This is a genomic window from Pseudodonghicola flavimaris (genome assembly GCF_030164425.1).
GTDB lineage: Bacteria > Pseudomonadota > Alphaproteobacteria > Rhodobacterales > Rhodobacteraceae > Pseudodonghicola > Pseudodonghicola flavimaris.
Window position 1 is genome coordinate 113,495 of the sequence record NZ_JASNJD010000007.1, and the last position, 54,858, is coordinate 168,352.

At 66.9% G+C, this 54,858-nt stretch carries 55 protein-coding genes (2 of these 55 only partly in view); 19 read left to right on the forward strand and 36 right to left on the reverse strand.

All coding sequences use genetic code 11. From position 1 onward, the window contains the following. The 3 genes in view from QO033_RS11400 to QO033_RS11410 are tightly spaced (at most 19 nt apart) and all read right to left on the reverse strand, a layout consistent with a single transcriptional unit that may run on beyond the window. Positions 1 to 512: the 5' portion of a gamma carbonic anhydrase family protein gene (locus tag QO033_RS11400; RefSeq protein WP_284481099.1), read on the reverse strand. 13 nt of this gene lie to the left of the window's left edge; the window shows 512 of its 525 coding nt (coding positions 1–512); its start codon is at positions 510 to 512; the stop codon falls past the left edge of the window. Continuing rightward, positions 509 to 1,153: a guanylate kinase gene (gmk, locus tag QO033_RS11405; protein WP_284481100.1), complete on the reverse strand. Its 645-nt coding sequence runs from the start codon at positions 1,151 to 1,153 to the stop codon at positions 509 to 511. The genes QO033_RS11400 and gmk overlap by 4 nt, the downstream gene beginning before the upstream one ends. A 19-nt stretch (positions 1,154 to 1,172) precedes the next feature. Further along, a complete protein-coding gene (locus QO033_RS11410; protein ID WP_284481101.1) occupies positions 1,173 to 2,063 on the reverse strand; it encodes a YicC/YloC family endoribonuclease in 891 nt (296 codons plus the stop codon). Positions 2,064 to 2,346: 283 nt separating this feature from the next. Between QO033_RS11410 and QO033_RS11415 the strand changes: the two genes are divergently transcribed. After that, positions 2,347 to 3,060 carry a PAS domain-containing protein gene (locus tag QO033_RS11415; RefSeq protein ID WP_284481102.1) on the forward strand — a complete coding sequence of 238 codons (714 nt, stop codon included), beginning with the start codon at positions 2,347 to 2,349 and terminating at the stop codon, positions 3,058 to 3,060. Between the two features lie 194 nt (positions 3,061 to 3,254). On the opposite strand, the gene QO033_RS11420 is transcribed toward QO033_RS11415, so the two are convergent. After that, on the reverse strand, positions 3,255 to 4,628 hold the full coding sequence (locus QO033_RS11420) for a class II 3-deoxy-7-phosphoheptulonate synthase (protein ID WP_284481103.1): 1,374 nt from the start codon (positions 4,626 to 4,628) through the stop codon (positions 3,255 to 3,257). A gap of 169 nt (positions 4,629 to 4,797) precedes the next feature. Between QO033_RS11420 and QO033_RS11425 the strand changes: the two genes are divergently transcribed. From QO033_RS11425 to QO033_RS11450, 6 genes are all read left to right on the forward strand, one after another. Then, a complete protein-coding gene (locus tag QO033_RS11425; protein WP_284481104.1) occupies positions 4,798 to 5,802 on the forward strand; it encodes a GlxA family transcriptional regulator in 1,005 nt (334 codons plus the stop codon). A 750-nt stretch (positions 5,803 to 6,552) separates the two neighbouring features. Further along, positions 6,553 to 7,734, forward strand: a complete 1,182-nt coding sequence (locus QO033_RS11430) for an ABC transporter substrate-binding protein (protein ID WP_284481105.1) — start codon at positions 6,553 to 6,555, stop codon at positions 7,732 to 7,734. A 98-nt stretch (positions 7,735 to 7,832) separates the two neighbouring features. Then, complete coding sequence (locus QO033_RS11435; RefSeq protein ID WP_284481106.1) at positions 7,833 to 8,615, forward strand: ABC transporter ATP-binding protein; 783 nt, start codon at positions 7,833 to 7,835, stop codon at positions 8,613 to 8,615. Between the two features lie 121 nt (positions 8,616 to 8,736). Then, entirely contained in the window at positions 8,737 to 9,558 is an 822-nt protein-coding gene (locus QO033_RS11440; RefSeq protein WP_284481107.1) for an ABC transporter ATP-binding protein, read from the forward strand. Positions 9,559 to 9,561: 3 nt separating this feature from the next. Continuing rightward, positions 9,562 to 10,572, forward strand: coding sequence for a branched-chain amino acid ABC transporter permease (locus QO033_RS11445; RefSeq protein WP_284481108.1), 1,011 nt, complete (start codon positions 9,562 to 9,564; stop codon positions 10,570 to 10,572). After that, positions 10,569 to 11,873, forward strand: a complete 1,305-nt coding sequence (locus QO033_RS11450) for a branched-chain amino acid ABC transporter permease (protein WP_284481109.1) — start codon at positions 10,569 to 10,571, stop codon at positions 11,871 to 11,873. Before QO033_RS11445 ends, QO033_RS11450 begins: the two co-directional genes overlap by 4 nt. 115 nt (positions 11,874 to 11,988) lie before the next feature. On the opposite strand, the gene QO033_RS11455 is transcribed toward QO033_RS11450, so the two are convergent. Further along, positions 11,989 to 13,536 carry a helicase HerA-like domain-containing protein gene (locus tag QO033_RS11455; RefSeq protein WP_284481110.1) on the reverse strand — a complete coding sequence of 516 codons (1,548 nt, stop codon included), beginning with the start codon at positions 13,534 to 13,536 and terminating at the stop codon, positions 11,989 to 11,991. A gap of 457 nt (positions 13,537 to 13,993) precedes the next feature. Here QO033_RS11455 and QO033_RS11460 point away from each other — a divergent pair, with 457 nt between their 5' ends. Beyond that, positions 13,994 to 14,605, forward strand: coding sequence for an invasion associated locus B family protein (locus tag QO033_RS11460; RefSeq protein ID WP_284481111.1), 612 nt, complete (start codon positions 13,994 to 13,996; stop codon positions 14,603 to 14,605). 97 nt (positions 14,606 to 14,702) lie between these two features. On the opposite strand, the gene QO033_RS11465 is transcribed toward QO033_RS11460, so the two are convergent. The 5 genes from QO033_RS11465 to QO033_RS11485 form a co-directional block, all read right to left on the reverse strand. Next, positions 14,703 to 15,911 carry a beta-ketoacyl-[acyl-carrier-protein] synthase family protein gene (locus tag QO033_RS11465; protein ID WP_284481112.1) on the reverse strand — a complete coding sequence of 403 codons (1,209 nt, stop codon included), beginning with the start codon at positions 15,909 to 15,911 and terminating at the stop codon, positions 14,703 to 14,705. A gap of 26 nt (positions 15,912 to 15,937) precedes the next feature. Then, a complete protein-coding gene (locus tag QO033_RS11470; protein ID WP_284481113.1) occupies positions 15,938 to 16,195 on the reverse strand; it encodes an acyl carrier protein in 258 nt (85 codons plus the stop codon). 33 nt (positions 16,196 to 16,228) lie between these two features. After that, entirely contained in the window at positions 16,229 to 17,320 is a 1,092-nt protein-coding gene (gene lpxD / locus QO033_RS11475; RefSeq protein ID WP_284481114.1) for a UDP-3-O-(3-hydroxymyristoyl)glucosamine N-acyltransferase, read from the reverse strand. Between the two features lie 32 nt (positions 17,321 to 17,352). Continuing rightward, positions 17,353 to 18,981 carry a L,D-transpeptidase family protein gene (locus QO033_RS11480; protein WP_284481115.1) on the reverse strand — a complete coding sequence of 543 codons (1,629 nt, stop codon included), beginning with the start codon at positions 18,979 to 18,981 and terminating at the stop codon, positions 17,353 to 17,355. A 116-nt stretch (positions 18,982 to 19,097) separates the two neighbouring features. Beyond that, the gene (locus QO033_RS11485) at positions 19,098 to 19,346 is read right to left on the reverse strand and encodes a hypothetical protein (protein WP_284481116.1); all 249 of its coding nucleotides are present in this window, start codon (positions 19,344 to 19,346) and stop codon (positions 19,098 to 19,100) included. A 33-nt stretch (positions 19,347 to 19,379) separates the two neighbouring features. Here QO033_RS11485 and QO033_RS11490 point away from each other — a divergent pair, with 33 nt between their 5' ends. Then, a complete protein-coding gene (locus tag QO033_RS11490) occupies positions 19,380 to 19,949 on the forward strand; it encodes a YcbK family protein (protein WP_284481117.1) in 570 nt (189 codons plus the stop codon). Positions 19,950 to 20,152: 203 nt separating this feature from the next. Next, positions 20,153 to 21,184: a TonB family protein gene (locus tag QO033_RS11495; RefSeq protein ID WP_284481118.1), complete on the forward strand. Its 1,032-nt coding sequence runs from the start codon at positions 20,153 to 20,155 to the stop codon at positions 21,182 to 21,184. Here QO033_RS11495 and QO033_RS11500 read toward each other — a convergent pair. The 8 genes from QO033_RS11500 to QO033_RS11535 form a co-directional block, all read right to left on the reverse strand. Further along, positions 21,181 to 22,011, reverse strand: coding sequence for a polyphosphate kinase 2 family protein (locus tag QO033_RS11500; protein WP_284481119.1), 831 nt, complete (start codon positions 22,009 to 22,011; stop codon positions 21,181 to 21,183). The genes QO033_RS11495 and QO033_RS11500 overlap by 4 nt on opposite strands. Beyond that, positions 21,947 to 22,768, reverse strand: a complete 822-nt coding sequence (locus QO033_RS11505; protein WP_284481120.1) for a maleate cis-trans isomerase family protein — start codon at positions 22,766 to 22,768, stop codon at positions 21,947 to 21,949. Before QO033_RS11505 ends, QO033_RS11500 begins: the two co-directional genes overlap by 65 nt. Beyond that, the gene (locus QO033_RS11510) at positions 22,768 to 23,928 is read right to left on the reverse strand and encodes a M24 family metallopeptidase (RefSeq protein WP_284481121.1); all 1,161 of its coding nucleotides are present in this window, start codon (positions 23,926 to 23,928) and stop codon (positions 22,768 to 22,770) included. The genes QO033_RS11505 and QO033_RS11510 overlap by 1 nt, the downstream gene beginning before the upstream one ends. Beyond that, a complete protein-coding gene (locus tag QO033_RS11515; RefSeq protein ID WP_284481251.1) occupies positions 23,925 to 24,992 on the reverse strand; it encodes a pyridoxal-phosphate dependent enzyme in 1,068 nt (355 codons plus the stop codon). Before QO033_RS11515 ends, QO033_RS11510 begins: the two co-directional genes overlap by 4 nt. A 98-nt stretch (positions 24,993 to 25,090) precedes the next feature. Continuing rightward, positions 25,091 to 25,477, reverse strand: coding sequence for a GFA family protein (locus QO033_RS11520; protein ID WP_284481122.1), 387 nt, complete (start codon positions 25,475 to 25,477; stop codon positions 25,091 to 25,093). A 157-nt stretch (positions 25,478 to 25,634) separates the two neighbouring features. Beyond that, positions 25,635 to 26,693, reverse strand: coding sequence for a dihydropteroate synthase (locus tag QO033_RS11525; protein WP_284481123.1), 1,059 nt, complete (start codon positions 26,691 to 26,693; stop codon positions 25,635 to 25,637). Positions 26,694 to 26,706: 13 nt separating this feature from the next. Next, positions 26,707 to 27,636, reverse strand: coding sequence for a methylenetetrahydrofolate reductase (locus tag QO033_RS11530; RefSeq protein WP_284481124.1), 930 nt, complete (start codon positions 27,634 to 27,636; stop codon positions 26,707 to 26,709). Between the two features lie 23 nt (positions 27,637 to 27,659). Continuing rightward, entirely contained in the window at positions 27,660 to 27,956 is a 297-nt protein-coding gene (locus tag QO033_RS11535; RefSeq protein ID WP_284481125.1) for a virulence factor, read from the reverse strand. A gap of 195 nt (positions 27,957 to 28,151) precedes the next feature. On the opposite strand from QO033_RS11535, the gene QO033_RS11540 reads away from it, so the two are divergent. Both QO033_RS11540 and QO033_RS11545 read left to right on the forward strand, forming a co-directional pair. Then, positions 28,152 to 29,264, forward strand: a complete 1,113-nt coding sequence (locus QO033_RS11540) for a Ppx/GppA phosphatase family protein (protein WP_284481126.1) — start codon at positions 28,152 to 28,154, stop codon at positions 29,262 to 29,264. A gap of 232 nt (positions 29,265 to 29,496) precedes the next feature. Continuing rightward, positions 29,497 to 30,198 carry an RlmE family RNA methyltransferase gene (locus QO033_RS11545; RefSeq protein WP_284481127.1) on the forward strand — a complete coding sequence of 234 codons (702 nt, stop codon included), beginning with the start codon at positions 29,497 to 29,499 and terminating at the stop codon, positions 30,196 to 30,198. A gap of 66 nt (positions 30,199 to 30,264) precedes the next feature. Here the strand turns inward: QO033_RS11545 and QO033_RS11550 are convergent, their stop codons facing one another. After that, positions 30,265 to 31,164: a YihY/virulence factor BrkB family protein gene (locus tag QO033_RS11550; RefSeq protein WP_284481128.1), complete on the reverse strand. Its 900-nt coding sequence runs from the start codon at positions 31,162 to 31,164 to the stop codon at positions 30,265 to 30,267. Positions 31,165 to 31,338: 174 nt separating this feature from the next. On the opposite strand from QO033_RS11550, the gene QO033_RS11555 reads away from it, so the two are divergent. Together QO033_RS11555 and cls are read left to right on the forward strand one after the other, a co-directional pair. Further along, positions 31,339 to 31,572, forward strand: a complete 234-nt coding sequence (locus QO033_RS11555) for a hypothetical protein (protein ID WP_284481129.1) — start codon at positions 31,339 to 31,341, stop codon at positions 31,570 to 31,572. A 64-nt stretch (positions 31,573 to 31,636) separates the two neighbouring features. After that, a complete protein-coding gene (cls, locus tag QO033_RS11560) occupies positions 31,637 to 33,049 on the forward strand; it encodes a cardiolipin synthase (RefSeq protein ID WP_284481130.1) in 1,413 nt (470 codons plus the stop codon). A 171-nt stretch (positions 33,050 to 33,220) separates the two neighbouring features. Here the strand turns inward: cls and QO033_RS11565 are convergent, their stop codons facing one another. Next, entirely contained in the window at positions 33,221 to 33,562 is a 342-nt protein-coding gene (locus tag QO033_RS11565) for a hypothetical protein (RefSeq protein ID WP_284481131.1), read from the reverse strand. Between the two features lie 207 nt (positions 33,563 to 33,769). Between QO033_RS11565 and QO033_RS11570 the strand changes: the two genes are divergently transcribed. The 3 genes from QO033_RS11570 to QO033_RS11580 are packed head-to-tail and all read left to right on the forward strand — an operon-like array spanning position 33,770 to position 37,897. Further along, on the forward strand, positions 33,770 to 34,420 hold the full coding sequence (locus QO033_RS11570; protein WP_284481132.1) for an ABC transporter ATP-binding protein: 651 nt from the start codon (positions 33,770 to 33,772) through the stop codon (positions 34,418 to 34,420). After that, on the forward strand, positions 34,417 to 36,852 hold the full coding sequence (locus QO033_RS11575; RefSeq protein ID WP_284481133.1) for an FtsX-like permease family protein: 2,436 nt from the start codon (positions 34,417 to 34,419) through the stop codon (positions 36,850 to 36,852). The genes QO033_RS11570 and QO033_RS11575 overlap by 4 nt, the downstream gene beginning before the upstream one ends. After that, positions 36,842 to 37,897: a lipocalin-like domain-containing protein gene (locus tag QO033_RS11580; protein WP_284481134.1), complete on the forward strand. Its 1,056-nt coding sequence runs from the start codon at positions 36,842 to 36,844 to the stop codon at positions 37,895 to 37,897. Before QO033_RS11575 ends, QO033_RS11580 begins: the two co-directional genes overlap by 11 nt. A gap of 16 nt (positions 37,898 to 37,913) precedes the next feature. On the opposite strand, the gene QO033_RS11585 is transcribed toward QO033_RS11580, so the two are convergent. The 7 genes from QO033_RS11585 to QO033_RS11615 all read right to left on the reverse strand — a co-directional run bounded on the left by QO033_RS11585 (position 37,914) and on the right by QO033_RS11615 (position 44,049). Further along, positions 37,914 to 38,357 (reverse strand): NUDIX hydrolase, encoded by a 444-nt coding sequence (locus QO033_RS11585; protein WP_284481135.1) that lies wholly within the window; start codon positions 38,355 to 38,357, stop codon positions 37,914 to 37,916. Positions 38,358 to 38,361: 4 nt separating this feature from the next. Continuing rightward, positions 38,362 to 38,853: a CYTH domain-containing protein gene (locus QO033_RS11590; protein WP_284481136.1), complete on the reverse strand. Its 492-nt coding sequence runs from the start codon at positions 38,851 to 38,853 to the stop codon at positions 38,362 to 38,364. A 45-nt stretch (positions 38,854 to 38,898) separates the two neighbouring features. Continuing rightward, on the reverse strand, positions 38,899 to 39,642 hold the full coding sequence (locus QO033_RS11595) for a ParA family protein (protein ID WP_284481137.1): 744 nt from the start codon (positions 39,640 to 39,642) through the stop codon (positions 38,899 to 38,901). Continuing rightward, positions 39,639 to 41,153, reverse strand: a complete 1,515-nt coding sequence (locus QO033_RS11600) for a CHAD domain-containing protein (RefSeq protein ID WP_284481138.1) — start codon at positions 41,151 to 41,153, stop codon at positions 39,639 to 39,641. Before QO033_RS11600 ends, QO033_RS11595 begins: the two co-directional genes overlap by 4 nt. 311 nt (positions 41,154 to 41,464) lie before the next feature. Next, positions 41,465 to 42,523, reverse strand: a complete 1,059-nt coding sequence (locus tag QO033_RS11605) for a 4-oxalomesaconate tautomerase (protein ID WP_284481139.1) — start codon at positions 42,521 to 42,523, stop codon at positions 41,465 to 41,467. 96 nt (positions 42,524 to 42,619) lie between these two features. Next, a complete protein-coding gene (locus tag QO033_RS11610; RefSeq protein WP_284481140.1) occupies positions 42,620 to 43,315 on the reverse strand; it encodes a 4-carboxy-4-hydroxy-2-oxoadipate aldolase/oxaloacetate decarboxylase in 696 nt (231 codons plus the stop codon). Beyond that, positions 43,312 to 44,049, reverse strand: coding sequence for a PIG-L deacetylase family protein (locus tag QO033_RS11615; protein ID WP_284481141.1), 738 nt, complete (start codon positions 44,047 to 44,049; stop codon positions 43,312 to 43,314). The genes QO033_RS11610 and QO033_RS11615 overlap by 4 nt, the downstream gene beginning before the upstream one ends. 326 nt (positions 44,050 to 44,375) lie before the next feature. On the opposite strand from QO033_RS11615, the gene QO033_RS11620 reads away from it, so the two are divergent. Then, positions 44,376 to 45,134: an NAD(P)-binding domain-containing protein gene (locus QO033_RS11620; RefSeq protein WP_284481142.1), complete on the forward strand. Its 759-nt coding sequence runs from the start codon at positions 44,376 to 44,378 to the stop codon at positions 45,132 to 45,134. Positions 45,135 to 45,177: 43 nt separating this feature from the next. Here QO033_RS11620 and QO033_RS11625 read toward each other — a convergent pair whose 3' ends face one another. The 9 genes from QO033_RS11625 to QO033_RS11665 all read right to left on the reverse strand — a co-directional run bounded on the left by QO033_RS11625 (position 45,178) and on the right by QO033_RS11665 (position 54,690). Then, positions 45,178 to 46,065, reverse strand: coding sequence for an alpha/beta hydrolase (locus tag QO033_RS11625; RefSeq protein WP_284481143.1), 888 nt, complete (start codon positions 46,063 to 46,065; stop codon positions 45,178 to 45,180). Beyond that, on the reverse strand, positions 46,052 to 46,753 hold the full coding sequence (locus tag QO033_RS11630; RefSeq protein WP_284481144.1) for an ABC transporter ATP-binding protein: 702 nt from the start codon (positions 46,751 to 46,753) through the stop codon (positions 46,052 to 46,054). Before QO033_RS11630 ends, QO033_RS11625 begins: the two co-directional genes overlap by 14 nt. Further along, on the reverse strand, positions 46,747 to 47,502 hold the full coding sequence (locus tag QO033_RS11635) for an ABC transporter ATP-binding protein (protein ID WP_284481145.1): 756 nt from the start codon (positions 47,500 to 47,502) through the stop codon (positions 46,747 to 46,749). The genes QO033_RS11630 and QO033_RS11635 overlap by 7 nt, the downstream gene beginning before the upstream one ends. Beyond that, positions 47,499 to 48,470 carry a branched-chain amino acid ABC transporter permease gene (locus QO033_RS11640; RefSeq protein WP_284481146.1) on the reverse strand — a complete coding sequence of 324 codons (972 nt, stop codon included), beginning with the start codon at positions 48,468 to 48,470 and terminating at the stop codon, positions 47,499 to 47,501. The genes QO033_RS11635 and QO033_RS11640 overlap by 4 nt, the downstream gene beginning before the upstream one ends. Before the next feature lie 4 nt (positions 48,471 to 48,474). Beyond that, positions 48,475 to 49,392, reverse strand: coding sequence for a branched-chain amino acid ABC transporter permease (locus QO033_RS11645; RefSeq protein ID WP_284481147.1), 918 nt, complete (start codon positions 49,390 to 49,392; stop codon positions 48,475 to 48,477). Between the two features lie 115 nt (positions 49,393 to 49,507). Then, positions 49,508 to 50,689 (reverse strand): ABC transporter substrate-binding protein, encoded by a 1,182-nt coding sequence (locus tag QO033_RS11650; RefSeq protein WP_284481148.1) that lies wholly within the window; start codon positions 50,687 to 50,689, stop codon positions 49,508 to 49,510. A gap of 247 nt (positions 50,690 to 50,936) precedes the next feature. Further along, positions 50,937 to 51,485: a 3-hydroxyanthranilate 3,4-dioxygenase gene (locus QO033_RS11655; protein ID WP_284481149.1), complete on the reverse strand. Its 549-nt coding sequence runs from the start codon at positions 51,483 to 51,485 to the stop codon at positions 50,937 to 50,939. A 26-nt stretch (positions 51,486 to 51,511) separates the two neighbouring features. Further along, positions 51,512 to 52,468 (reverse strand): dihydrodipicolinate synthase family protein, encoded by a 957-nt coding sequence (locus tag QO033_RS11660; protein ID WP_284481150.1) that lies wholly within the window; start codon positions 52,466 to 52,468, stop codon positions 51,512 to 51,514. Then, positions 52,465 to 54,690 carry a xanthine dehydrogenase family protein molybdopterin-binding subunit gene (locus QO033_RS11665; protein WP_284481151.1) on the reverse strand — a complete coding sequence of 742 codons (2,226 nt, stop codon included), beginning with the start codon at positions 54,688 to 54,690 and terminating at the stop codon, positions 52,465 to 52,467. The genes QO033_RS11660 and QO033_RS11665 overlap by 4 nt, the downstream gene beginning before the upstream one ends. A gap of 137 nt (positions 54,691 to 54,827) precedes the next feature. Here QO033_RS11665 and QO033_RS11670 point away from each other — a divergent pair, with 137 nt between their 5' ends. Beyond that, positions 54,828 to 54,858 carry the 5' end (the start) of a LysR family transcriptional regulator gene (locus tag QO033_RS11670; protein ID WP_284481152.1) on the forward strand. Its footprint extends 887 nt past the window's final position, so 31 of the gene's 918 nt are visible here — the first part of the coding sequence; it begins with the start codon at positions 54,828 to 54,830; the stop codon falls past the right edge of the window.

A 54,858-nucleotide genomic window follows, 5' to 3' on the forward strand; every position in this document is an offset into this window, starting at 1 on the left:
TTCATCGTGTCGCGGAATTTCCGCATGTTGTCCTGATAATGCAGCGCGCCGAGCTTCATCCGCTGGGCGTGATCCTCGCTGATCTCGCGCACCACCTTGCCGGGCGCGCCCATGACCAGGGAATTGTCGGGGATCTCCTTGCCCTCGGTCACCAGCGCGCCGGCGCCGATCAGGCAGTTGCGGCCGATCTTGGCGCCGTTCAGCACCGTCGCCCCCATGCCGATCAGCGACCCGTCGCCGATGGTACAGCCATGCAGCATCACCTTGTGACCGATGGTGCAGTCCTGGCCGATGGTCAGCGGAAAGCCGGCATCGACATGCATCACGCAATCTTCCTGCACGTTGGAGCCCTTGCCGATGCGGATCTCCTCGTGATCGGCGCGAATGGTGCTGCCGAACCAGACCGAGGATCCGGGCTCCATCACCACCTTGCCGATCAGATTGGCGTCGGGCGCCACCCAGGTGTCTTCGTCCAGTTGCGGCGCGTCGTCGCCCAATGCGTAGATGGTCATTCGTTCTCCTCCTCGAATTCCGATTGCAGGGCCCGCACATGGGCGGTCAGCCCGGGCTGCTGGATGCGGCGCAGGCGGATCGCCTCGACAATGGTCTTCAGCTTCCGCTCGGTGGCGTCCAGATCGTCGTTGACCAGCACGTAATCGTAGCTGTCCCAATGGCTGATCTCGTCCCAGCTCTTATGCATCCGGCGCGAGATCGTCTCGGCATCGTCCTGGCCACGACCGATCAACCGCCGGCGCAGTTCCGCGATCGACGGCGGCAGCAGGAAGATCGACAGCGTGTGCTGGCCGAGCGCGGAATTGCGGATCTGCTGCGCCCCCTGCCAGTCGATGTCGAAGAGCACGTCTTCGCCCCGTTCGATCGCCGCCTCGACCGGGCCGCGCGGCGAGCCGTAGAAATTCCCGAAAACATGCGCATGTTCCAGCATGCCGTCCTTCGACACCTGCGATTTGAACTCCGTCTCGGTCAGGAAGTGATAATCGACGCCGTCCGCCTCTCCCGGTCGCGGCGCGCGGGTGGTGGCGCTGACCGAAAACACGATCGAGGGGTCCCAGGCGCGCAGCCGCTTGGCGAGGGTGGATTTCCCGGCGCCCGAGGGCGAGGAGAGGATGATCAGAAGTCCGCGGCGCTGTGCCATTTTCAATTCCCTTTCCGGATCATTCGACGTTCTGAACCTGTTCGCGCATCTGGTCGATCAGCGCCTTGAGGTCGAGCCCCACCTTGGTCAGATCGCTGTTCTGCGACTTGGAACAGAGCGTATTGGCCTCGCGGTTGAATTCCTGCATCAGGAAATCCAGCTTGCGCCCCACCGCGCCACCCTTGTCCAGTAGATCGCGCGCCGCGCCGACATGGGCGCCGAGGCGATCGAGCTCTTCGGTGACATCGGCCCTGACCGCGATCAGCGCGAGTTCCTGCGCCACCCGGTCGGCATCCGCCCCGTCGACATTGTCGAGAACGCGGGCCAGATTGTTGCGCAGGGTCTCCGCCATCGCCGCCTTGCGCGCCTCGGCCAGATCGGCGGCGCGGGCGATCAGCGTTCCGACCTCGTCCAACTGGACGCGCAGCAACCGCTCCAGCGCCGCGCCCTCGGTTTCGCGCATCTCCAGAAAGGCGGCGATCAGCGGGCCGAGCTCTGCCTTCAGCGCCGCGATCAGCGCGCCGTTGTCCTCGCTGTCGGCTCCGGCCTCCAGCATGCCGCGCAGCCCCAGCAGATCGCTGGCCCGCGACGGCGCCAGATCGACGCCCTTGGCCTGTGCCTCGGCTTCGATCCGCGCCAGCGCCTCCAGCGCGGCGGCCAGGACCGCCGGGTTCAGCACCCCGGCGCCACCGGCATCGCCACGGGTCAGGCGCAGCGACAGGGTGACATTGCCGCGGGTGAGCGCCCGGGCCAGATCCGCCCGCAGCGCCGCCTCCAGCCCTTCGAGCCAGTCGGGCACCCGCAGACGCAGATCCAGCCCCTTGCCGTTCACGCTGCGCAGCTCCCAGCTCCAGACATAGGGGGCCTGCGCTCCTCTGGCGGAGGCGAATCCGGTCATCGATCTGATCATGCGTGTGGCCCTTCTGGCTGGCGGCGGCGGCGTCTGCGCTGCGGTTCGGGGGGCAGGTAATGCCAAGCCAGAGGTCAGGGCAACCCCTGCGCGCATGGCCCGCGGTGATGGCGCCGCGCGGGAGATTAACCACTACTTAAGGAAACGCTCCAAAATTGAACTGAATTGTGGCAGATTAACGGCACGGTAACCTATCCGGCGGTAACTAAGGGTAAGTTAGTTCAAATTGTCACGGTGCCGACGCGGGTTCCCGCGCCCCGGCCCAGGGTAACGAAAGCGGCAGATGATGCGGATGATCCCGAACGGTCCCAAGGCGGCGCCCTACGCCCCCGTTACACGCTCCGATCAGGCGGCGGGCGAAAACGTCATCGCCATCGACCGCTTTCGCAACCGCCGCAGCCTGTCGCCCCTGCGCCAGGCAGAGGCCTACTGGACCGCGCTTTGCGGCGAGACCGGCGTGCCGCGGCGCAGTCAGGTCGATCCCCGCGGCCTGTCGAACATCCTGCAGAACACCTTCATCCTGGAGCGCGTGGCACCACGGGTGGCGCGGTTCCGGCTGGCCGGGGCGCTTCTGGAGGATCTGGCCGGCATGGATGTCCGCGGCATTCCGTTCACCGCGCTCTTCTCCGACGCCGCCCGCGTCGAAGCCGGCAGCCTGCTGGAGCGGGTGTTTTCCGCGCCGCATGTGGCCGAGTTGCGGCTGACCCAGGCTGGCAGCCCCGGCCGTTCCGCCGGCGAAGGCCGCATGCTGCTGCTGCCGCTGGCCACCGATGACGGTGAGATCGCCCGCGCGCTGGGGGTGCTGGTGGCCGATGGCGGCTGCGGCCGCCTGCCCTGCCGTTTCGACATCACCGACCGCATCCTGCGCCCGGTGACCGCTGACCCGCAGGACCATGCGCCCACCCCGCCGGCACCGACCGTGGCGCCCGAACCGCAGGGATTTGCCGAGCCGCGCGCCGATTTCGGCGCTGCCAGCCATCTGCGGCTGGTGAAGTAAGCCGCCCCGGGACCGGTCCCGCCAGCTTCGGACCGGGCTTCTTTAGACCGGGCTTCGCACCCGACTTCAGACCAGACAGATCGGACCAGACGCTTCGGCATCGACTGTCCCGACGTGAAAAGGGCGCGCCCGACCGGCGCGCCCCGTTTCGTCTGTTCCAGTCGTTTCCAAGGCCGTCGCCCCGGCAATCGGGTTCAGCCCGCGGCGCGGGCTGCCAGCCGGGCACTGCGCAACGCGCTCAGTTCCTCGGCCACCAGGAAGGCGAGCTCCAGCGACTGGCTGGCGTTCAGCCGCGGATCGCAGGCGGTGTGATACCGGTCGGAGAGATCCTCATCCTTCACCGCGCGCAGACCGCCGGTGCATTCGGTCACGTCCTGACCGGTCATCTCGAAATGCACGCCGCCCGGCACGGTGCCCTCGGCGGCATGAACGGCGAAGAATTCCCGCACTTCGCGCAGCACTGCCTCGAACGGCCGGGTCTTGAAGCCGCTGGAGGATTTGATGGTGTTGCCGTGCATCGGATCGCAGACCCAGACCACATTGGCGCCTTCTTCCTGAACCGTCCGGATCAGCTTGGGCAGGTGATCCCCGGCCTTGCCGGCGCCGAAGCGCGCGATCAGCGTCAGCCGCCCGGCCTCGTTCTCCGGGTTCAGCTTGGCCATCAGCAGCTTCAGGTCCTCGGGCGTCATCGAAGGGCCGCATTTCAGCCCGATCGGGTTCAGCACGCCGCTGCAGAATTCCACATGCGCCCCGTCGGGCTGTCGGGTGCGATCGCCGATCCAGATCAGATGCCCCGAACCCGCCAGCCAGTTGCCGGAGGTCGAGTCGAGCCGCGTCAGCGCCTCTTCGTATTCCAGCAGCAGCGCCTCGTGACTGGTGTAGAATTCCACCGTCGACAGCGTGTGCGCGGTATCCCGGTTGACCCCGGCGGCGCGCATGAAATCGAGCGTATCGGTGATCCGGCTCGCCAGTTCGCGATAGCGTTCGGCCTTCTCGCTTTCGGTGAAGCCCAGCGTCCAGGCATGCACCTGGTTCACATCGGCGTAACCACCGGTGGAAAAGGCGCGCAACAGGTTCAAGGTCGCCGCCGCCTGGGTATAGGCCTGCAGCATCCGCGCCGGATCGGGAATCCGCGCCTCCGGCGTGAACGCCAGATCGTTGATGATATCGCCCCGATAGCTGGGCAGTTCCACCCCGTCGACCACCTCGGTCGGGGCGCTGCGCGGCTTGGCGAACTGCCCGGCCATGCGGCCGACCTTGATCACCGGCACCTTGGCACCATAGGTCAGCACCATCGCCATCTGCAACATCACCTTGAAGGTGTCGCGGATGCCGTCGGCGCTGAACTGTTCGAAACTTTCGGCACAGTCGCCGCCCTGCAGCAGAAACGCCTCGCCCTTCGAGGCGGCGCCCAGATGCGCCTTCAGCCGGCGGGCCTCGCCAGCGAAGACCAGCGGCGGATATTTCGACAGCTGCGCCTCGACCGCATTCAGCGCGGCGGGGTCAGTGTAATCCGGCATCTGCACGCGCGGTTTGGCGCGCCAGGCCGATTTGGTCCAGTCCGACATCGGAGCCTCTTCCCTCTGATTTCTGCACAGCTTTTCAGGCCGTCTCTATACAAAAGCCTGTGCGCGGATGCCATAAGCGTTTTGCGCCACTTGACGCCGCATTTATACTCTGTCCTAGTCACCCGTCAGAAAGAGATCCGCCAAGGGTCCGCATGCCAGGAATGCCGCCATGTCAGAGCAACGCCAAGTTGTCCCCAGCGCCCCCGGAACCGCCAAGCCGCGGCGGTTCGTTTTCGTCCTTCTCGACCGGTTCACGCTGCTGTCTTTCTCCTCCGCGCTGGAATGCCTTCGGATCGCCAACCGAATGGCCGGAGAAGAGCTCTATACTTGGCTGCTCTGCGGCGAAGGCGGAGACGAGGTGACCTGTTCTGCGGGCACCACCTTCCGGCTCGACAGCGATCTGGAGGCGCTGCAGCGCGACGACACCGTGCTGGTCTGCGGCGGCATCGACGTGCAGGCCGCCACCAGCAAGAAGCTCTTGTCCTGGCTGCGCCGCGAGGCGCGCAAGGGGCTGACCATCGGCGGGCTCTGCACCGCTGGCTATACGCTGGCCAAGGCCGGGCTGCTGGACCACAAGCGCGCCACCATCCACTGGGAGAACGCCGACAGTTTCGCCGAGGAGTTCGAAGAGGTGCAGCTCACCAAATCGGTCTTCGTCATCGACGGCAACCGGATCACCACCGCCGGCGGCACCTCGTCGATCGACCTGATGCTGCAGATCATCGCCGGCGATCAGGGCCAGGATCTGGCCAACGCGGTCGCCGACCAGCTGATCTACTCCTCGATCCGGACCGATCAGGACATCCAGCGGCTCAGCGTGCCGACGCGGATCGGCGTGCGTCATCCGAAACTGAGCCAGGTCATCCAGATGATGGAGAGCAACATCGAGGAGCCGATCAGCCCGGCGGTGCTAGCCCGCGATGTCGGCATGTCCACCCGCCAGTTGGAACGGCTGTTCCGCCGCTATCTGAACCGCAGCCCCAAGCGCTATTACATGGAGCTGCGCCTGCAGAAGGCGCGCAACTTGCTGATGCAGACCGATATGAGTGTGATCAACGTGGCGCTGGCCTGTGGCTTCTCCTCGCCGTCGCATTTCTCCAAATGCTACCGGGCGCATTACGACACCACCCCCTATCGCGAACGCGGCACCCAGGCGGCGCGCCTGTCGATCTGACGCAAAAGCGGCACGCCGTTTCACCGGATCGCCAGAGCCTGCAGATATTTCTCGATTTTTTTGGAATTGAGAAATATGCGGTCTTTGTTTTTCCTGAAAGACATGCAATTCTGTGCTCAGGGCGCATTCAGTTTTCGGATCAAGCGACGCCCTGTGTTTCGTTAAAGAGTGGTCTTTTCCCGCATGCTGTTTCCCGGCCGCAGGCTCAGGGAACCGGCATGCGGGCCATGTGATCTCTGCCCTGCACTTGCATCGACAAAAATCAGGTAACTTACTGATTTAAAAAGATCATGCCAGCGCACCGATGGTTTTTTTCTACCAGGTATTCCCCGCCCTATCGGCGCTGCTGAGGCGCATCTGCGGAAACAGGTAGTCACATTGCAGAGGGGGCGCCCTCCGGTTTCTCATTACGGATATTTCAAAAACAATCTGCACAGGGATAGAAAATTACATTTCAATCGAAACGGAAATTATTACATCGAACCGACCGAATATGAACGAACCCGCGCGTCAATTCGCCCAATTGATTACCTCGGCGCCATTGGGTCTTTGTTCGCGGTCCGGAAACGATCGTTCGGCCCGCCCGCCACGCACCGCCCGGGACGCCTGAAACAGGCCGCGCCACGGGGCGCGGGCGCGCCACGGCTCGCAGGGTTTCGCTGGGGAAACCGCATCAGGATTACGCTTTTCTTTTGAAGAGACCTTGCTACTCTCCCCCTGAACATCGCTGTTCCAACTAGGGAGTTTAATATGAAGAAGCTGCTTATGGCCTCCGCCGCTATGGCGCTGATGGCCGGTGCCGCCTCCGCGGAAGAGATCAAGATCGGCATCATTCTCGGGTTCACCGGGCCGATCGAATCCCTCACCCCGTCGATGGCGGCCGGCGCAGAGCTGGCGATCAAGGAAGTCAGCGACAGCGGCCTGCTGCTCGACGGCGCCACGGTCAGCGCGGTCCGGGCCGACTCGACCTGCATCGACGCCGGCGCCGCCACCGCCGCAGCCGAACGTCTGGTCACCTCCGACGGGGTATCAGGCATCATGGGCGCCGACTGTTCCGGCGTCACCAGCGCGATCCTGTCGAATGTCGCCGTCCCCAACGGCGTCGTGATGATCTCGCCCTCCGCTACCTCGCCGGCGCTGTCGTCGGCCGATGACAACGGCCTGTTCTTCCGCACCGCCCCCTCCGATGCGCGTCAGGGCCAGGTGATGAGCGACATCCTGCTGGAAGAAGGCATCAAGAGCGTCGCGGTGACCTACACCAACAACGACTACGGCAAGGGTCTGGCCGATGCCTTCGAGGCCGCCTACACCGCCGCGGGCGGCACGGTGACCATCAACGCAGCGCATGAAGACGGCAAGGCCGACTACTCTGCCGAGGTCGGCGCGCTGGCCTCCGCCGGCGGCGACCGTCTGGTCGTGGCGGGCTACGTCGATCAGGGTGGCTCCGGCATCGTCCGCGCGGCGCTCGACTCCGGCGCCTTCGACACCTTCCACTTCCCTGACGGCATGATCGGCGCCAAGCTTGAAGAGAACTTCGGCGACGAAATCGATGGCTCCACCGGCCAGCACCCCGGCACCGACAGCCCGGGCATTGCCAAGTTCACCGAGATGGTGGGCGATTCGTTCGATGCCACCTCGCCCTTCACCCCCGAATCCTACGACGCCGCAGCGCTGATGCTGATGGCGATGCAGGCGGCCGGCTCCAGCGACTCGACGGTCTACAAGACCAAGATCATGGATGTCGCCAACGCACCGGGCGAGAAAATCTATCCCGGCGAGCTGGCCAAGGCGCTGCAGATCATCAAGGACGGCGGCGATGTCGATTATGTCGGCGCCACCGCGGTCGAGCTGATCGGCGCCGGTGAATCCGCAGGCAACTATCGTCAGATCGTGATCGAAGGCGGCAAAGTCACCACGGTGAAGTACCGCTGATCCCGATCGGTCCGTGACAGCGAACAGCCCGGATGCCATCATCCGGGCTGTTCCAATCTCAAAAGCCGCGCGGTCGAGAACAGCGGCGAGGGGGAAAAATGATCGTCGTCGAAGACGTCCACAAACATTTTGGCGGCTTTCATGCCGTCGATGGCGCCACGCTCACCATTGAGGAAGGCTCCATCACCGGGCTGATCGGCCCGAATGGCGCGGGCAAGACCACCCTGTTCAACGTGATCGCGGGCGTGCTGCCCCCGACCTCGGGGCGGGTTACCATGGACGGTGAGGATATCACCGGCCTGCCGCCGCACGAGCTGTTTCACAAAGGGCTGCTCAGAACCTTCCAGATCGCGCATGAATTCTCGTCGATGAGCTGCCGCGAGAACCTGATGATGGTGCCCGGCGCGCAATCGGGCGAGACGCTGTGGAACACCTGGTTCGGGCGCAAGCGCATCGCGGACGAGGAACGCGCGCTCAGGGCCAAGGCCGACGAGGTGCTGGAATTCCTCACCATCGAACATCTGGCCGACCACAAGGCCGGCCAGGTCTCCGGCGGCCAGAAGAAGCTTCTGGAACTGGGCCGCACCATGATGGTCGATGCGAAGATCGTGTTCCTGGACGAGGTCGGCGCCGGGGTGAACCGGACGCTGCTGAACACCATAGGCGACGCGATCATACGCCTGAACAAGGAGCGCGGCTATACCTTCGTGGTGATCGAACACGACATGGATTTCATCGAACGCCTCTGCGATCCGGTGATCTGCATGGCCGAGGGCAAGGTGCTGGCCGAAGGCAGCCTGGCCGAGATCAAGGCCAACGAGCATGTGATCGAGGCCTATCTGGGCACGGGGCTGAAGAACAAGGAGATGGTGGGCGCCTGACAGCGGCGCCCCATGCGCCCGGACGGGACAGCCGCGGGCGACACCAACCGAAAAGAGAACGCAAAGATCGTTCCGAAATGGGGATAAACATGACACATAGGCAATGCGCCCGGGGGCGCGGATGAGCGGTCCGGGCTATGGCGACCGGGGCAATAATGATCGCAGTATCGTCAACCCCCAGGGGGCCGGAGAGCTCGGCTCCCATCCCGGCACCGGCCATGCGATGGACACCGGCAGCGCCTTTCTGATCGGTGACAGCATGACCGGCGGCTATGGCAGCGGCCCCGATATCCTGCACGATTGCACCGTTTCGGTGAACCGCGGCGAAATCGCGGTGATCGTGGGTCCGAACGGCGCCGGCAAATCCACCGCGATGAAGGCGGTCTTCGGCATGCTGGATCTGCACCAGGGCTCGGTGCGGCTCGACGGCGAGGATATCACCGATCTGACGCCGCAGGACCGGGTGGTCAAGGGCATGGGATTCGTGCCGCAGACCAACAACATCTTCCCGTCGCTGACGGTTGAGGAAAACCTGGAGATGGGCGCCTTCATCCGCCGCGACGACTTTCGCGACACCATGGACCAGGTCTTCGACCTGTTCCCGATCCTGAAGGACAAGCGCAACCAGCCCGCCGGAGAGCTGTCGGGCGGCCAGCGCCAGCAGGTCGCCGTCGGCCGGGCGCTGATGACCCAGCCCAAGGTGCTGATGCTGGACGAACCCACCGCAGGCGTCAGCCCCATCGTGATGGATGAACTCTTTGACCGCATCATCGAGGTCTCCCGCACCGGCATCCCGATCCTGATGGTGGAACAGAACGCCCGTCAGGCGCTGGAGATCGCCGACCGCGGCTATGTTCTGGTGCAGGGGCGCAATGCCTATACCGGCACCGGCAAACAGCTTCTGGCCGACCCCGAGGTCCGCCGCTCGTTCCTGGGGGGCTGAGGGATGGATTTTCTCAATGCAATCGTCGCGCTGGCGAATTTCGTCATCATCCCGGCCGTCGCTTATGGCAGCCAGCTGGCGCTGGGGGCGCTGGGGGTGACGCTGATTTACGGCATCCTGCGGTTTTCCAACTTCGCCCATGGCGATACCATGGCCTTCGGCACCATGGTGACCATCCTCGTCACCTGGTGGCTACAGGCACAGGGCATCACGCTGGGGCCGCTTCCCACGGCCCTGCTCGCCCTGCCCTTCGGCATTCTGGGCTGCATGGCGCTGCTGCTGCTGACCGACAAGCTGGTCTATCGCTTCTACCGCGAGCAGAAGGCCAAGCCGATGATCCTGGTCATCGTCTCGACCGGGGTGATGTTCATCATGAACGGGCTGGTGCGGCTGATCATCGGGCCGGACGACCAGAGGTTCGCCGATGGCGAACGTTTCATCATCACCGCCCGCGAGTTCAAGCAGATGACCGGGCTGCAGGAAGGGCTGGCGCTGAAGACTACCCAGGGCATCACCGTGGTGACCGCCGTGGTGGTGGTGGCGCTGCTGTTCTGGTTCCTCAACCGCACCCGCACCGGCAAATCGATGCGCGCCTATTCCGATAACGAGGATCTGGCGCTGCTGTCGGGGATCAATCCGGAGCGCGTGGTGACCTACACCTGGCTGATCGTCGCCGCCCTGGCGACGGTGGCCGGCACGCTCTACGGTCTCGACAAGAGCTACAAGCCCTTCGTCTACTTCCAGCTGCTGCTGCCGATCTTCGCCTCCGCCATCGTCGGCGGGCTGGGCAGCCCGATCGGCGCCATCGCCGGCGGTTTCGTCATCGCCTTTTCCGAGGTGACGATCACCTACGCCTGGAAGAAGGTGCTGGGCTATCTGATGCCCGACAGCCTGGCGCCGGACGGTCTGGTCCAGCTGCTGAGCACCGATTACAAATTCGCGGTCAGCTTCGTGATCCTGCTGATCGTCCTGCTGTTCCGGCCCACAGGGCTCTTCGGAGGGAAATCGGCATGAACGAGAGCTTGAAGAATACCGCCCTGTTCCTGCTGGTGGCCGTGCTGATCGTGATCACCGGCGTCAGCCAGAGCTGGAACGCGGCGCTGCTGATCCTGAACATGGGTCTGGTCTCGGCGATCATGGCCATCGGGGTGAACCTGCAATGGGGGTTCGCCGGCCTCTTCAACGTCGGCGTCATGGGCTTCGTCGCGCTCGGCGGTCTGGCGGTGGTGCTGGTCTCCACCGATCCGGTGAGCGAGGGCTGGTCCGCCGGCGGCTGGCAAATCCTGCTGGGGCTGGTTCTGGGGGCGGCGACGATCACCGCCGCGGTGCTCGCCTATGGCCGGCTGCCCAAGGGGCGGACCAGGGCGCTGGCGGTGCTGGCGATCCTGGTGGTCGGCTTCTTTGTCTATCGCGCGGTCTTCGATCCCGGTGTCGAGGCGGTGGAGGCGATCAACCCCGCCGGCGCCGGTAATATCGGCGGGCTCGGGCTGCCGGTGCTGCTGGCCTGGCCGGCGGGCGGGCTGCTGGCCGCCGGCGCCGCCTGGCTGATCGGCAAGACCGCGCTGGGGCTGCGGTCGGATTACCTGGCCATCGCCACCATGGGCATCGCCGAGATCATCATCGCGGTGATGAAGAACGAGGACTGGCTGGCCCGCGGGGTGAAGAACGTCGTCGGCCTGCCCCGGCCGCTGCCCTATGAGATCGACCTGCAGAACGATGCCGGCTTCGTGGCGAGCGCCGCCAATCTCGGGCTCGACCCGGTGACGGCCTCGACCCTCTATGTCAAGCTCGGCTATTCGTTGCTGTTCCTGGTGGTGCTCCTGATGCTGCTGTGGATGGCACAGATGGCGCTGAAATCGCCCTGGGGCCGGATGATGCGGGCGATCCGCGACAATGAGATCGCCGCCGAGGCGATGGGCAAGGACGTCACCCGCCGGCACCTGCAGGTCTTCGTGCTGGGCTCCGCCATCTGCGGCATGGCGGGGGCGATGATGACCACGCTGGACGGGCAGCTGACCCCCGGCACCTATCAGCCGCTGCGCTTCACCTTCCTGATCTGGGTGATGGTGATCGTCGGTGGCTCCGGCAACAACTTCGGCGCCATCCTCGGGGCGATGCTGATCTGGTTCCTCTGGGTTCAGGTTGAGCCGATCGGCCTGTGGCTGATGCAGGTGATCACCGCCGGGCTTCCCGACGGCAGCGCGCTGAAGGCGCATCTGATCGACAGTGCCGCGCATATGCGGCTGCTGACGATGGGGGTGCTGCTGCTGGTGGTGCTGAGGTTCAGTCCACGCGGGCTGATCCCGGAGAAATGACGCCCCCGGACACATGAGCCGGGCGTCGGGGCCATGGCCCCGGCGCGACGCCCCCGGCGGGGCATGGCTCCGGCGGGGCTATTCTCAGCCAGAAAGACCCGCCGGCCCGATCGGCTCAGCGCCCCTTGAACAGGCTGCCGAGGATGCCGCGCACGATGCGCCGCCCGGTGGTGCCCTTGAGTTCCTTGATCACCGCCTCGGAAAGCGCCGATCCGAACGTGTCCCGGCTGCGCGAGGCCACCGGGCGGGCGGTGGAGCGGCTGACCCGGCTGCCGCTGTAGCGCCGGGCTGCGTTGAATTCCCGTTCGGCGGCGGGGGCGGTTTCAGCCACCTCCTCGGCCCGCTCAGCCGCGGCGGCGGCAGTTTCGGCCCGCTGTGCCAGGATTTCATAGGCGGAACGACGATCGAGCGGCTGGGTGTATTTCGCCCCGAGATCGGAGGCGGCGAGGATCGCCTGGCGTTCCGCCACGGTGATCGGGCCCAGCTGCGACGACGGCGGCCGGATCAGGGTCCGCTGCACCACCCCGGGCGCCCCCTTGGGGCCGAGCATGGAGGTCACCGCCTCTCCGGTGCCGACCTCGCGGATCGCGGTTTCGGTGTCGAAGGCGGGGTTGTCGCGATAGGTCTCCGCCGCCTGTTTCAGGTTCTTGCGGTCGCGCGCGGTGAAGGCACGCAGCGCATGCTGCACGCGGTTGCCGAGCTGGCCGAGGATATCCTCGGGGATGTCGCCGGGGTGCTGGGTGACGAAATAGACCCCGACGCCCTTAGACCGGATCAGCCGGGCCACCTGTTCGACCTTGTCGACCAGCGCCTTCGGCGCATCGTCGAACAGCAGATGCGCCTCGTCGAAGAAGAAGACCAGCCGGGGCTTGTCGGGATCGCCGACCTCGGGCAGCTCCTCGAAAAGCTCCGACAGCAGCCACAGCAGGCAGGTGGCATAGAGCCCGGGCGCCGCCATCAGCTTGTCGGCGGCGAGGATATTGACCATGCCGCGGCCCTGATCGTCGCAGCGCATCAGATCGGCCAGATCGAGCGCCGGCTCGCCGAAGAACTGCGCCGCCCCCTGGTTTTCGATCACCAGAAGGCGCCGCTGGATCGCCCCGACCGAGGCGGTGGAGACATTACCGTAGCGCAGCGACAGCTCATTGCGGTTCTCGCCGATCCAGGTCAGCAGCGCCTGCAGATCCTTGAGATCGAGGAGCGGCAGCCCCTGTTCGTCCGACAGCCGGAAGGCGATGTTCAGGATCCCCTCCTGCGCCTCGGAAAGACCCAGCAACCGCGACAGCAGCAGCGGCCCCATCTCCGCCACGGTGGCGCGCAGCGGATGGCCCTGCTCGCCGTAGACATCCCAGAAGGTCACCGGACAGGCGGCATAGGCATAATCGTCAAAGCCGATCTTCGCGGCGCGGTCGGAGAAGGCGGCATGCAGCTTGTTGGCGGCACTACCGGCCTTGGCAAGCCCGGAAAGATCGCCCTTCACGTCCGACAGCACCACCGGCACACCGGCGGCCGAGAACCCCTCCGCCAGAATCTGCAGCGTCACCGTCTTGCCGGTGCCGGTCGCCCCGGCGATCAGCCCGTGGCGGTTGCCGTATTTCAGCGCCAGCCCCTGCTGTTCGCCGTAGTTGTCGCCGCCACCGCCCAGAAAGACCTTGCCGTCCATCACCGCCCCCTGACCGGCCGCGCGCCACCTGCGATACGGCCGGATGAAAAGAAAGAATTAACACTTGCCCGGGATAGTTGTTCGGACCGCCGGCGGCAAGATCGCCGCAACCGCCGTCGCCGGGAGGGTGGCCTGCCCGTGTTCTCGCGGGCACGGACCCTTGCCTGCGGCCCTAAATGCCTAAAACATGGGCGCCCGCCCGCGACGCTTGCAGGCAACCCGCCTTTACAGTTGACCGCGGCCAGCCGCTTTCGTAACGTTCCTGTACAACTAAGTCGGCCGGTCCGACGGGGAGACACAAATCTTATAAGAAGGGGGCCTTCGCGGCTCCCTTTTTTTCGCCCGGGCACCTCACAAAGCTAGGAACATTTCCGCGCGCGACAAGCTTTTGCCCTGACAGCGCGGCGGCAGCGTGGTAGAGCGGGCCAGGCAGACACAGCACAAAGAAGAGATCTTCATGTTGAAAACCCTGACCTCTCTCTCCGTTCTGGCCCTGACCGCGCTGACCGTGCCGGCCATGGCGCAGACCAGCGAGACAGAGACGCCCGCCGCAGATCAGGCGAAAAGCGCAGACTCCGTTCTGGACATGGGCCAGCCCGCCGCGGGCGATCCGAAGCTGGGCGAACGCTATTCCAAGGAAAAGATCGGCGACTGGGACCTGGCCTGCATCAAGACGGACGGTGAGCAAGACCCCTGTTCGCTACTGCAGATCCTGCATGACGACAAGAACACCCCGATGGCGGAATTCTCCATGTTCCGGATCGAAGGCCAGGGCCAGGCCGTGGCCGGCGCCACGGTGATCGTGCCGCTGGAAACGCTGCTGCCGGCGCAGCTGACCATCTCGATCGATGGGGCCCCGGGCAAGCGCTATGGCTATTCCTTCTGCAACCCCTATGGCTGTGTCGCGCAGATCGGCCTGACAGCGGCCGATATCACCGCGATGAAACAGGGCAAGGCGGCGGTGCTGTCGCTGGTGCCCGCGCCGGCGCCGGATCAGACCGTGTCGCTGACCCTGTCGCTGTCAGGCTTCACCGCCGGCTACGACAAGGTGGATGTGGTCAAACAATAAGGCAAGACGCCGGCTGCGGCCCGCCGGAGCCGGCTTTTCCACAACCGCCGCCCATCCGGGACGGCGGTTTTTCTTTGGGGAAGGATCGTGGCGGCGATCAGGCCCGGCGCAGCGCCAGAACCGCGTTCAGCCCACCGAAGGCGAAGGCATTCGACAGCACCACATCGACCTGCGCCTCGCGTGCCACATTGGGCACCACGTCCAGCGCGCATTCCGGGTCTGGCTCTTCATAGCCAATGGTCGGGGCGATCACCCCGTCGCGCAGCGCCATGATGCAGGCCAGAAGCTCCACCGCGCCGGTGCCGCCGATCAGGTGGCCGTGCATCGATTTGGTGGAGGAGATCATCAGATTGTCGGCATGCGGCCCGAAGACATCGGCGACCGCGGCGCATTCGGTCTTGTCATTGGCCGCCGTGCCGGTGCCATGCGCGTTGATATAGCCGACCTCGTCACCGTTCAGCCCGGCATCGGCCAGGGCGCCGGCCATCGCCCGCGCCGCCCCCTGTTTCGACGGCATCACGATATCGGAGGCATCCGAGGTCATCGCAAATCCGACCACCTCGGCCAGGATTTCAGCGCCCCGCTTGCGGGCGTGATCGTATTCCTCGAAGACGAAGACAGCCGCACCCTCGCCCTGGACCATGCCGTTGCGATTGGCACTGAACGGGCGGCAGGCATCCTTGGACATCACCCGAAGCCCTTCCCAGGCCTTGACCCCGCCGAAACAAAGCATCGATTCAGAACCGCCGGTGATCATCACCGGCGCCGCGCCGGAGCGGATCATCTGAAACGCCAGACCCATCGCGTGGTTCGAGGAGGCGCAGGCGGTGGCGACGGTGAAACTGGGTCCCTTGAGGTTGTATTCCATCGACACGTGGCTGGCGGCCGCGTTGTTCATCAGCTTCGGCACGACGAAGGGATGGACCCGGTTCTTGCCGTCCTCGTAGACCGAACGATAATTCTCGTCGAGCGTGGTCATGCCGCCGCCGGAGGTGCCCAGCACCACGCCGGAGCGCGCCGAAAGATCGCCGTGAAAGCTGATGCCGGCCTGGCCGATCGCCTCGGCCGCCGCAGTCAGGGTGAACTGGGTGAACCGGTCATAGAGCGACATCTGCTGACGGTTGAACCGGCCTTCGGCCTCGAACCCCCGCACCTGGCCACCGATCTGGATCGCCAGACGTTCGACATCGCGAAATTCCAGCGGGCCGATGCCGCAGCGCCCCTCGCGCATGGCCTCCAGCGTCGCGGACACCGACTGACCAAGGGCATTGATCGTGCCCGCCCCGGTGATGACGACCCGTTTCATGGCTTCAACCTCCCCCGACCGGCGGTTCAGGACTGCTCGGCGACGAGCTTTTCGATCCCGGCGATGATGGCCCCGACATTGGTGATGTCGAAATCGCTCTGGCTGGGTTCATTGGCGTTGAAGGGAATCGAGATGTCGAATTCCTCTTCGATGGCGAAGATGCTTTCGACCAGACCGAGGCTGTCGATCCCCAGATCCTCCAGCGTACTGGTCTCCGTCACGTCGGACGGTTCCAGAACGGCCTGTTCGGCGATGATGGCAATAACCTTGTCGCGGATGCTCATGGGGCCTCACGGAGCTGCTGTTCTGGCGCTGATTTACTCGCTCACACCCAGTTTGGAAACAGCCTTTTTCAACGCGGCGATGTCCTTCATCAACCGCGGCAGACGGCGCTGCGCCTTATAGATCTCGGTCTGCGTTTCCATCTTCACGCCAGGATAGCCCATCAGCACCCGACCGGCCGGGACATTCGACAGGATCTTGGTGCCGCCGGCGGAAATCGCCCCGTCGCCGATAAAGATATTGTCGACCACGCCGGTCTGGCCGCCCAAAACGACGTTGTTGCCGATCTCGACCGAGCCGGAGATCCCGGTTTGCCCGGCGAACAGGCAATCCCGGCCGGTACGCACGTTGTGGCCGACATGAACCAGGTTATCCAGCTTGCAGCCATCGCCGATCACGGTGTCGCGGATGGTGCCGTTGTCGATGGTGGCATTGGCGCCGACCTCGACATCATCGCCGATCCGCACCGCCCCCAGCGAATGGATCCGCACCCAGGACTGCGCCTTGGCATCGCCCTGATCGCCCATCGTCTTGCGTACGTTCTCGGCGCCCGAAACCTCCGGCGTGACATAGGAAAACCCGTCGTTGCCGATCCGCGCCCCGGGCTGCGCCATGAACCGATCGCCAATCCGGACCCGTGCGCCGATGCTGACCATCTCGCGCAGGACGGCGTTTTCGCCCAGCACCACATCCCAGCCGATGAAGCAATGCGGCCCGATCACCGATCCCGCGCCGATCCGCGCCCCGGCCGAAATCACCGCCAGCGGCCCGACGCTGACGCCCTCGCCCAGCTCTGCGCTCGGGTCGATCACCGCGCTGGGGTGAATGCCGGTGCTTTGGCCCTGGCCCCGGTCCATCATCCGGGTCAGCCCCGACATCGCCATCCGCGGCCGCGGCGCCAGGATCACGGCCTTCAGCCCCATCGCCTGCCAGTCGGCATCGGGCCAGACCATCGCCGCCCGGGCGTTGCCCTTGCCCAGTTCCTCCGCATATCGGGGCGACATCGCCAGCGCCAGATCATCTGGTCCGGCGCTGCCGGGTTCCGCCGCACGGGAGACGGTCAGGGCAGCATCGCCCTGAACCTCGAAACCCAGGGCGCGCGCGATCTCTTCGATGGTATAGGTCATGTGGGGTCCTGCAACTTGTCTGGACCCAGTGCTTACCCCTGAACCGCGCCCAGAGTCACCCCTGCCGCGCGCAGCGCATCCCAGATTTCCGCGTCCCGGCCATAGACGTCGCGGCGGAATTCCGCCCGTCCCTGGCTGTTGGTGAAGGCGGTGCGATAGATCAGATGCACCGGCACCGGGGTCTTCAGCATCACCTTGGTCTCCTTGCCGGTGGCCAGAACCGATTGGAAGAAGGCCTTGGGGTCGGCCTCTTGCGGGGCCAGCAGCGCATATGCGAAATCGAAGGGATCGGCCAGGCGGATGCAGCCGTGGGAATAGGCCCGCACCTCCCGCGAGAACAGGTTTTTCTGCGGCGTATCATGCAGATAGATGTTGTACTTGTTCGGGAACATGAACTTCACCCGTCCCAGGGCATTGCGGGCCCCCGGCGGCTGGCGCATCGCATAGGGAAAGGATTTCGCTGAGAATTGCGAGAAATCCGTATTGGCGCGGCTGACCTGCCGGCCGCGGCTGTCGGTGATCTCCAGATGTCCCACCGCGCCGGGATTGTTCCGCAGCTTGGGCAGATATTCGTTCACGATGATCGAGCGCGGCACATACCAGCTCGGGTTGATCACCATATGCTCCATCTCGTCGGAGAATTCCGGGCTGCGGCGGTCATGCGCGTTCTTGCCGATCACCGAGCGGGTTTCAAAGGTCACCCGGCCATGATCGATGATCTTGGCGCTGAAATCAGTCTGATTGACCAGGATATGCCGGTCGCCACGTTCGTGGTTCAGCCAGCGCTCGCGCTCCATCGCGACGATGATCGATTCCAGCCGCTCGGCCACCGGCGCGTTGATCTCGCCCAGGGTCGAGGTGCCGGCGACACCGTCGCCCTCCAGCCCGTGGGCCAGCTGGAACCGCTGCACCGCCTGCTGCAACTGCGCGTCATAGACACCGGTGGCCGAGCGATCGAGATAGCCCATGGTCACCAGCCGGTTGCGCAGCGCGATCACCGCCGGGCCACGATCGCCCGGTTCGATCTTCTTGCCCGGCACCTGCGGCCCCCAGCCGCCATGCGCCATCACGTATTCCAGCCGCAGCTTTTCCTTCATCAGGCCGCGGTATTCGGCCGTCACCGGTGGCAGCGCCCGCAGATAGGACTGCGGCGCCTCGCTCAGCGCGAATTCGTTCAGATAGGCCTCGCGATTGTGCAGCGGCACCTCGCGCTTGATATCGGCATCGACCTTGGAGGGCGTCAGCAGCCCGGTCTGCACATCCTTGGCATAGGTGACGAAGGCGCGGCTCAGCGCGACTTCGACTTCCCCCAGATCGCGGGTGGTGCGCACTGCCGCCATCTTCGCCTTCAGCTGATCGACGCCATAGCGCGCCGGCGGCAACCCATGCACGCTCACCCCCGACAGCGCATCCAGCAGCGCCGCGCGCCTTGCCCGCGAACTCTCGTCGGCGCCGGTCCAGATCGGCGCGTAATTGCGATCGCGGTAGAAGGCCGCCACCGCCTCGTCGACCGAGGCCGACTCGGCCACCGCCTGCTTGAACGCCGTGACCTGCGCCGCCGCCGGCGAGACCATGCCGAGGCTGAGGCCGGCGCCGAGACAGAGAGAGCAAAAAGCCGCCAACAGCGAGGAGCGCAGCGAGAGGCGGAGGCAAGACAGCATATTCCAGGTTCCCTGTGTCGCGTCGGGTTAACACACAGCGTGAACGACAATCTGGCGACAACAGATTGCGTCCCTTCGGTTTTTAGAGCGTCAGGGGCGGTCACGGCAATGTCTATTCACATTTCCATCAGCACCGTCCCGACGCCGTCGGCGTGATGCAACGCCGCATCGGTCTGTGCCAATCCGCAGGCGCCCGCCCGCGGGTTACAGAAGAAATCGGCGGGCGAAAGGGGGAATTTGCGCAAAATTTCGCCGAAAATGGCCGCCGTGTCATCTCTGTAACAATCCGTGCTTGGCTCACGATTCGAGCTGTGGCATGCATGCGGCATCTGGGGTTGGAATGAACCGCGCGTAACATCGCGCAACGGCAGGACTATCGTACGGGACAGCGCAAGAAGATGGCAGACACAGACCGGTCGGGTTTCACCCGGCGCACCCTTTTGGGTGCATTCGCCGCAACTGCAGTAGCAGCGGCACCGACTTATTCTCAGGCAGCGGGCTTTCTACGTGGCGGCGGCGACATCCGCCGGCTGCGAATGTACTCCGGCCGAACCGGCGAAAAGCTGGACATGATCTACTGGATCGACGGCGAGTACATCAAAGACGCCGTCAAGGAAGTGAATTACTTCATGCGCGACTGGCGCGTCGATCAGACCAAATCGATCGATCTGCGCACGCTGGATATCCTGGCCGCCGCGCATAACCTGCTGGATGTGAGCGAACCCTATATGCTGCTCTCCGGCTACCGCAGCCCGCAGACCAACGCCATGCTCCGGTCCCGCTCCCGCGGTGTCGCCAAGAATTCGCTGCATATGAAAGGTCAAGCCGCCGACGTGCGCCTTGCCTCGCGCAGCGTCAACCAGATCTCCCGGGCCGCCCTGTCCTGCCATGCCGGCGGTGTCGGGCGCTACTCGCGGTCGAACTTCGTGCATATGGATTGCGGCGTGGTCCGGACCTGGGGCGCCTGAGCCCGGCCGACCGCACTGCCGACCCGTTTGGCCCCCGCCCGGCGCGGGGGCTTTTTCGTTTCGCCGCGCCCCGGCGCAGGGTTTACCAGCGCCCGGCCCGTATCGTAGAGAGGCACGATCCTCCACCCGCCCGTATTCACAGACAGGCCCGCCATGCGCCTTGCTCCATCTCTGACCGCTGCACCGTGCCGGTGGCCACTGCGATGAAACCAGGGGTTGAGGTCGTGCTGTTCGGCGGGCTGGCTGTCGGGCTGCATCTGCTGGTGCTGGCGGCGGTTCTGCCAGAAAGCGGTGCCGATTCTGGAGGCTCCGGCGGCTCGGAAGGCGACAGCCTGGTCAGCCTGGAAGCCGCCAGAACCCAATTGGCCACTCAGGTCGCCCGCTGGGGCCAGGCTCCGGAGACGGCACCCGCGCCCGTGGCGCCAACCACCCCGCTGAGCGAACCGCGCCTGCCGGCGTCGGAGCCGGCTCAGACATCCGATACTCCGACGCCACTGCCCGTCCAACCAGCCCCGGCCCTGCCGCTGCCGCAACCGGACAGCCTGCCCGATCCGGTGGCGTTGCCGCTGGCGGCGCCCCAGCTTGCCAGCGCGTTGACGGAGCTTCCGGCGCTGCCCCGGGCGTCGGAGACTGCGCCGGAGACCCCGACCTCGGCCCCGGCCCCGGCGCGCCCGACATCGCCCGAACCGCCCAAGGCGCTGGCGCGACCCGCCGCCGAACCGGCCCCGACGGCAATGACCGCCCCGCCGCCGCTCCCGCCGCTTGCGAAACCGGCCCCGCGGCCAGCCCCGAAACCAGCCGGATCCCAGCCCGCCCCCGATCGCCCGGTGGCGCAGCGGGCGCAGCCAGCCTCTGAGGGAGCGGTGGCGCAGCGGGCGGCGGGCACCGGCGCCACCCCGATGGCCGGAACCGGGGCCCAGACCGGCGGCGCGACGCTCAACCCCGGGGCACGCAAAAGTCTGATGACCGACTGGGGCAGCCAGATCCGCGCCCGGATCGAGCGGCGGAAACGCTTTCCCCCGACCCTGCGGCGGGGCGGCCGGGTGGTGGTGAACGTTCGCGTCAGCCGCGACGGCGAATTGCTGGGAGTGGCACTGCGCCAGTCCTCGGGACAAGCGGCGCTGGACGAGGCCGCGCTGGCAGCCGTCACCCGCATCCGCCGCTTCCCTCCCGCGCCCGAGGCTCTGACCGGCAAAAGCTTTCTCTTCTCGATTCCGATCGCCTTCCGCCGCTAGCCGGCCTGCCCCTCCGTGCCCCGCAGCCCGGCGACCAGCTCAGGTTCCAGGTTCAAGCTGCCGCGGGCCCGATCGATCAGCGCCGGGTCGAGCGGCGGCGGCGCCAGATCAACCCCGTCCGAGAGCACCTCCAGAATCCGGCGGATCGCATCGACCCGGGCGAATTTCTTCTGATCGGCCGCCACCACCTGCCAGGGCGCGAAATCCCAGGAGGTCCGGGCGAACATCTCGTTCACCGCCGCCTCGGTCGCCGCCCAGTGATCGCGGTTGCGGAAATCCTCCATCGTCAGTTTCCAGCGCTTCAGCGGATTGCGCAGCCGCTCCTCGAACCGGGCGCGCTGCACCTCCGGCGAGATATGGAAGAACAGCTTCACCAGCCGCACCCCGTCGTCCACCAGCATGCGTTCGAAGGCGGCGATCTCCTCATAGGCGGCGCGCCAGCGGTCGTCCGGTGTCAGCGCCTCGACCCGCTCCACCAGCACCCGGCCATACCACGACCGGTCGAAAGCCGCGATGGCGCCGGGCGGTGGCATCCGCTCCATGAAGCGCAGCAGGTAATGGCGTTCGCGGTAATAGTTGCGCGGCGCCCCGATCGGCCAGACCTTGAAGCCTCGAGGGTCCAGTGCCTGCGAGATCCGCCGGATCGTGCTGCCCTTGCCGGCCGCATCCCAGCCCTCGAACACCAGAACCGCCTTCAACCCCTGGGTCAGATAGGCCTGTTGCAGCTCTGCCAGGCGGATCTGCAGGTCCCTGAGCAGGCTGTCATAGCTGTCCTTGTCGATCTTCTGCCCCAGATCGACCTGATCCAGATGCGGCGCTGTGCTCATGCTCACCGGCTCCTCCCCCTCGCGTCAGGCGACAGTCCAGCCGTGGCATCCCGGCCCCGGCCCGTCGCAACATGTCCCAGGCCAGAACCAGATTGCTGGACAGCACCGGCAGCCCGGTTGCCTCCTCCAGCGCCGGGATGACGGAGAGCGTAGCAAGATTGGTACAGGACAGGAACAGCCCATCGACATCCGCGCCGGGGCCAGCAGCCAGCATCGCGCGCCCGGCGTCCAGAACCGAGACCGGCGCGATCCGGGCGACGCGGGCTTCCTCGGCTTCGGCGAAACTGCCGAAGACCGGCGTGGCGATCCCCGCCTCTGCCAGACGTCCCCGCAAACGGTCCGACACGCTGGCGACATAGGGCGACAGCAGCGCCAGCCGGCGCAGACGCAGATGCCGGCAGGCGGCGATCAGCGCACTGAGCGGATCGGTGACGTGATCCGCCCGGGCCCCGGCGCGGATCTGGGCGGCGACCCGGGCCGCGCCGATCTGCGCCGTGCCGGAGGTGCAGCCATAGCCGATCACGTCGAACCGGCGCCCCCGCGGGAACAGCGCCGCCGCGCGCGGCAGGGCCTCCTCCATCTCCGCCAGGCTCTCCGGACTGACTTCCAGCCCGCTCGGCACACGGGAGACCAGCAGATCGCAATCCTCCGGCATCAGGCGACGAAAGTCCCGTTCGATCCGCTCATCGACCTGCAGAACGATCAGCCCCAGTGCCGGATCGCTGGCCGGCATACTGTCATAGCCAAAGACCTGCATCACCCCTCCAGCACCGGGATGTCACGCGCCGCCGGCGGCGACAGGAACTCTGCCCCGGTCTCGCGCAGCACCACGTTTTCCTCATGCACCAGCATCCGCCCCGGTCCCAGCACGATCCCCGGCTCTAGCGTGATCACCATGCCGGCCTCCAGCACGGTGCGATCCTCCGGGATCAGCGACAGCCCCTCGGTCAGCTGCAGCCCCAGCCCATGACCCAGCCGGCCACCACCGGGTTCTCCATGCGGGGAGAGCGCCGCCCGCAGCGCCCCATGCAGCTGCGCCGCAGTCTGGCCCGGGCGCAGCGCCGCCGCCACCTCCTCCACCGCCGCCACCAGCGCGGCATGGGCCTCACGCACCGCCGGGGACGGGGGGCCCACCGCGTAATTGCGGTCGAAGTCGCAGAAATAGCCGTCGCGCCGCAGCCCGGTGTCGAGCATCAGCACATCGCCCGGCCGCAGCGGCTCCGTCGTCGCCGGAGAGATCACGTCCTCATAGCCGCCGGGCGCCGCCGCCCCGGCCAGATAGGGCACCCAGTCGGCCCCTTCCTCAAGGCAGAGCCGTTGGAAATCGCGAAACACCTGATCCAGCGGCACCCCGGCGCGGGCGATCTCCGTCACCCGGGCAAAGGCACGGCCGGCGACGGCACAGGTGGCGCGAATGGCGGCGATCTCCGCCTCGGACTTCACCGCACGCAGCCCGGCGACCAGCCCGCTGTCGCCGTCGAAGCGCAGGCCGCACAGCGCCTGCAGCCGGGCCCAGTCGGTCAGCGGCATGCGCAGCTGGGTCTCCAGCCCCATCGGCAGGCCGACCCGCGCCCGCGGCCCCAGCAATTCGGTCAGCGTATCGGCCAGCAGGCTGACGCCATCGTCCTCGGGCTGCGGCGCCGGCCAGGTGCGGATATCGGCGATCCAGCCGCGTGCCATCAGCGCCGCGCCGATCGCCGGGATCACCGCCACCGGGTCGCCGGCGGCGGGCAGGATCAGGAACCAGGGCCGCGTCGGGCTTTCCCAAAACCGGGTGAGAAAGCCGGTGAAATAGAGGATATCGGCCTCGGTCGTCAGCAGCAGCGCGTCGCAGCCCACAGCCGCCATGCCCCGCTGGGCCCGTTGCAGCCGCGCGCGATATTCGCTTTCGGGAAATCCGCGCGCGGGAGCCGTCATGCCTCCGGTCCCTCACTCAGGATCAGAAGCACGCGGGACTGCGGCCCCGGAGCATCGCCCCCCGCTATCTTCTCCGCCGCACTTTCCGCCGTGACCTGGGCCAGAAGCCCGGCCAGCCCGGCAGCGCCCGAAGGGGTGCTGGGCAGTCCCGCCTCCGCCGCCAGATCGGCACCGGCTTGCCCCTCGGCCTCGGAAATCGTCATGAACGCATCGGCGTCGCGCGCCAGCCCCTTCAGCGCGATCAGCGAGGGTTCCTTGCAATCGAGCCGCCCCATCGCCGAGACGCCCCCCGGTGCCACCACCGCATGCCCCGCCGCGATCGAGGCCGCCAGCGCCGGCGCCTCCTCCGGCTCCACTACGGTGATTATCGGGCCATCGCCCCAGCGCGCCCGGATCAGCGCCGCCGCCGCCCCGGCCAGCCCGCCGACACCGGCCTGCAGGAACACATGGGTGGCCGGCGTCTCCATCGCGTCGATGGCCTCGGCCACCAGCACCAGATAGCCCTCCATCAGCCGATGCGGCCGCGTCACATAGCCGGGCCAGGAACTGTCGGACAGAAGCTGCCCACCGCCGGCCGCCGCCGCCGATGCCGCCGCCTGCATGCTCTCCTCATAGGTGGCGCCCAGCCGCACCACCTCCGCGCCCTGATCACGCAGCCGCTGGGCAAAGCTCTCCGGCACTGTCTCGGCGATGTAGACGACGGCACGGGCGCCGAAGGCACGGGCGCCGGCGGCCACCGACATGCCGTGATTGCCGGCGCTTGCGGTGACATAGGTGCGGCCCCGGGCCTGGCCCGCCTCGGCATCGCAGGCGATCACATAGGCCGCCCCCAACGCCTTGAAACTGCCCAGCCCCATGCGGTCGCGCTCATCCTTCACCCGGAGCTCCGCCAGCCCCAGCCGCCGGGCCAGATCAGGACAGGACAGCAGCGGCGTCGGTGCATAAACCGGACAGCGGCGCACCAGCGTCAGCGGGCGCGTCGAATCGACGGAGGGCATCGGGATGTCGGCGAGCGTGGTAAGCGCATCGGCGCGGCCACGGAAAGGATTGGGCAGCAGGTTCATCCCCCCAGCCGAGCCGAGAAGCCCCGCTGCGGTCAAGAGAATTTCCACCCGAACCGGCTTTCCCGGCGCCGGCGCGGCAGGAAAACCGCAGCGGCGCCTCAGGTGTCGCTGTCCTCCTGCCGGTTGCCGGGAAAAGAGGTCATCCCGGGAAACGGCGGCAACCAGAATTCGCGACGGGCCACCCAGAGCTCATAGGTCGGTTCGAACTGATCGGGGGCGTCCAGCGCGCCCAGATGCACCTCGATCTCGGCGCCGCTCCTGGCAAAGACCGAGGCGCCGCAGACGGGGCAGAAATGGCGGCCCTGGTACTGGTTGAGCTGGCCAGTGACCTGAACCGCCGCCGCCTCAAAGACGGCGGCGGCGCAAAACACCGCGCCGTGATGTTTCCGGCAGTCCATGCAGTGGCAGAGGCCGACCCGTTTCGGCGCCCCGGTCACCCGAAGCCGGACGGCGCCGCAAAGACAACCTCCCGTCACATCCGACATCTCTCCGCCCCCTTGCCCGGTCTGATCGCCAGTCTAAGGGGTCTCGCCCGCGCCGCAAGGCCGCCATTCCGGCCCGGCCCACCCGCGGGCACGGCCCCGGAGACAGCAAAACGGGCCGCCCTTTTCAGGCGGCCCGCGTCCGACATCGGTTTGCCCCTCAGCCGCGGCGGCGGCGGCCCCCGGCGCGGCCACGCCGGCCGCCTTCGGCGCCCTCGGCCTCGGGCGGCTTGTTGAACCGGATCCAGGCGCTGCCATGGGCATCGTTGTTGGTGAGGAAATTGGCAGCGCGGATCGCTTCCATCTCCCGGCCCGGACGGTATTGAGTCGAACCCAGACCGAAGAGCCCGCAGAAGGTCTCGTCATCCATTTCCTCGGGCAGCACCACGCCGGCCGCCGCCACCTGGGCGCGCTTCTCGGCGATGGCCTTCGGCCCCACCGGCAGCGCACAGGGGTTCATGATGGCGCTGGTCATCCCGGCACCGATCGCCATCGGCAGGAACGCGTTGTTGATGCCATGACGGTTCGGCAGCCCGAAGGAGATGTTGGAGGCGCCGCAGGTGGTATTCACCCCGAGCTCCTCGCGCAGACGGCGGACCAGGGCGAAGACCTGCTGGCCGGCGGTCGCCATGGCGCCGATCGGCATCACCAGCGGGTCGACCACGATGTCATGCGCCGGGATGCCGAAATCGGCGGCCCGCTCGACGATCTTCTTCGCCACCGCGAAACGGACATCCGGATCCTCGGAAATCCCGGTGTCGTCGTTGGAAATCGCCACCACCGGCACATTGTATTTCTTCACCAGCGGCAGGACCAGCTCCAGCCGGTCTTCCTCCCCGGTCACCGAGTTCAGGAGCGGCCGGCCCTCTGCCGCCGCCAGCCCGGCCTCAAGCGCGCCGGGCACCGAGCTGTCGATGCAGAGCGGCACATCGACCAGCCCCTGCACCAGCTCGACGATCCGGGTCATCAGGGGCGGTTCGGTCTCATTCGGGTTGGGGTTGGAGTTATAGACGACGCCGGCGTTGATATCGAGGATATTGGCCCCGGCGGCGACCTGGGCGATGGCGTCCTTCTCGACGGTGGAGAAATCCCCCGCCTCCAGCTCGGCGGCCAGCTTCTTGCGGCCGGTCGGATTGATCCGTTCGCCGATCACGCAGAACGGCTCTTCAAAGCCGATGACGGCGGTCTTGGTCTTGCTTTCGACAATGGTGCGGGTCATCAGGTTCGGCCCTTCAGCTGAAATTGGCAGGCTTGGCGGCATCGCCGCCGTTGTCGCGGGCCCAGCCGGCGTTGGTCTTGATGCCGCCGAGCGGGAAGAAATGGACGCTCTCGATGTTGAAGTCGGGATGCGCCGCCTTATGCGCCGCGAGCTCGGCAACCACGTCGGTCGGCTCGTAGGGCAGCAGCAGCTTGGTCACGTCCATGGCGCGTTTCTGCAGCACCTTCAGCGAAGGACCGACGCCGCAGGCCACGGCGAATTTGATCAGCGTCTGCAGCTTGGCCGGCCCGGCGATGCCGATATGGATCGGCAGGTCGATGCCGGCCGCTTTCAGCCCGTCGGCCCAGGCGATGATCGGCTTGGCGTCGAAGCAGAACTGCGTTGCCAGCGCCATCTGCGCATCGCTCCGCTCGCTGAACGCCTGCTTCCAGCGCAGCGCCGCCATCACGTTGTCGGCACCGCCCGAGGGATCGATATCCCGGTTGCCCTCGGGGTGGCCGGCCACGTGCAGCCGCTTGAACCCGGCCTTGTCGAAAAGCCCGGTTTCCATCAGTTGCATGGAGCTTTCGAAATCGCCCTGCGGCGCGGCGAGCCCGCCGGCCAGCAGCAGCGCCTGATCGACGCCGGCCTCGCCCTGATACATGGCGATCCAGTTTTCCAGCGTGGCCTTATCCCTGATGATCCGCGCCGGGAAATGCGGCATCACCGGATAGCCCTCCGCCGCCAGCCGCTTGGCAGTGCGGACCATGTCCTCGATCGGGGTGCCGTCGATATGGGCGATATAGACGCGGGTGCCCTCGGGCAGCAGATCGCGAAAATCCTCGATCTTCTCGGCGGTGCGCGGCATCACCTCGATCGAATAGCCCTTGAGGAAGGCCTCGACCTCGGGCGACGACGGAGTGGGCGCCGCGATCTCGCGTTTCCTGAAGTTCAACAAAGCCATCGCGGCCTCCCATAGATTACGGCTCATGCCCGGCCGTTGTTGTCGATCAGCGCCTTCAGACGCTCCGCATCGTAGTCCGCTTCCAGCCGCGTGGCGTGAAGCTCGGCAACCGCCTCGGGCGCACCCTCGGCCTCGAAAGGATCGGCCTTGCGCCACTCCGCCAGATAGGCATCCGTCCCCGCCGCCCCGGCCTTCATCGCCGCCCGGTCGATCGCCTTCTCGAACCGCTCGTCCAGCACCCGCTTGGTCGCCCGCCGTCCCTTGCCCACGATCACCTGGGCCGGGATGTCGCGCCAATAAACGATGGTAACCTCCGGCATCTGGCTGATTCTCCTGTTTCCTCCCCTCCCTCTCTAAGCCACCCGCCCGCCGCGCCGCGGCCGGTTTTCGACGGAAAGGGCGCGATCCGCGACCAAGCCCGGGGGAAGAAACCGCTCGCCGAACGACATCCCTTGCGCGGCGGCCTGTGAGCACATAGCTTGAGGTTAACTCGAAAATCGGAGGGCGTGTAAATCATGGCGCCCAAGCGTCCCACAGGTGCGGGCGCGTTCCCCAAAGCGGTCGAAAGCCCCGCGCCGACCCCGCCCGATCCCGATGCGCTCTATGCGGCGCTGGATCTGGGCACCAACAGTTGCCGCATGCTCATTGCCCAGCCCAAGGGCAGCGGGTTCCATGTGGTGGACAGCTTCTCGAAATCGGTCCAGCTCGGTTCCGGGCTCGAAAGGACCGGGCGGTTGTCGCGCGCCTCGATGGCCCGCACCATCCAGGCGCTGCGAATCTGCCAGCAGAAGATCAAGCGCAACAAGGTCCGGCACATGCGGCTGGTGGCCACCGAGGCCTGCCGCCGCGCCAAGAACGCCCGCGACTTCATCCGCCAGGTGAAACGCGAAACCGGCCTGAGCCTGGAGATCATCAAGCCCGAGGAAGAGGCGCGCCTGGCGGTGATCTCCTGCGCGCCGCTGGTCTCGACCAAGACCGAGCAGCTGCTGGTCGTCGATATCGGCGGCGGCTCCACCGAACTGGTGTGGATCGATATCTCCTCGGTTCCGCGCCGCGACCGGCCAGCGGCGATCATGCGGCTGCACGCCGGCTTCCACCCGCCCGAAAGCCCGTTTCCCGCCGCCAAGGTGGTCGACTGGATCTCGGTCCCGCTGGGGGTGGCGACGCTGCGCGACCAGTTCTCCGATGTCGAGGACGACGCCGCCCGTTTCGCGCTGATGAGCTGGTTTTTCGAGGAAAACCTTGCCGAGTTCACCCCCTATCAGGCGATGCAGTCGCGCGAGCGGTTTCAGATCGTCGGCACCTCCGGCACGGTGACAACGGTGGCCGCCTCGCATCTGGGGCTGAAACGCTATGATCGCACCAAGGTCGACGGGCTGCGGATGACCTCGGATCAGATCGACAAGGTGATCCGCTCCTACCTCGATCTCGGACCTGCCGGCCGCCGCCGCGATCCGCGCATCGGCGAGGACCGCCAGGCGCTGATCATGTCCGGCGCGGCGATCCTTCAGGCACTGCTGCGCTGCTGGCCGACCGACCGCCTCTCGGTCGCCGACCGCGGTCTGCGCGAGGGGCTGCTCTATGCGCAGATGAGCGCCGACGGCGTGCTTGAGGACGGCCCGTTCTGATGCGCAGCCGGGGACAGGGGGCTGTCTGCCCCCTCGCGGCCCGAAGGGCCGCTCACCCCCGAGGATATTTGGGCCAGATCGAAGGCAGAGGCACGCCAGCCCCTTCGACCTGGCGGCAAATATCCCGGGGGAGTCGCGGCGGATGCCGCGGCGGGGGCAGCGCCCCCATCCGCGCCCGGCTTGCCGGGCGCCTCTATTGACGCTATCGGGGCGGCGACGGAGAGATGAGATCATGGCGAAGAAAACATCCGGGCGCGGACAGCGCGATCTGACGGTAAAGGTGAAGACAGCGCGGGGACGCAAGCTGTCCTCGACGCGCTGGCTGCAACGCCAGCTGAACGACCCCTATGTCAAACGCGCCCAGGCCGAGGGCTATCGCGGACGCGCCGCCTTCAAGATCATGGAGCTGGACGACAAGTTCCGCTTTCTGGTGCCGGGCGCGCGGGTGGTCGATCTCGGCTGTGCGCCGGGGGGCTGGATCCAGGTGGCGGTGCCGCGGATCAATGCCCTGGGCGAGAAGTCCGGCAAGGCGGTGGGCCGTATCGTCGGGGTCGACCTGCAGGAGGTCGAGCCGATCCCGGGGGCGGAGATTCACCAGCTCGATTTCATGGCCGACGGCGCCGACGACCAGGTCAAGGACTGGCTCGGCGGCAAGGCGGATGTGGTGATGTCGGACATGGCCGCGGCCTCCTCCGGCCACAAGCAGACCGACCACCTGCGCATCATCGCGCTGTGCGAGGCGGCAGCCTATCTGGCCTTCGACGTACTGGAAGAGGGCGGCACCTTTGTCGCCAAGGTGCTGGCGGGCGGTGCCGAGGGCGAGCTGCAGAAACTGCTGAAACAGAAATTCGCCAAGGTCGCCAATGTGAAACCGCCCTCGTCCCGCGCCGACAGTTCCGAGAAATTCGTCGTCGCCACCGGTTTTCGCGGCTGAGCCGGCAGATCGGGGCGCCGAGCCTCCGGCCCAGCTGGGCCGGATCCGGGCGAACGCGCCATCGTCTCAGACGTCGGGGGCGACCGGGGCCAGCGGCTCCTGCGGTTGGGGGCCCTCTTCCTGTTCCATCAGTGCGCCGTTGAACTCCGCCCCGAAGATCAGGATCGCCGCGTTCAGATAGAGAAAGATCAGCGCCGACATCGCCCCGGCAAGCCCGGCGTAGGTGGCCGAATAGCTGGCAAAGCGCGACACGTAGACCGAGAAGCCCCAGCCGGCCAGCGCCCCCAGCACGACAGTCAGCAGGATCCCGGGCAGCAACAGCCGCAGCCGGTGGCGGCGCGGCGGCAGGATCAGGTGAAAGGCGAAGATCGCCAGCACCGGGGTCGCGGCGATGAACAGCCAGCTGACGCCGATGCCGGTGAACCAGGAGGTCACCTGCCCCGGCACCGCCGCGTTCAGGATATTGGTGTAGATCGGCAGCACCAGATCGACCGCCACCGCCAGCAGCACCATCGCCGCCCCGGCGATGACCAGCCCGAGGCTGATCAGCCGGGTCATCCAGAACGGCCGCGGATCGGCATCGTGATAGGCCCTCGACAGGGCGAAGCGCACCGCCTCCACCCCGTTCGACGCAAAGTAAAGCGCCAGCACCCCGCCCACCGTCATAAGGCTGGAGTGCGAACTCTGCAGCACGGCACGCAGCTCCCGCTCGATCGGGGCGGCCACCTGTTCCGGCCAGGAGCCGAGCAGAAGATCGAAGAGATCGTCTGTCGGCACGTCGCGCGACAGCGCCCCGGCCAGCGCCACGATGAAGAGGACAAAGGGAAACAGCGCCATCATCAGCGACATGGCGACATGGCTGCTCATCACCCAGCCGCCTTTCTCGCCGAAGCGGCTGGCGGCACGGCGAAGCCCGCGCAGCAGGCGCGGCAGGGTCAGCGGGGTGGATGTCGTCTCTATGCTCATGAGCTGTCTATAGCCGCCCCGCCACCGCCCGACCAGCCGGGGCGCGGCGTAAGCCAGCCCTCGGGGTGGCATGGATTGCCTTTGGCGGCAGAGAGTTGCACCATGGCCGCACCCGGAGCCCGGCGACATCACCCGGCGGGGTCCGGCAGCCACCCAGAGAGGGGAGACATCCGCATGAGCGATCTGGACGATCTGACCGCAAAGCTGAAACAGGCGCGTGACGAGCTGAAGCTGCAGCTGCATCTGGGCAGCAAGGAGGCCGAGGAGGAATGGGAGGCGCTGGTCTCTGACTGGGACAAATTCGTGCAGAAGACCCAGCTGGACAAATCCGCCGAGGAGGTGGGAGAGGCCGCCCGGGATCTGGGCCTGAAGATCAAGGCCGCCTTCGACCGGATGCGCAAGTCCTGAGCCGTCCAGTGCCGACGCGCGACATCAGCCCCGGGCCGCTCGCCCGGGCCGGGAGGCTGCTGCCATGTGGGTGATGCTGGGCAGTCTCGCGGTCGCAGGGTTCTACCTGCTGACCTTCTATTTCGCCTATCAGGCGGCGGTGACGGCGCGTACGCCGCAGGGGTCCGTCGGCTGGGTGGTGTTTCTGCTGGCGCTGCCCTTCGTCGCGGTGCCGGCCTATATGGTGCTGGGCCATCACCGGCTGCGCGGCTACATCATTTCGCGCCGCGAAGCCCGCCAGGTGGTCGAGGCGATCCGCGAAGCGGCGGTGCGCCATGCCCCCGACCCCGACCGCACCCGCATGGTGCTGGAGCCCTTCGAATATTGTGCCAACATGCCGGCGCTGCGCGGCAATGGCGCCGATCTGCTGATCGACGGTTCCGACGCGTTCCAGGCGATGTTCGAGGCGATCGACGCGGCGCGCTCCTACGTGCTGGTGCAATTCTACATTATCCGCAACGACGCGCTGGGACGGGCATTCCAGGACCGGCTGATCGCGGCGGCGGCGCGCGGCGTCCGGGTCAAGGTGATGACCGATGCGGTGGGCAGCTTCGGCCTGCCCGGGCGCTATTTCACCACCCTGCGCGCGGCAGGGGTCGAGGTGGCCCGGCGCAAGCGTCGCCGCGCGCCCCGGTTCCGGTTCCAGCTGAACTTTCGCAACCACCGCAAAATGGTGATCGTCGACGGCAACGCCGGCTTCACCGGCGGGCTGAACGTCGGCGACGAATACATCGGCCTCGATTCCTATTTCGGCCCCTGGCGCGACACCAATATCCGGCTGCGCGGTCCGGTGGTGTCGCAGTTGCAGCTGATCTTCGTCGAGGACTGGCATTGGGTCACCGGAGAGCTGCCGTTGCGCGATCTGAACTGGGAGGCGCCGCTGGACCCGGCCGATGCCACCGGGCTGATCGTCGCCACCGGCCCCGGTGACGAGAGCGAGACCGGCAATCTTCTGTTCTTCTCCGCCCTCGCCGCCGCGCAGAGCCGGGTCTGGATCGCCAGCCCCTATTTCGTGCCTGACAGCGATATCCTGACCGCCCTGCGCCATGCGGCGCTGCGTGGGGTCGATGTCCGGGTGCTGGTGCCCGACCGGGTCGATCACTGGCTGCCCTGGCTCGCCGCCTGGTCCTATTTCGACGGCGTGATGGAGGCCGGCGTGCGGGTGTTCCGCTATCAGCCCGGCTTCATGCATCAGAAGGTCTTCGTGGTCGACGACCGGCTGGCGGCTGTGGGGTCCACCAATCTGGACAACCGCTCGGTTCTGTTGAATTTCGAGGCGATGGCGCTGTTCTTCGATGCGGAGATCGCCCAGCAGGTGGAGCATATGCTGGAGATGGATTTCGAGCGCGCCGAGGAGATGTACGAGGGGATCGCCTCCGCCCCCATCCTGGTGCGCTATGCCGCACCGCTAGCCCGGCTGCTCTCGCCCCTTCTTTAAGTTTTCATTCCATCATGTTGAAATAACAATATAATGATGATGATTTGAAGTATCCACAGAGGAATTCTTTAACCTCTCATCCGATACTTTAAGTTGATTGCGAGAAAGATTACAAAAAAGTCACAACATACTGATAAAAAAACAACAAATTCCTCATCCTAATGCAAAACCTCAACGCGTCATGCAGCTCTCATAGAAACGCTGGGCCAGGTCGCAGGCATCCTTCTGGCGCTGCGCCTCGCGCCGTTCGCTGCTGGCCGCGCCGGCGAAGGGCGGCGCCGCCATCGTCTGGCCGCCCCGGCTTTTCGACACACCGAGGCTGACCGACCCGCTCAGGCGGAAAGTCACGCCGCCGGCCTCGCCCTGCAGCAGCGGTGCGCGGCAGCCGCTCAGCTTCTGCGCCTCGGCCCGGCATTGCGCGGTGCGGTTCGGCTCCCCCTCCTGCGCGGCGGCCAGACCCGCACAGAGGCTGAGGGCCAGGGCACCGGCCAGCGGCAACAGATGATGGAACATGTCGGATCTCCTTGTCATCTCACAGATGGCGGTCCTGCCGGTCCGGGTCAATCGGCGCGACTCCCGCCTGCGACCGGAGGCAGCAATCCGCGCAGCGGGGCTGGACAGGCCGGGCGCAACCGCGGATGGATGGGCGCAGGTCCCGCCGCGGGATCGTCCGACAGGCAAGGGCCAGAGGCAATCGGCACCCGTGCCGCTGGGGGAAACATGCTGCTAGAGATCGACGATGTCACCAAGACCTATGCCGGCGCCAGCCGCCCGGTTCTGCGCGGCGTCTCGCTGACGCTGGCGGCTGGGCAGACGCTGGCGCTCACCGGCGAAAGCGGCAGCGGCAAGAGCACGCTGCTGCATCTGGCCGGTGCTCTCGACCGTTTCGACGGCGGTGAAATCCACCTCTCGGGCCAGCCGCTCTCCGGTCTGGACGATGCCGGGCGCGCCGCGCTCCGGCGATCTCACGTGGCGCTGGTGTTTCAGCAGTTCAACCTGATCCCCTCGCTCAGCGTGGCGCAGAACCTGGCATTTCACGCCCGGCTGGCCGGGCGGCCCGACCGCGACTGGATCGCGAGGCTGACGGAGCGGCTGGGGCTGGCGGAGCTGACCCTGCGCTATCCCGAACAGCTCTCCGGCGGGCAGCAGCAAAGGGTGGCGATCGGGCGGGCGCTGGCGGCGCGTCCGGCGCTGTTGCTGGCCGATGAACCCACCGGCAATCTGGATGAAACCGCCAGTACCGCGGTGATGGATCTGATGCTGGAGCTGGTGCGCGAAAGCGGCACCGCGCTGTTCCTGGTCACCCATTCGCAGGCGATTGCCCGGCGGCTCGACCGTCACCTGCATCTGGCCGGCGGTCGCGTCGTATGAGACGCGCCGCCCTGCTCGCGCTCTGGTCGCACTGGCGACGCCACCCGCTGCAGCTGGCCACGCTGCTCGCCGGTCTGGCGCTGGCCACGGCGCTGTGGTCGGCCGTTCAGGCGATCAACGCCGAGGCGCGCGCCAGCTATGCCCGCGCCGCCGCCCAGATCGGTGCCGGCGGGCTGGACCGGCTGGAGGCCCCCGGCGGCCCGATTCCACTGGCCCGCTATGTCGCGCTGCGGCGCGCCGGCTGGCAGCTGTCGCCGGTGCTGGAGGGATCGTGGCGGCTGGGGGAGCGGCGGCTGCGCGTCGCCGGGATCGAGCCCCTGAGCCATCCGCCCCTGCCCGCCTTTGCCGCGCTGGCGGAGGATGCCACCGCGCTGCCGCAGATGATCGCCGCCGGCGGGCTGCTGCTGGCCGCCCCCGATCTGGCCGCGGATCTCGCCACGGCGCTGCACGAGATGCCCGGCCGGCCCCAGGTGCGCGCCAGCGATCAGGTGCCGCCGGGGCTGGTGCTGACCGATATCGGCGTCGCCGCGCGGCTGCTGGGGCGGCCGGATCAGATCGACCGTATGCTGATCCTGCCCGATCAGCCGATCGGGCTGGCCCCGCTCTCTGCGCTGGCACCGGATCTGCAGCGCCTGCCCGGCCGCGCCGGCAGCGACACCGCCCGGCTGACCGACAGTTTTCACCTCAACCTCACCGCCTTCGGGCTCCTGTCCTTCGCGGTCGGGCTGTTCATCGTGCATGGCACTGTCGGGCTCGCCTTCGAACAGCGCCGGGCGATGATCCGCACCCTGCGGGCACTGGGGCTGCCGATGCGGCTGCTGACCGGTCTGATGCTGGCCGAGGTGATGGCGCTGGCGCTGCTCGGCGGGCTCGTCGGGCTGGGGCTGGGCTATCTGGTGGCGGCGGCACTGCTGCCGGATGTGGCGGCGACGCTGCGCGGCCTCTATGGCGCGCCGGTGGCCGGCGGGCTGACGCTGCGGCCGGCCTGGATCGGCAGCGGCCTGGCGATGGCGCTGGCCGGCACCCTCGCCGCCAGCCTGCATGCGCTGTGGCGCGCCGCCCGGATGCCGATCCTCGCTGCCCCCGGGCTGCAGGCCTGGGCCGAGCGCGCGGCGCGCGCCAGCCGGCTGCAGGCGCTGGCGGGGCTGGGACTGATCGCGGCGGGTCTGGGCGCGCTCTGGCTGATCGAGGGGCTGATCGGCGGCTTCGCCCTGCTGGCGGGTCTCATGCTGGGCGCGGCGCTGTTGCTGCCGCCGGCGCTAGCGGCACTGCTGCGGCTCGGGCGGCGGCGGGCGCGCGGCGTGGTGGCGGAATGGCTCTGGGCCGATATGCGGGCGCAGCTGCCGGGGATCGGGCTGGCGCTGATGGCGCTGCTGCTGGCCCTGGCCACCAATATCGGCGTCGGCACCATGGTGAAGAGCTTTCGCCAAACCTTCACCGGTTGGCTGGATCAGCGGTTGATCTCGGAACTCTACGTGACCGCCACTGATGACGATCAAGGTGCCGAGATCGCCCGCTGGCTGGCGCCAAGGGTGCAGGCGGTGTTGCCGATCAGGTCGGTGGATTTCACCCCCGGCGGCGCCGCAGCCGGCCAGACCGTCACCGTCTATGGCGTGGTCGACGACCGCAGCTATCGCGATCACTGGCCGCTGCTGCAGACCGCGCCCCGGGCCTGGGACCGGGTGATGGCGGGCGAGGCGGTCTTCATCAACGAACAGCTGGCGCGGCGGGTCGGGATCGGTCCCGGCGACAGCCTGACGCTCGCCCCCAACTGGCAGCTGCCGATTGCCGGCGTCTACAGCGATTACGGCAATCCCACCGGCCAGGCCATCGTGGCGATGCCCAGCCTTCTCGCCCATGCCAGCGCGGTGCCGAACCGCCGCTTCGGCCTGCGCCTGCCGGCGGCGGAGGTTCCTGTGCTGGCCGAGGCGCTGCGGCAGCGTTTCGATCTGCCGGCCTCCGCCCTGATCGACAATGCGGCGCTGAAAGCGCAGTCGCTGGCGATCTTCGACAAGACCTTTGTGGTCACCGGCGCGCTGAACCTGCTAACGCTGGGGGTGGCGGGCTTTGCCATCCTGACCAGCCTTCTGACCCTGTGGTCGCTGCGGCTGCCGCAGATCGCACCGGTCTGGGCGCTGGGGCTGACCCGATCCCAGCTGGCGCGGCTGGAGATCGGCCGCAGCCTGCTGCTGGCGGCACTGACAGCACTGCTCGCGCTGCCCCTGGGGCTGCTGCTGGCCTGGGCGCTGCTGGCGGTGATCAATGTGCAGGCCTTCGGCTGGCAGCTGCCGATGGCGCTGTTTCCGCTGGACTGGCTGCGGCTCTTCGCGCTGGCGCTCCTCGCCGCCGGGCTGGCCGCCGCCCTGCCCGCCCGGCGGCTTTATCGGCTGCCGCCCTCCGATCTGCTGAAGGTCTTCGCCAATGCCCGCTAAGCTGATCCTCGGCCTCTGCATGGCCATCCTCTTCGCCGCGCCCTTGCGGGCGCAGGGCTATGCCGGGCTGGGCTCCACCGCGGAGGCGGGGTTCGCCACGCCCGAACACGGCCGGCCGCTGGTTTTTCCCCGCGATCACGGCCCGCATCCGGAGTTCCGCATCGAATGGTGGTATCTGACCGCGACACTCGCCGGCCCCGACGGCACCCCCTATGGCATCCAGTGGACCCTGTTCCGGTCCGCCCTGGCCCCGGGCGAGGCCGAAGGCTGGCAGAGCCCGCAGATCTGGATGGGCCATGCCGCCGCCACCAGCGCCCGCAGCCATCACTTCGCCGAACGGCTGGGGCGCGGCGGCATCGGTCAGGCCGGGGTGCGCACCGGCCCTTTCGAGGCCTGGATCGACGATTGGCGCATGGCCGGCGACGACGGGCTGAGGGCGCTGCGCCTGACCGCGCGGGGCGGCGATTTCGCCTATGACCTGCATTTGAATGCCGAGGGTCCGCTGGTGCTGCAGGGCGATCGCGGCTATTCGGTGAAATCCGCCGACGGGCAGGCCAGCTATTATTACTCGCAACCGTCCTACCGTGTTACCGGCACACTCGCCCTGCCCTCCGGTCCCGTCGCCGTCACCGGGCAAGGCTGGCTCGACCGCGAATGGTCGTCGCAGCCGCTGGCGGCGGATCAGAGCGGCTGGGACTGGTTTTCCCTGAGTTTCGAGACCGGCGCCAAGCTGATGGGCTTCCGCCTGCGCGGGACACGGGGCGATTTCACCTCGGGCACCTGGATCGCGGCAGATGGCACCGCCACCGCGCTGACGCCCGGCGCGCTGCGGGCCGAGCCGCTGGAGAGCTCCGACGCCGCCGGGCCGGAGGTGCCGGTGCGCTGGCGGCTGCAGCTGCCCGAACGTGACCTCGATATCGAGATCGCCGCGCTGAACCCGGCCGCCTGGATGGGCACCCGCTTCGCCTATTGGGAGGGGCCGGTGCAGATCGAGGGCAGCCACCGCGGCCGCGGCTATCTGGAGATGACCGGCTACGACGACTGAGAGGCGCCGGCAGCCCTCAGACCCGCTTGCCCGGCGCCTTGCGGTGTTTCCTGGCCCAGGTCCTGAGCATGCGCCGGCTGGTCTTGAACGTCAGCATCTTCTCCGCCCGGCGGACCGAGACCACCGCGCGACGGCGCTCATGCACCTCGGGCCAGCGCTTGCGCAGCGTCTCCACCCGCATCGGGTAAAGGGTCAGGTCGATCCGGCCATCCGGGTGGTCGATGATGCCGCGCATCTTCATGCCGCCACAGCGCCGCCCGACCACGCCGGCCTCTTCCCGCGCTTCCTGCAACGCGCCCTCGGGACGCGACATGCCGGGAATGCGCCGGCCCTTGGGGAAAATCCAGCTCTTGCTGGTGCGGCTGGTGATCAGCACCACCCGCAGCTTTCCTCCCAGGTAAAGATAGGGCAGCGCGCCATATTGCTTGCGCGCCTTGCCGCCGGACTTGCCCTGTGCCATCTGCCTACTCCCCCTCCGGCAGGCCGGCGGTCACCAGAACCCGGTTGCCGTATCTTGCATCATCTGTCACCTCCGCCCCGAACCAGGCCGGCGGCACGAAGCGGCGCGCCTCCTGTTCCGAGGCGAACTCCACCTCCACCACCCGCAGCGGCGCCAGCGCCCCGTGATAGATGTCGAGCTCGAACCGCAGGCCGCCCGGCAGCGGGCCGATCCAGCGGTCCTTCTGCAGCCGCCGGCCCTCGGTCTCGGGCCAGAGCAGATCGAACTGCGCCGGCTCCAGCGCCACGTTGCGCTCCTTGCGGGTCATGCCCCAGCCCGATTTCAGCGTCAGGATCCGGGCATCGTCGGCACGACGCAACCGCAACTCGACGGAATCCTCCGTCTCGGTCAGATAGCCCTGGCTGATCGAAACCCGGATGGCATCCGCCAGCACCGGCAGTTCTTCGACCAGGAATTTGCGTTCGATCTCGAGAAAATCGCTCGATTTTGTGTTCATTCGTCTTCTTTTCTTCGCGGCCTATCGACGCCACCCCAGGCCCGGTCACAACCGCGCCCGGACCTCCTGCCAGAGCGCGCCATAGGCCTGCCCGGCCTGACGGCTGCCGGCAAAGGTCGCCACCGGCGCGCGATGCTGTCCCATCTTCTCGATATCCGTTGAAAAAGGAATAACGGCAGAGAGAAACTGACCGGCATAAAGCTGCCGTAGCCGGGCCATCGTGTCCTGATGCAGCGTCTTGCGGGCCTGCACCATCGAGAAGAAGGCGATCAGTTTTCTCCTGTTCAGCCGATGATCGGCGAAGAACTGCAGCAATTGCTCAAAGGTTCGCTCCGACAGCGTGGTCGGGATCACCGGCACCACGATGCGATCCGCCGCCTTGAAGACGTTCTCGGACAGCGCCGAAATATTGGGCGGACAGTCCAGCACGATCACGTCGTAATCGGCATTCACCGCCTTCAGCGCCTTTTTCAGCCTCGAGCGGCCATTCTTCATCCGCGACAGGAAAATGTCGAAGTCGCGGAAGGTCATATTCGCCGGCAACACGTCGAGATTGTCGAAATCGCTGCCCCGGATGGCATCGATGAACCGTTTCACATCCTTGAAGAAACTTTCATCCTTCAGCTTTTTCGACGGTTTGATGCGGAAATAGAACCCCGAGGCCCCCTGCGGGTCGAGATCGCAGAGCAGCACCCTGAGCCCGCTGGCCGCGGCGGCATGGGCCAGGTTCACCGCGGTGGCGGTCTTTCCCACGCCCCCCTTGTTGCTGTAGCAGGCGACGATCTTCATGCGGTGGCCTCGTGATGAAACAGCTTGCGAAAGGTCTCGCGGGTCGCCGGACTGTCGAAATCGGCGAAATGGCTCTGCACCCGGGCGCGCTCCTCCAGCTGGCGCTGATGCAGGACCGCGATCAGCGCCCCCAGACTCTGGGCGATGGCCAGATCGGCGACCCGGTCGGCGGCGTGATGGGTCTCGACGAACTGCGCCAGACTGCTCTGCTGCACCGAATAGTCGTTGAACCGGCCCAGCGTGTCCTGCAGGCGCTTCAACGGCTTGATCAGCTTGGCCATCTGTTTGCCGGGAAACAGCGGCGCGAAGAACTCCATCAGATAGCGCAGCTTCTTGCCGTTGATCCGCAGCATGTGGATCTCGTGATCCGGCGTCTCCGGCCCGATCTCCCGCGCGATCCGGCAAAGCTTGCGATAGCGTTTCCAGATCAGTCCACGGGCGAAATCTCCCACCGGCAGATCGGCGGCGGGCCCGGAGACCAACCGCTCCGGGTCGGCGAAGACCGCCTGCAGCCGCACCATCTCCGCCCCATAGGGTTTGGATCGCAGCCGCCGGCTCAGTCCGGCCAGCTGCCGCTCCCGCTCCGCCGCGAAGAGGGCGAAGAGCGCCTCCAGCCCCGGGTGCAGCCGATCGGGCAGAAGCTCGAAATAGAACGCCCGGTCCAGCAGGTAGACATCGAGATCGCGCAGCCGGCCCGTCGGCGCCATCAGGTCGGAAAAGGCCCGCTTCAGCTCATCCGTCAGCGCCGGGTCGTAGACCCCCTTGAACAGGCTCAGGATCGACCTGACCTTGCGCAGGGCGACACGGTAATCATGCAGAAACTCGGTATCGATATCGGCGATGACGCCCGCCTCGTTCTGTCGGGCCACCGCCAGATGGGCGGCGATCAGTGCCGTCGCCGTCGACCGTGCCGCGCTGTCGGCGGTAAAGGGCACCACCGGTTTGGCGCTGTAGGGCGGACATCCGGGAAACAGCGTCGCGGCCAGCGCGGTCAGCGGCAGATGCGGCCCCGCCCCGCGCAGCCGCCGCGCCAGCTGATCGTAGGCGGCATCATAGCCCCGCAGCCGCTGCAGCGCCACCAGCGTCACGGCGACGCCGCGCCCCTTCGGCTCCAGCCGCCACAACCGGGCGCGCGCCTGGGTCTTGTCCTGATCGTCGAGAAGCGCCAGGCGCTGTTCCACCATCCGGCCGCGGCCCAAGGCCAGCAGGCTGCGCAGGAACGGCAGATCGGCGATCGCCGTCCGCACCGGCCCCGGCGCCAGATCCCCGGGGAAATTGCCGGCCCGCGCGGCGGTCTGCGCCAGCCGCCCGGCATCGGTCAGCAAGGTCAGCTCGGCCCCGGCCTCGATCAGCACCCGGCCCGAGCCGGTCAGCGGTCGGTCGAAACAATCCAGCAGCGCGAAGTCCACCGCCTCGGCCTCCGGAGCAGAGACCAGCCGCAGCCCGCCCGCGGGCGCCTCCGCCCACGGCAGATCGCCGACGCTGCCCGAAAGCACAAAACACTCCGCCATTTGCCGTCCCGTCTTTCTGTCGTCTTCGCCCGGTGGCGCGGGACGCCCGAACGCCCCCGGCCGCCCGTGCCGAAGGCCCCCCGGGCCGGTCTTCGTCTACCCACGACGGCGCCCCCGACACAGAGGCCCCGCAAGCGCCCGGACAGGCCCCATGCTGGCACCGGCAGGGCCCGGGCTCAAGACGAAAGAACGTTGCCCCGGCGGCGCCCGCGCGATTTCTCTCTGGCGCAGCTTTCGCCGATGAAGGCAACACAAATGCGACAGGCGCGTCCCCCTTCGGCGACGCGCCTGTTCACAGGATCACGCTGCCGTCAGCGGGGAAAGACGACACCGTCCATCAGCTTGCGCGCGGTGCGCAGGATGGCAGCCTCGGCCACCACGCCCGCCGCGTCGAGCGTTGCCACCACCGTCATCTCGCCGGTGGGATGTTCCACCGCCAGCGCCCGCTCGCGGCCGGCCCCGGTCACCGCCAGCGCCCGCGCCGGGCTGCCGTCGATCAGGCAGGCGGTGGCGACGCTGACCGCGCCGAGCACGCCGATCGCCTTGTGGCAGCGATGCGGGATGAAGGTGCGGGTGGCAATCGCGCCGCCGTCGCGCGGCGCGCTGACCATGGTCATCTTTGGCACCGACTTGTCGGTCACATCGCCAAGGTTCATCAGCGGGCCACAGGCCAGCCGGATCGCCTCCAGCCGGGTGCGCAGGCCCTCGTTGGCCTCCAGCGCCTCCGGGCTTTCGGCGCCGGTGATCCCCATGTCCTCGGCCCGCATCACCACGCAGGGCATGCCGTTGTCGATCATGGTGACCTCGACCCCCTCGACCACATCCACCGGGTTCCCGGTGGGCAGCAGCGCGCCACAGCTCGACCCGGCAGTATCGCGAAAGGCGATCGGCACCGGGGCGGCGGTGCCCGGCACCCCGTCGATCCGCGCCACGCCGCCATAGCTGACCACGCCGCCGGGCGTCGCCACCCGTGCCACCGCGATCTGGCCGGTGTTCTCCATGAAGATCGTGACCGGCGTCTCCCCCGCCTGCGCCGGCACCAGCCCGCGTTCGATGGCGAAGGGGCCGACCCCGGCCAGGATATTGCCGCAGTTCTGCGCGTCCGATACCAGCGCCCGGTCGACGAAGACCTGCAGGAACAGGTAATCGACATCGACCCCCGGGCGGTCGGAGCGTTTCACCACCGCCACTTTCGAGGTCAGGGGATCGCCGCCGCCCATGCCGTCGATCTGCCGCGGATCGGGGCTGCCCATGATCTCCAGCAGCGCCGCATCGCGCGCCGCCACCTCAGCGGGCAGATCCCCGGCCAGGAAATAGCCCCCCTTCGAGGTGCCCCCCCGCATCCACATGCACCGAATACCGTCGCCCATCTCCGCGCCCCCTGCTTCTTCTTTGCAAAAATACTCCGGGGGTGAATTGGCCGCAGGCCAAGAGGGGGCTGGCCCCCTCCCGCCCCCGTCGCGGGATCAGATGTACTTCAGGCCCTTCTCGGCCAGCCGCTCCCGCATGGAATAGATGTCCAGCCCCAGCTCGCCGGCGGCCAGACGGTCGCGCTTGGCGATCTCTGCCGCCTCGCGGGCGCGAGCCTTCTCCAGCACCGCCGCGGCCTCCTCCCGGCGCACCACGCAGACGCCGTCGTCATCGGCGACGACGACATCGCCCGGGTTGATCAGCATGCCGGCGCAGATCAGCGGCACATTGACCGATCCCAGGGTCTCTTTCACGGTCCCTTGCGCGAAAACAGCCTTCGACCAGACCGGAAAATCCATTTCCCGCAGATCGCGGGTGTCGCGCACACCGGCGTCGATGATCAGCCCCTTGACCCCGCGCGCCTGCGCAGAGGTGGCCAGCAGATCGCCGAAATAGCCATCCTCGCAGGGGCTGGTCGGCGCCAGAACCAGGATGTCGCCGGCCTGGCACTGCTCGATCGAGACATGCACCATCCAGTTGTCGCCCGGCGGCGCCGAGATGGTCACCGCTGAGGCCGCCAGCCGGGTGCCGGTCTGGATCGGCCGCATGTAGCTGGCCAAGAGCCCCTTGCGACCCTGCGCCTCATGCACGGTTGCGACGCCACATGCGCCCAGCCCCTCGATCACCTCCGGATCGGCGCGCTCGATCTTCTGGACCACCACGCCCGCGGTGCCGACACCGACGCCGCTCATGCCAGTTCATCCACGGTTTGCGGGAAGATCGCCTGGAAACCCTCGGCATAGCGGCAGTCGCGGCCGCCGGCCTGGCCGCCCGAGTTGCGGCGGAAATGGTTGCCGCGGTTCTCGGCCACATTGGTATAGAAGTTCCACAGGTGCTCCTGCCCCTGCATGCATTCGATGGCAGCGCGTTTCTTGTCCCAAACCGGCGTGATGTCGAGGAAGACATTCGGCTTCCATTCCATCTGTTCGGTCTGATGCGGCTCGAACAGATAGAGCTGCGGCGCCCCCAGCACCTTCTGCCCCGGGTTGTGACCCCAGGCCTGGGCGATCATCCGGCATTCCAGCGCGAATTGCGTCGTATACATGTGATCCGTGTTATAGGGATCCCATTTCGAATGGCTCATCATCCATTTCGGCTGCACCTCGCGGATGATGTCGACCATGCGGAACTTGGCCTCTTCATCCAGCTTCAGGGGATAGTCGCCGAGATCGAGGAAGCGGATGTCGTTGACGCCGAGCGCGGCAGCGGCATTCTCGGCCTCTTCCTTGCGGGCGGCCTTGACCCTCTCCAGCGTCATGCCTTCCTGCTTCCAGAGCTTGGCGCTCTCGCCGCGTTCGCCGAAGGACAGGCAGGCCACGGTGACCTCATATCCCTTTTCCTGATGCAAGGCGATTGCGCCACCGCAGCGCCAGACGAAATCTGCGGCATGAGCGCTGATCACCAGCGCGGTTTTCTTGTCGGCCATGGTGCCCTCCCGGCGGAATTATACCGTCGTCTGGTTACGACCGCGCCGCCGCCAAGGCCATTTCGTTTGCCGCACGCCTGCATAAGATTTACCTATAGCAGGTGCGAAACGCCCGAAACCCGTGGGGGCTGCGGCGCGCTATGCACAGGGCGTAACCCTGCTTTGCCCTGCACAGAAGGAGGCTTCCACCGAAACGCGGGCCGATGCTAGGCTCCGGCCACCAAAGCCCAGCCGATCCCGCCTCTGGGCCCGGCCCTGAGCGGTATCGGTCGCGCCTGACGCGGCGGATCGGACAGTGTAATTCCCAGTGAAAGGACCCCGGCAGAATGTATCGGATCGGATTTCTCGGCACCGGCCATATCGCGGCGCCAATGGTGCGCTTTCTGGCCAGGACCGGCCATGGGATCACCGTTTCCGATCGCAATGCCGAGATCGCCGCCGCGTTGGCCGAGGGCCATGGGGTCGCCATCGCCCCCAATCAGGAGGTGATCGACCGCTCCGACATCGTGTTTCTGTGCCTGCGGCCGCATCTGGCGCAGGAGGTGCTGAGCGGGCTCAGCTTCCGCGCCGGGCAGCAGATCGTCTCGGTCATGGCCGGCCCGTCGCTGGCGCAGCTGCAGACTCTCTGCGCGCCGGCCACCGATTTCACCATGACCATTCCGCTGGGTTTTCTGGAACAGGGGGGCTGTCCGCTGCCGGCCTATCCCGACAGCGACCTGCTGGACCGGCTGTTCGCGCCGGAGAACCCGGTGTTCCAGGTGCCGGACGAAACCGCGCTGAACATGCATTTCGCCATCTGCGCCATGGTGCCGGGGCTGCTGGATCTGATGCAGACCGGCGCCGCCTGGCTGGCCGAGCAGACCGGCAATCCGAAACAGGCGGAATTCTACACCACGCAGCTGTTTTCGGGCTTTCTGGCGGCGATGGAGCGGGCGCCGGGCGCTCTGTCGCAAAAGCGCGACGGGCTCGCCACCGAAGGCACCATCAGCCTGCAGATGACCGATGCGCTGGAGGCCGGCGGCGTGCACCGGGTCCTGACCGATGCGCTGAGCGCGATCGGCGCCCGGCTGAACGGCGTCGACTGAGATCGCAGGATCGCGCCGGACCCGCCGCGGCACGCCCCCCGTCTCAACGCCCCCTCGCGATCATCTGCAACAGCCGTTGCGACAGCAGGCTGTCGGGGCGGGTGAATTCCAGCAGCACGTCGAAATGATTGCAGCCCGGAACCTCCAGCACCTCAGCCGCGCCGCCCGCCGCCTGCCAGGCGGCAGCATAGGCCCGTGAATTCAGCGAAAACCCCGGGGCCTCATGGGCCGCATAGGCGGCCACCACCGGGCAATGCGCCCCATCGATGGTGCGGATCGGGCTGAGGTCGGCGATGTCCGCGGGCCCGAGCTGCAGCCACTCCTGCGGGAAAGTGCGCGAAATCGGGTCGAGGTCATAGAGCCCGCTGATCGGCATGGCGCCGGCCACCGCGGTTGGCGGCAATCCCGCCACCGCCTGCCAGCCGCCCGACAGCAGCGTACCGACCAGATGGCCGCCGGCAGACGAACCGCAGAGATAGATCCGCTCGCGGTCGATCCCCTCCGCCTCGGCGTTCTGCCAGAGCCAGGTGAAGGCCGCGCGCATCTGGCGCACGATCTCGCGCAGCGAAACCTGCGGCGACAGCGTGTAATCGGGCACCACGCAGGCGATCCCCTCGGCGGCCAGGACCGGCGCCAGCATCCGCGATTCCAGCCGCGACAGCGCCCGCCAATAGCCGCCGTGGATGAAGATCACCGCCGGGCGCAGATCGCCGCCCTGCCCGCCGGCAAAGATGTCCAGCCTCTCGCCGCAGTCGTCATAGACCAGCCCCAGCCGCGCGGGCAGCGTCGCCGCCGCCTGGTCGGAGGTGGCACGATACTGGCCGATGATCGTCTCAAAGGTCTCGACACTCACCGTGGCGCGCGCGTTATAGGCGCGGTCCAGCGCCGCCCCCGAAAGCTCCGCCGAAAGCGGCAGATCAAAGTCCGACATAGCCCTGCACCTCCTCATGATCGCGATCCAGATCGGCGCCGGAGCCGCTCCAGACCGTGCGGCCCTTTTCCAGAATGTAGTGCCGGTCGGCCAGCCGTTTCAGCACCGCGAGGTTCTTGTCGATCAGCAGGATCGACTGGCCCTCTGCCTTCAGCAGCTCCACCACCCGCCAGATCTCGGCCCGGATCACCGGCGCCAGCCCCTCGGTTGCCTCGTCGAGGATCAGCAGGCTCGGGTTGGTCATCAGTGCCCGCCCCACCGCCAGCATCTGCTGTTCGCCGCCCGACAGCGTGCCGGCGGACTGATCGGCCCGCTCGCGCATGCGCGGAAACAGGTTGTAGACCCGCTCCAGCGTCCAGGGATCGGGGCGCCGGCCGCGGTTGGCGGCGGTGGCGATCAGGTTTTCCCGCACACTCAGGGTGCGAAACACCTGCCGTCCCTCCGGCACCAGCCCGGCGCCGAGCCGCGCCACCTTCTCAGGCGCCGCGCCGGTGATGTCGCGATCGCCGAAGCGGATGCGGCCGCCCTTCGGGCTCAGCAGCCCCATGATCGAGCGGACCGTGGTGGTCTTGCCCATGCCGTTGCGCCCCATCAGGGTGACCAGCTCGCCCTCGCGCACCTCCAGCGACACATCGAACAGCACCTGGCTCTGGCCATAGCCCGCCTGCAGATTGGAGACCGTCAGCATAGCTCTTCCTCCCCGCCCAGATAGGCTTCGCGCACGCGGGCGTCGCGGCGGATTTCCTCTGCCGTGCCGGTCATCAGGAGCTGGCCGTAGACCAGCACCGAAATCCGGTCGGCCAGCGCGAAGACCGCATCCATGTCATGTTCGACCAGCAGCATCGAGACATGACCGCGCAGCCCGTTCAGCCCGGCGATCATCTGCTGGCTTTCGACATGGCCGAGCCCGGCCATCGGTTCGTCCAGCAGCAGCAGCCGCGGTTCGCCCGCCAGCGCCAGGATCAGTTCCAGTTGCTTTTTCTCGCCATGCGACAGATCGGCCACCGGTGTCCCGGCCCGGGCCGCCAGGCCGCTTTCGCCCAGCCGGCGGTCCGCCTCCGCCCAGATGCTGCGCCGGGCGCCGACCCGATCCCAGATCCGCAGGTTGCCGCCCGCCCGCGCCTGGATCGCCAGCCCGAGGTTCTGGCGGACGGTGAAATCCTCCAGCAGGCTGGTGATCTGGAAGGTCCGCCCCAGCCCCTGATGCACCCGGTCCTCGGGGCTGTCGTGGGTGATCTCGCGTCCGCCCAGTTCGATCCGCCCGGCATCGGGGGCGAGTTCGCCGCAGAGCTGGTTGATCAGGGTGGATTTGCCGGCACCGTTGGGACCGATCAGCGCATGGATCTCGCCGGTCTTGACCTCGAGCGAGACGTTATCGGTGGCGGTCAGCCCGCCGAACCGTTTACAGAGCCCGGTGACAGTCAGGATCGCGGTCATGAGCGGCCTCCCAGCAGACGGTCGATCAGCCCCTTGATGCCGCCTCTGGTGCCCAGCACCACGATCAGCAGGATCAGCCCCAGCACCAGCGGCCAGTGTTCGGTCCAGCCCGCCAGATAGGTCTCCAGCGTGACGAAGGCGGCCGAGCCCAGGATCGGCCCCAGGAAGCTGCCGACACCGCCGAGGATCACCATGATCATGAATTCCCCCGACTTGGTCCAATGCATGGTGTCGGGGCTGGCGAAGCGCAGCATATTCGCCATCAGTGCCCCGGCGAGCCCGGCGCTCATCCCGGCGAGGACAAAGCCATAGAGCTTGTAGCGATAGGTGGAGATCCCCATCGCCGCCATTCGCCGCTCGTTCTGACGGATCCCCGACAGCATCGCCCCGAAGGAGGAATTGACGATGCGCCAGAGCGCCAGGAAATAGAGCGTCGCCACCCCGAGGATGACGTAATAGACCGTGGTCTTGTCGCGCATGTTCAGCCCGAATAGCGCGTTGGTGCGCCGCACGATGATGCCATCCTCGCCGCCATAGGTCTTGAGCGAGACGAAGAGAAAAAACAGCATCTGGGCGAAGGCCAGGGTGATCATGATGAACTGCACGCCCGAGGTTCTGAGCGACAGCGCCCCGATGATCAGCGCCGCGATGCCCGCCACCAGCATCGCCGCCGGCAGGGTTATCAGCATCTGATTGCTGCCCGGGATCAGCCCCCAGAGCGGCTCGCCGCTGGCATAGTGGTGATAGAGGATGCCGACGACATAATTGCCGATGCCGAAGAAGGCCGCATGCCCGAAGGAAACCATGCCACCATAGCCCAGGATCAGGTTCAGGCTGGCGGCACAGATGGCATAGATCATGATCCGCGCCCCCATGGTGCGCAGCACGGATTCCCCCAGCAGATCGGCCAGCACCGGCAGGAACAGGAAGGAGAGAAAGATCAGCGCGGGAAAGATCAGACGGGTCATCGCCTCAGCCCTCCACCGCGAAGAGGCCCTTGGGCCGGATCAGCAGAACCACCGCCATCAGCAGGTAAATCCCCATGGACGAGATGCCGAGCCCGAGCGCATCGGCCTCGGATGCCGGCATCAGGTTGCGCAACAACCCCGGCAGGAAGGCGCGCAGGCAGGTGTCGATCACCCCGAGCCCGATGCCAGCGACGAAGGCGCCCTTGATCGAGCCGACGCCGCCGATCACCACCACCACGAAGGTGGCCAGCAGGATCTGTTCGCCCATGCCAACCTGCACCGCCAGGATCGGTCCGGTCATGAAGCCCGCCAGCCCCGCCAGCATCGCCCCCAGCCCGAAGACGAAGGTATAGAGCAGCCGGATATCGACACCGAGCGCGCGCACCATCTCTCGGTTGGTGGAGCCGGCCCGGACCAGCATGCCGATCCGGGTGAAATTGATCAGCCCCCAGAGCCCGAGTGCCACCAGCAAGCCCACCGCGATGATCAGCAACCGGTAGGGCGGATAGAACAGCCCCGGGATCAGCTCGACCGACTCGGAGAACGCCGGGGGCAACGCGGTGTAGATCGGCGCCCGGCCGAAGATCAGCACGATCAGCTGGTTGAAGATCAGGATCAGCGAAAATGTCGCCAGCACCTGATCCAGATGGTCGCGGGCATAGAGCCGGCGCACCACCACCGCCTCGACCGCGAAGCCGGTCAGCATTGCGGCGGCCAGCGCTGCGGGCACCCCGATCCAGAAGCTTCCCGTCTCGGTCGCGACCCAGGTGCCGGCGAAGGCCCCGACCATATAGAGCGAGCCATGCGCCAGGTTGATCACTCCCATGATGCCGAAGATCAGGGTCAGCCCGGCCGCCAGCAGGAACAGCATCACCCCGTACTGCAGCCCGTTGAGTAATTGTTCGATGATGAGCAGCGTCATTCAGGACTCCCGCAGTCTCCGCCGTCTGATGCCCGGGGGACGGGACAGGCCCGCCCCCCGAAGAACCGCCGGCACCGTCGGGTCGCCCCCGGGTGCCGGCGCGATCCCGGACGGATCACATCTGGCAGAGCGCGGAATAGCTGTCGCCGAAGCCCTCGACCAACAGCTCCTTGGTGACGGTGACCGGCACGCCGGCCTCGCCCATTTCGATATCGACCAGATACCAGTTCTGCACCGGATGCTGGTTGGGACCGAATTCGAAGGGCCCGCGAACCGAGTCGAAATCGGCCTTGCGCAGCGCCGCGCGCAGGGCGTCGATATCGTCGACGCCGCCGGTTTCCTTCAGCGCCGAGGCGATCAGCAATGCGGTGTCATAGCTCTGGCTGGCGTAATAGGTGATCGGCCGATCGCCGTATTTCTCTTTCCAGGCGGCGACGAAGGTCTTGCTGGCCTCGTTGTCGAAATCCCAGTTCCAGTGGGCGGTGCCATTGATGCCGACGGCGGATTCGCCCACCGCCTTCAGGATCACCGCATCGGTCGCAGGCTCGGACAGCACCATCGGGATCTGCCCCAGCAGGCCCGCCTGCTGATATTGCCGCAGAAAGGCGATGCCCATGCCGCCCGGGTGGAACTGGAACACCACCTCTGGGTTGGCGGCGCGGATCTGGGCCATTTCGGCGGAATAGTCGGTCTGGCCCAGCTGGGTATAGAGCTCGCCCACGATCTCGCCGCCGAACCCCTTCTTGAAGCCGGCGATGGCGTCCTTGCCGGCCTGATAGTTCGGCGCCAGCGCAAAGGCGTTCTTGTAGCCCATCTTCTTGGCGGCGATGCCGGTCGCCTCATGCAGGGCGTCGTTCTGCCAGGCCACGGCGAAGTAATTCTCGTGGCATTCCTTGCCCGCCATGTTCGACGGCGCCGCGTTAGGGCTGATATAGATCGCGCCATTGTCGACGACATCAGGCACGGTGGCGCCGGCGATATTGGAAAAGATGATGCCGGTCAGGATCTTGACGTCTTCGTCATACATGAATTTCTCGGCGATCTGGCGGCCGTTTCCGGGCTTGAAGCCATCGTCCTCGACCAGCAGTTCGACTGGCACGCCACCCAGCTTGCCGCCGTTCTGATCCATCGCCAGCTGGAAGGCATCGCGGATGTCTTCGCCGATATAGCCGACTGCGCCGGACAGCGTGGTGATCATGCCGATCTTCACCGGCTCCTCGGCCAGGGCCGGGCCGCCCAGGGCCATCAGCGCGCCGGTGGCAAGTCCTGTCAGCGACCAGGGAGTTTTCCGTTTCATTCCGTGTTCCTCTCTGTTGTTTGTTTTTTAGATATTTCTGGACGGGCTCAGGGCCCTGGGTAAAGCCGATTGATCCGATATCCGGATCGTGAAAGCCGAACTTCGGGGTTTTGCAACTTTCGGATGCGTCGCGGGCGCCGCCCCTCGGGCAACGGAACGACCGCCCCGGCCCGAGGGGGCCGGCACGGTCGGGATCGTCTCCAGGGGACAGCGCGACGATCGTCTCATGGCGCCTCGGGACCCTGGCTCACAGCTGCACCCAGCCTTCCGGCGGCTCCTTGCCCGGATGCAGCGCGCCGCAGTTCGGACAGGTGCGCGCCACCTCATCGGCGTAGAAGGCGGCGTAGATCGGCGGCAGATCGTCGACGATGGACTCGAGGTCCGTTTCCGACCGATGCACCAGCGCGTGGCAGTCGAAGCAATACCACTCGATGGCGTCGAGCGCGCCTTCGGGCCGGGCGGGTTCGATCACCAGCCCGATGGAGCCCTCCTGCGGGCGCTGCGGCGAATGGCGCATATGGGCCGGCAGCAGGAAGATGTCGCCCTCGCGGATCGGCACATCATAGAATTCGCCGGTCTCGGTATCGTGCAGTTTCAAGAGCATGTCGCCCTTGAGCTGATAGAAGAACTCCTCCACCGGGTCGTCATGGTAATCGGTCCGCTTGTTCGGCCCTCCTACCACGGTGACCATCAGATCGGCATCGGTCCAGATCTGCTGATTGCCCACCGGCGGTTTCAGCAGATGCTTGTGTTCGTCGATCCATTTCTGGAAATTGAACGCAGCCAGTCGTGACATTTCCCTTCTCCTGTTGCTTGCCGCCTTCAGGCGGTTTTCAGCCCGCAGCTTTCAAAGGCGGCGCGGGTCGCGCGTTTCTCCGCTTCGGTCAGCTTCAGCATCGGCGCCCGGACATGGCCGCCGGTCTGGCCCAGCAGATCCTGCCAGTATTTCTGATGCGCATGGGGTTTCTCCGGTGGCCGGGTGGATGCCAGCGCCGCCCGCACCGGATCGAGACTGTCGCGGACCCGGCGCGCCGCCTCCGCCTCACCGGCGAAGGCCAGATCGGTGTAGTCGCGCATCCGCCGGTCGGCTTTCGACTGGATCAGATAGGGCGGCGAGGAACAGAGATAGAGCCGCCAGTCGAGCTCCAGAATATTGTCGAGCCAGTCCTCCTCCGACGAGGTCGAGACCTGGATACGGTCCGAGGCGAGATGGCTGAGCTCCACATACATCTCGCGCGGGACGGAATATTTGATCGCCACCACGGTTTCGATATCGGCCAGCCGGTTGCAGAGCTGGGGGCTCATCAGATAGCCGCTGTCGGGATGCGACCAGAGGGCGATGCCGATATCCACCTTCTCGGCGATGGTCTCGTAATAGCGGATCAGGGTTTCGTCCTGTGCCTTGAGGAAATGCAGCACCGGCGCATGCACCACGATGTAATCGGCGCCGCAGCTCTGGGCGTGTTTTGCCAGATCGATCACCACATCCATGTTCTGATCCGAACAGGACATGATGGTCTGCGCCCTATCGCCAGCGGCCTCCACCGCCATATCGAAACAGCGCTTGCGTTCCTCCACCGACATGGAGAAGAACTCCCCCTGTTTGCCGGCGATGAAGAACCCTTCGATCCCGAGTTCCTCGATCCAATGCTCCATGTTGCCGCGAAAGCCGCCTTCGTCGATGGCGCCGTCTTCGCGAAACGGCGTGAGCGCGGCAGCCCAGATCCCGGTCATCGTGGCCTTGGCATGGGCCTTGGCATCCTTGCGGGTGTATTTCATGTCAGGTCCTCAAGATTGTTCAGGGCGCGCCAGATCCGCTCGCCGGTCAGCGGCGGTTGCAGATCACGGGCGCTGTAGGGGGCGATGGCATCCTGGATGGCGTTGATCACCGCCGGCGGCACGCCGATGCAGCCGGCCTCGCCCACCCCCTTGGCGCCGAGCGCATTGGCCGGCGACGGGATCGAGCGTTTTTCCAGCCGCACCGCGCGCGGCATGTCGCCGGCGCGCGGCACGGCGTAATCCATCAGCGATCCGGTCAGCAACTGACCATCGTCGTCATAGACGATCCGTTCCATCAGCGCGTGGCCGAGCCCCTGTGCCATGCCCCCCAGAAGCTGGCCTTCGACCAGCATCGGGTTGACGATGCGGCCAGCGTCATCGACCCAGGTGATCCGCTCCACCTCCGGCACGCCGGTCTCAGGGTCGATGCCGACTTCGGCCAGAACCGCACCGCTGGCCCAGGCCTCGCCCGGCGCGATGTAGCGTTCCTCCACCGGCTCCGGCAGCAGACCGGCCGCCTCCAGCGCGGGGGCCAGAACCGCCCAATCCTGCCTGACACCGGCGACGCTCAGCCCCCCAGCGGCGGGGCGCACCTGATCGAACGGCTGTTGCCACAGCGTCGCCGCCGCCTGCCGCAGACGCTCCAGCAGCTTGGTGCAGGCCGTGAGCATGGCGCTGCCGCCAATGGCGGTGGAGCGGCTGGCCAGCGCCCCGGTGGCCGTCTGCAGACGATCGGTATCGCCGCTCCCCACCTCCACCCGATCCGGCCGGGTGAACAACGCCTCTGCCACGATCTGGGCCACGGCCGTCTGCCGCCCCTGCCCCTGCGCGGAGGATCCGGTATCGGCGCGAAAGCTCCCGTCCGGTCGCAACATCAGCCTGGCGGTCTCGAACCCGGCGCCGCAGGGCTCGACATAGAGCGCCAGCCCGAGGCCGCAGATCTCACCCGCCGCGCGGCGTTCGGCCTGCCTGTGGCGCAGCGCGCCATATCCCGTCACCTGCTCCAGCCGGTCGAGCAACCCGGCCAGATCGCCGGAGTCATATGTTTCTCCGGTCGGGGTGCGATAGGGCATCGCCGCGGCCGGGATCAGGTTGCGCCGGCGCAGCTCCAGCGGATCGAGGCCGAGCGCGCGCGCCGCCTTGTCCACCAGCCGTTCCATCAGCATCACCGCCTCCGGCCGGCCGGCGCCGCGGTAGATCCCCACCGGCGCCAGCGCCCCCGGCTGCAACGTCAGATGAACATCGATATCGCGCAGCAGATAGGGCCCGGGCAGCATCCGCCCGGCATTGCGCGGTGGCGCATAGGCCGAATAGGGCATCCAGGCCCCGGTCTGAAACGCCAGATCCGCCGTCAAGGCCAGCATATGCCCGTCCCGGTCCAGCCCCAGCGCCGCCCCGGTGGCACCGCCCCGGCCATGAGTGGCGGCCAGAAACTCCTCTGACCGAAGCGCCACCCATTTGACCGGGGCCTGCAACGCCCGGGCGGCGAAGCAGACGATCAGATCTTCGGGATAGATCGAGGCCTTGCCGCCGAAAGCCCCACCGACATCCGGGGCGGTGACATGGACCTGCGAAGGCTCCATCCCGAGAATGCGGCAGATATCCTCCCGCGCGCGGAACGGCGTCTGGGTCGACAGGAACACCTCCAGCCGGGGGCCAGAGCCGCACGCCAGCGCCGCCCGCGGCTCCAGCGCCATCGGCGCCACTCGGGCATGATCCATGCGGGCTTCCACTTGCACAGGCGCGGCGGCCAGGGCAGCGTGCGCGTCCCCCTGATGCCAGCGAGTGACCGGGATTGGCGGCGCCACCCGCTGCTGCTCCTCGACCTCCAGCACAACCAGATCCGCCGCATCGCGCGCCAGCGCCCGCGAGGTCGCCACCACAGCCGCCACCGGCTGGCCGACATGGCTGACCTTGCCATCCGCCAGCACCTCCAGCGGCAACCGCACGGCGGCCTCCCGGATCAGCATGTTGATCGCCGCCTCCCCGCAGATATGCAGGTCGACGCGGGAAAACACCGCCACCACGCCCTCTGCCGCGCGGGCGTCCTCGAGATCGAGCGCGGTGATCCGACCGGCAGCAACAGGGCTGCGCACCACTTCGAGAAACAGGCAGCCTTCCGGCTGAATATCGTCGACGAACCGGCCCCGCCCGGTGGTCAGCGCCAGATCCTCTCGCCGCCGCAGCGCCGCGCCGATCCAGCCGGATGCTGTCTCAGCCATCGCTGTGCTGTTCTTGACCGGCCTGGCGTCCACGCGCGTCCCCCTTTGCGTTGGCATCTCCAGCCTGCGGCAAAGGTTTTCATAGGGTAAGTGGAAATTATCCTATAAATTGATAGGTAAAAGGTTATGTATTGAACATGAAACTCACCCTGCGCCAGATCGAGATCT

Excerpts from the sequence above, each read along its gene's own strand:
- QO033_RS11430 (WP_284481105.1), top strand. The coding sequence starts at position 6,553 with ATGAAGAAGCTGCTTATGGCCTCCGCCGCTATGGCGCTGATGGCCGGT.
- QO033_RS11455 (WP_284481110.1), bottom strand. The coding sequence starts at position 13,536 with ATGGACGGCAAGGTCTTTCTGGGCGGTGGCGGCGACAACTACGGCGAA.
- QO033_RS11660 (WP_284481150.1), bottom strand. The coding sequence starts at position 52,468 with ATGAAATACACCCGCAAGGATGCCAAGGCCCATGCCAAGGCCACGATG.
- QO033_RS11590 (WP_284481136.1), bottom strand. The coding sequence starts at position 38,853 with ATGAACACAAAATCGAGCGATTTTCTCGAGATCGAACGCAAATTCCTG.
- QO033_RS11510 (WP_284481121.1), bottom strand. The coding sequence starts at position 23,928 with ATGACGGCTCCCGCGCGCGGATTTCCCGAAAGCGAATATCGCGCGCGG.
- QO033_RS11420 (WP_284481103.1), bottom strand. The coding sequence starts at position 4,628 with ATGTCGGACTGGACCAAATCGGCCTGGCGCGCCAAACCGCGCGTGCAG.
- QO033_RS11575 (WP_284481133.1), top strand. The coding sequence starts at position 34,417 with ATGAGACGCGCCGCCCTGCTCGCGCTCTGGTCGCACTGGCGACGCCAC.
- QO033_RS11625 (WP_284481143.1), bottom strand. The coding sequence starts at position 46,065 with ATGTCGGACTTTGATCTGCCGCTTTCGGCGGAGCTTTCGGGGGCGGCG.
- QO033_RS11565 (WP_284481131.1), bottom strand. The coding sequence starts at position 33,562 with ATGTTCCATCATCTGTTGCCGCTGGCCGGTGCCCTGGCCCTCAGCCTC.
- QO033_RS11580 (WP_284481134.1), top strand. The coding sequence starts at position 36,842 with ATGCCCGCTAAGCTGATCCTCGGCCTCTGCATGGCCATCCTCTTCGCC.
- QO033_RS11450 (WP_284481109.1), top strand. The coding sequence starts at position 10,569 with ATGAACGAGAGCTTGAAGAATACCGCCCTGTTCCTGCTGGTGGCCGTG.
- QO033_RS11505 (WP_284481120.1), bottom strand. The coding sequence starts at position 22,768 with ATGCAGGTCTTTGGCTATGACAGTATGCCGGCCAGCGATCCGGCACTG.
- QO033_RS11630 (WP_284481144.1), bottom strand. The coding sequence starts at position 46,753 with ATGCTGACGGTCTCCAATCTGCAGGCGGGCTATGGCCAGAGCCAGGTG.
- QO033_RS11500 (WP_284481119.1), bottom strand. The coding sequence starts at position 22,011 with ATGAGCACAGCGCCGCATCTGGATCAGGTCGATCTGGGGCAGAAGATC.
- QO033_RS11585 (WP_284481135.1), bottom strand. The coding sequence starts at position 38,357 with ATGGCACAGGGCAAGTCCGGCGGCAAGGCGCGCAAGCAATATGGCGCG.
- QO033_RS11610 (WP_284481140.1), bottom strand. The coding sequence starts at position 43,315 with ATGAGCGGCGTCGGTGTCGGCACCGCGGGCGTGGTGGTCCAGAAGATC.
- QO033_RS11495 (WP_284481118.1), top strand. The coding sequence starts at position 20,153 with ATGAAACCAGGGGTTGAGGTCGTGCTGTTCGGCGGGCTGGCTGTCGGG.
- QO033_RS11465 (WP_284481112.1), bottom strand. The coding sequence starts at position 15,911 with ATGAAACGGGTCGTCATCACCGGGGCGGGCACGATCAATGCCCTTGGT.
- QO033_RS11440 (WP_284481107.1), top strand. The coding sequence starts at position 8,737 with ATGAGCGGTCCGGGCTATGGCGACCGGGGCAATAATGATCGCAGTATC.
- QO033_RS11645 (WP_284481147.1), bottom strand. The coding sequence starts at position 49,392 with ATGACGCTGCTCATCATCGAACAATTACTCAACGGGCTGCAGTACGGG.
- QO033_RS11535 (WP_284481125.1), bottom strand. The coding sequence starts at position 27,956 with ATGCCGGAGGTTACCATCGTTTATTGGCGCGACATCCCGGCCCAGGTG.
- QO033_RS11635 (WP_284481145.1), bottom strand. The coding sequence starts at position 47,502 with ATGACCGCGATCCTGACTGTCACCGGGCTCTGTAAACGGTTCGGCGGG.
- QO033_RS11600 (WP_284481138.1), bottom strand. The coding sequence starts at position 41,153 with ATGGCGGAGTGTTTTGTGCTTTCGGGCAGCGTCGGCGATCTGCCGTGG.
- QO033_RS11460 (WP_284481111.1), top strand. The coding sequence starts at position 13,994 with ATGTTGAAAACCCTGACCTCTCTCTCCGTTCTGGCCCTGACCGCGCTG.
- QO033_RS11550 (WP_284481128.1), bottom strand. The coding sequence starts at position 31,164 with ATGAGCATAGAGACGACATCCACCCCGCTGACCCTGCCGCGCCTGCTG.
- QO033_RS11525 (WP_284481123.1), bottom strand. The coding sequence starts at position 26,693 with ATGACCCGCACCATTGTCGAAAGCAAGACCAAGACCGCCGTCATCGGC.
- QO033_RS11615 (WP_284481141.1), bottom strand. The coding sequence starts at position 44,049 with ATGGCCGACAAGAAAACCGCGCTGGTGATCAGCGCTCATGCCGCAGAT.
- QO033_RS11515 (WP_284481251.1), bottom strand. The coding sequence starts at position 24,992 with ATGAACCTGCTGCCCAATCCTTTCCGTGGCCGCGCCGATGCGCTTACC.
- QO033_RS11425 (WP_284481104.1), top strand. The coding sequence starts at position 4,798 with ATGTCAGAGCAACGCCAAGTTGTCCCCAGCGCCCCCGGAACCGCCAAG.
- QO033_RS11530 (WP_284481124.1), bottom strand. The coding sequence starts at position 27,636 with ATGGCTTTGTTGAACTTCAGGAAACGCGAGATCGCGGCGCCCACTCCG.
- QO033_RS11410 (WP_284481101.1), bottom strand. The coding sequence starts at position 2,063 with ATGATCAGATCGATGACCGGATTCGCCTCCGCCAGAGGAGCGCAGGCC.
- QO033_RS11490 (WP_284481117.1), top strand. The coding sequence starts at position 19,380 with ATGGCAGACACAGACCGGTCGGGTTTCACCCGGCGCACCCTTTTGGGT.
- QO033_RS11415 (WP_284481102.1), top strand. The coding sequence starts at position 2,347 with ATGATGCGGATGATCCCGAACGGTCCCAAGGCGGCGCCCTACGCCCCC.
- QO033_RS11655 (WP_284481149.1), bottom strand. The coding sequence starts at position 51,485 with ATGTCACGACTGGCTGCGTTCAATTTCCAGAAATGGATCGACGAACAC.
- lpxD (WP_284481114.1), bottom strand. The coding sequence starts at position 17,320 with ATGACCTATACCATCGAAGAGATCGCGCGCGCCCTGGGTTTCGAGGTT.
- QO033_RS11435 (WP_284481106.1), top strand. The coding sequence starts at position 7,833 with ATGATCGTCGTCGAAGACGTCCACAAACATTTTGGCGGCTTTCATGCC.
- QO033_RS11570 (WP_284481132.1), top strand. The coding sequence starts at position 33,770 with ATGCTGCTAGAGATCGACGATGTCACCAAGACCTATGCCGGCGCCAGC.
- QO033_RS11640 (WP_284481146.1), bottom strand. The coding sequence starts at position 48,470 with ATGACCCGTCTGATCTTTCCCGCGCTGATCTTTCTCTCCTTCCTGTTC.
- cls (WP_284481130.1), top strand. The coding sequence starts at position 31,637 with ATGTGGGTGATGCTGGGCAGTCTCGCGGTCGCAGGGTTCTACCTGCTG.
- QO033_RS11545 (WP_284481127.1), top strand. The coding sequence starts at position 29,497 with ATGGCGAAGAAAACATCCGGGCGCGGACAGCGCGATCTGACGGTAAAG.
- QO033_RS11520 (WP_284481122.1), bottom strand. The coding sequence starts at position 25,477 with ATGTCGGATGTGACGGGAGGTTGTCTTTGCGGCGCCGTCCGGCTTCGG.
- QO033_RS11620 (WP_284481142.1), top strand. The coding sequence starts at position 44,376 with ATGTATCGGATCGGATTTCTCGGCACCGGCCATATCGCGGCGCCAATG.
- QO033_RS11605 (WP_284481139.1), bottom strand. The coding sequence starts at position 42,523 with ATGGGCGACGGTATTCGGTGCATGTGGATGCGGGGGGGCACCTCGAAG.
- QO033_RS11470 (WP_284481113.1), bottom strand. The coding sequence starts at position 16,195 with ATGAGCATCCGCGACAAGGTTATTGCCATCATCGCCGAACAGGCCGTT.
- QO033_RS11445 (WP_284481108.1), top strand. The coding sequence starts at position 9,562 with ATGGATTTTCTCAATGCAATCGTCGCGCTGGCGAATTTCGTCATCATC.
- QO033_RS11650 (WP_284481148.1), bottom strand. The coding sequence starts at position 50,689 with ATGAAACGGAAAACTCCCTGGTCGCTGACAGGACTTGCCACCGGCGCG.
- QO033_RS11555 (WP_284481129.1), top strand. The coding sequence starts at position 31,339 with ATGAGCGATCTGGACGATCTGACCGCAAAGCTGAAACAGGCGCGTGAC.
- QO033_RS11480 (WP_284481115.1), bottom strand. The coding sequence starts at position 18,981 with ATGCTGTCTTGCCTCCGCCTCTCGCTGCGCTCCTCGCTGTTGGCGGCT.
- gmk (WP_284481100.1), bottom strand. The coding sequence starts at position 1,153 with ATGGCACAGCGCCGCGGACTTCTGATCATCCTCTCCTCGCCCTCGGGC.
- QO033_RS11665 (WP_284481151.1), bottom strand. The coding sequence starts at position 54,690 with ATGGCTGAGACAGCATCCGGCTGGATCGGCGCGGCGCTGCGGCGGCGA.
- QO033_RS11595 (WP_284481137.1), bottom strand. The coding sequence starts at position 39,642 with ATGAAGATCGTCGCCTGCTACAGCAACAAGGGGGGCGTGGGAAAGACC.
- QO033_RS11540 (WP_284481126.1), top strand. The coding sequence starts at position 28,152 with ATGGCGCCCAAGCGTCCCACAGGTGCGGGCGCGTTCCCCAAAGCGGTC.